The organism is Bosea sp. OAE506 (assembly GCF_040546595.1).
Lineage (GTDB): Bacteria > Pseudomonadota > Alphaproteobacteria > Rhizobiales > Beijerinckiaceae > Allobosea.
This window is the reverse complement of the sequence record NZ_JBEPOB010000001.1, coordinates 1,165,453-1,222,008: the sequence shown is the minus strand read 5'-3', so window position 1 is coordinate 1,222,008 and position 56,556 is coordinate 1,165,453. Positions and strand designations below refer to the sequence as shown.

The 56,556-nt window shown below is 67.5% G+C and carries 51 protein-coding genes and 1 pseudogene (2 of these 52 cut by a window edge); 27 read left to right on the top strand and 25 right to left on the bottom strand.

Annotation, left to right across the window (positions count from 1 at the left end):
• Positions 1-107, bottom strand: partial view of a Crp/Fnr family transcriptional regulator gene (locus ABIE41_RS05930; protein ID WP_192644929.1) — the beginning only. It extends 568 nt beyond the left edge of the window; only the first 107 of its 675 coding nucleotides appear in the window; the start codon lies at positions 105-107; its stop codon lies off the left edge, out of view.
• Positions 108-322: 215 nt separating this feature from the next.
• Between ABIE41_RS05930 and ABIE41_RS05925 the strand changes: the two genes are divergently transcribed.
• Positions 323-970, top strand: coding sequence for a DUF1007 family protein (locus ABIE41_RS05925; RefSeq protein ID WP_354191799.1), 648 nt, complete (start codon positions 323-325; stop codon positions 968-970).
• 8 nt (positions 971-978) lie between these two features.
• The gene (locus ABIE41_RS05920; protein WP_192644927.1) at positions 979-2,001 is read left to right on the top strand and encodes a nickel/cobalt transporter; all 1,023 of its coding nucleotides are present in this window, start codon (positions 979-981) and stop codon (positions 1,999-2,001) included.
• On the opposite strand, the gene ABIE41_RS05915 is transcribed toward ABIE41_RS05920, so the two are convergent.
• Positions 1,998-2,867, bottom strand: a complete 870-nt coding sequence (locus tag ABIE41_RS05915) for a hypothetical protein (RefSeq protein WP_192644926.1) — start codon at positions 2,865-2,867, stop codon at positions 1,998-2,000. The two genes, ABIE41_RS05920 and ABIE41_RS05915, sit on opposite strands and share 4 nt — an antisense overlap.
• A 196-nt stretch (positions 2,868-3,063) precedes the next feature.
• On the opposite strand from ABIE41_RS05915, the gene ABIE41_RS05910 reads away from it, so the two are divergent.
• Positions 3,064-4,557: an amidase gene (locus tag ABIE41_RS05910; RefSeq protein ID WP_192644925.1), complete on the top strand. Its 1,494-nt coding sequence runs from the start codon at positions 3,064-3,066 to the stop codon at positions 4,555-4,557.
• Positions 4,558-4,668: 111 nt separating this feature from the next.
• Positions 4,669-6,249, top strand: a complete 1,581-nt coding sequence (locus tag ABIE41_RS05905) for an ABC transporter substrate-binding protein (RefSeq protein ID WP_192644924.1) — start codon at positions 4,669-4,671, stop codon at positions 6,247-6,249.
• 110 nt (positions 6,250-6,359) lie between these two features.
• On the opposite strand, the gene ABIE41_RS05900 is transcribed toward ABIE41_RS05905, so the two are convergent.
• Both ABIE41_RS05900 and ABIE41_RS05895 read right to left on the bottom strand, forming a co-directional pair.
• Positions 6,360-7,958, bottom strand: a complete 1,599-nt coding sequence (locus ABIE41_RS05900; RefSeq protein WP_192644923.1) for a gamma-glutamyltransferase — start codon at positions 7,956-7,958, stop codon at positions 6,360-6,362.
• A 140-nt stretch (positions 7,959-8,098) separates the two neighbouring features.
• Positions 8,099-9,274 carry a diaminopropionate ammonia-lyase gene (locus tag ABIE41_RS05895; protein ID WP_192644922.1) on the bottom strand — a complete coding sequence of 392 codons (1,176 nt, stop codon included), beginning with the start codon at positions 9,272-9,274 and terminating at the stop codon, positions 8,099-8,101.
• Positions 9,275-9,401: 127 nt separating this feature from the next.
• Between ABIE41_RS05895 and ABIE41_RS05890 the strand changes: the two genes are divergently transcribed.
• Positions 9,402-10,658, top strand: coding sequence for an aminopeptidase (locus ABIE41_RS05890; protein WP_192644921.1), 1,257 nt, complete (start codon positions 9,402-9,404; stop codon positions 10,656-10,658).
• Between the two features lie 170 nt (positions 10,659-10,828).
• Here ABIE41_RS05890 and ABIE41_RS05885 read toward each other — a convergent pair whose 3' ends face one another.
• From ABIE41_RS05885 to ABIE41_RS05865, 5 genes are all read right to left on the bottom strand, one after another.
• A complete protein-coding gene (locus tag ABIE41_RS05885) occupies positions 10,829-11,212 on the bottom strand; it encodes a nitrile hydratase accessory protein (protein ID WP_354191798.1) in 384 nt (127 codons plus the stop codon).
• Positions 11,199-11,858 (bottom strand): nitrile hydratase subunit beta, encoded by a 660-nt coding sequence (nthB, locus tag ABIE41_RS05880; protein WP_192644920.1) that lies wholly within the window; start codon positions 11,856-11,858, stop codon positions 11,199-11,201. The genes ABIE41_RS05885 and nthB overlap by 14 nt, the downstream gene beginning before the upstream one ends.
• Positions 11,855-12,496 carry a nitrile hydratase subunit alpha gene (gene nthA / locus ABIE41_RS05875; RefSeq protein ID WP_192644919.1) on the bottom strand — a complete coding sequence of 214 codons (642 nt, stop codon included), beginning with the start codon at positions 12,494-12,496 and terminating at the stop codon, positions 11,855-11,857. Before nthA ends, nthB begins: the two co-directional genes overlap by 4 nt.
• A 149-nt stretch (positions 12,497-12,645) precedes the next feature.
• Positions 12,646-13,842, bottom strand: a complete 1,197-nt coding sequence (locus ABIE41_RS05870) for an amidase (protein WP_192645138.1) — start codon at positions 13,840-13,842, stop codon at positions 12,646-12,648.
• Between the two features lie 12 nt (positions 13,843-13,854).
• Positions 13,855-15,444 carry a gamma-glutamyltransferase family protein gene (locus tag ABIE41_RS05865; protein ID WP_192644918.1) on the bottom strand — a complete coding sequence of 530 codons (1,590 nt, stop codon included), beginning with the start codon at positions 15,442-15,444 and terminating at the stop codon, positions 13,855-13,857.
• A 137-nt stretch (positions 15,445-15,581) separates the two neighbouring features.
• On the opposite strand from ABIE41_RS05865, the gene ABIE41_RS05860 reads away from it, so the two are divergent.
• Complete coding sequence (locus ABIE41_RS05860; RefSeq protein ID WP_192644917.1) at positions 15,582-15,821, top strand: hypothetical protein; 240 nt, start codon at positions 15,582-15,584, stop codon at positions 15,819-15,821.
• Positions 15,822-15,828: 7 nt separating this feature from the next.
• Here the strand turns inward: ABIE41_RS05860 and ABIE41_RS05855 are convergent, their stop codons facing one another.
• The 3 genes from ABIE41_RS05855 to ABIE41_RS05845 all read right to left on the bottom strand — a co-directional run bounded on the left by ABIE41_RS05855 (position 15,829) and on the right by ABIE41_RS05845 (position 19,628).
• Positions 15,829-16,194, bottom strand: coding sequence for a DUF1850 domain-containing protein (locus ABIE41_RS05855; RefSeq protein ID WP_192644916.1), 366 nt, complete (start codon positions 16,192-16,194; stop codon positions 15,829-15,831).
• Positions 16,195-16,207: 13 nt separating this feature from the next.
• A complete protein-coding gene (locus tag ABIE41_RS05850) occupies positions 16,208-18,523 on the bottom strand; it encodes a TRAP transporter permease (protein WP_192644915.1) in 2,316 nt (771 codons plus the stop codon).
• 136 nt (positions 18,524-18,659) lie between these two features.
• A complete protein-coding gene (locus tag ABIE41_RS05845) occupies positions 18,660-19,628 on the bottom strand; it encodes a TAXI family TRAP transporter solute-binding subunit (protein WP_192644914.1) in 969 nt (322 codons plus the stop codon).
• 278 nt (positions 19,629-19,906) lie between these two features.
• On the opposite strand from ABIE41_RS05845, the gene ABIE41_RS05840 reads away from it, so the two are divergent.
• From ABIE41_RS05840 to ABIE41_RS05805, 8 genes are all read left to right on the top strand, one after another.
• Complete coding sequence (locus ABIE41_RS05840) at positions 19,907-21,487, top strand: OpgD/OpgG family glucan biosynthesis protein (protein WP_354191797.1); 1,581 nt, start codon at positions 19,907-19,909, stop codon at positions 21,485-21,487.
• A gap of 87 nt (positions 21,488-21,574) precedes the next feature.
• Entirely contained in the window at positions 21,575-21,724 is a 150-nt protein-coding gene (locus ABIE41_RS05835) for a hypothetical protein (protein ID WP_192644912.1), read from the top strand.
• A gap of 17 nt (positions 21,725-21,741) precedes the next feature.
• Positions 21,742-22,476, top strand: a complete 735-nt coding sequence (aztA, locus tag ABIE41_RS05830; RefSeq protein WP_192644911.1) for a zinc ABC transporter ATP-binding protein AztA — start codon at positions 21,742-21,744, stop codon at positions 22,474-22,476.
• 169 nt (positions 22,477-22,645) lie between these two features.
• Positions 22,646-23,521 carry a metal ABC transporter permease gene (locus tag ABIE41_RS05825; protein WP_192644910.1) on the top strand — a complete coding sequence of 292 codons (876 nt, stop codon included), beginning with the start codon at positions 22,646-22,648 and terminating at the stop codon, positions 23,519-23,521.
• Positions 23,522-23,558: 37 nt separating this feature from the next.
• Positions 23,559-24,497, top strand: a complete 939-nt coding sequence (locus tag ABIE41_RS05820; protein WP_192644909.1) for a metal ABC transporter substrate-binding protein — start codon at positions 23,559-23,561, stop codon at positions 24,495-24,497.
• A 195-nt stretch (positions 24,498-24,692) separates the two neighbouring features.
• Positions 24,693-25,655 carry a CobW family GTP-binding protein gene (locus tag ABIE41_RS05815; protein ID WP_192644908.1) on the top strand — a complete coding sequence of 321 codons (963 nt, stop codon included), beginning with the start codon at positions 24,693-24,695 and terminating at the stop codon, positions 25,653-25,655.
• A 162-nt stretch (positions 25,656-25,817) separates the two neighbouring features.
• Positions 25,818-26,828: a WD40 repeat domain-containing protein gene (locus tag ABIE41_RS05810; protein ID WP_192644907.1), complete on the top strand. Its 1,011-nt coding sequence runs from the start codon at positions 25,818-25,820 to the stop codon at positions 26,826-26,828.
• Between the two features lie 9 nt (positions 26,829-26,837).
• On the top strand, positions 26,838-27,134 hold the full coding sequence (locus ABIE41_RS05805; protein WP_192644906.1) for a hypothetical protein: 297 nt from the start codon (positions 26,838-26,840) through the stop codon (positions 27,132-27,134).
• Between the two features lie 68 nt (positions 27,135-27,202).
• Here ABIE41_RS05805 and ABIE41_RS05800 read toward each other — a convergent pair whose 3' ends face one another.
• Positions 27,203-27,424 (bottom strand): hypothetical protein, encoded by a 222-nt coding sequence (locus ABIE41_RS05800; RefSeq protein ID WP_192644905.1) that lies wholly within the window; start codon positions 27,422-27,424, stop codon positions 27,203-27,205.
• A 180-nt stretch (positions 27,425-27,604) separates the two neighbouring features.
• Between ABIE41_RS05800 and ABIE41_RS05795 the strand changes: the two genes are divergently transcribed.
• Positions 27,605-28,789 (top strand): winged helix-turn-helix domain-containing protein, encoded by a 1,185-nt coding sequence (locus ABIE41_RS05795; protein ID WP_192644904.1) that lies wholly within the window; start codon positions 27,605-27,607, stop codon positions 28,787-28,789.
• Positions 28,790-28,884: 95 nt separating this feature from the next.
• Here the strand turns inward: ABIE41_RS05795 and mutT are convergent, their stop codons facing one another.
• The 5 genes from mutT to ABIE41_RS05770 form a co-directional block, all read right to left on the bottom strand.
• Complete coding sequence (gene mutT, locus ABIE41_RS05790; protein WP_192645137.1) at positions 28,885-29,301, bottom strand: 8-oxo-dGTP diphosphatase MutT; 417 nt, start codon at positions 29,299-29,301, stop codon at positions 28,885-28,887.
• Positions 29,298-29,804, bottom strand: a complete 507-nt coding sequence (locus ABIE41_RS05785; protein WP_192644903.1) for a carboxypeptidase regulatory-like domain-containing protein — start codon at positions 29,802-29,804, stop codon at positions 29,298-29,300. Before ABIE41_RS05785 ends, mutT begins: the two co-directional genes overlap by 4 nt.
• Positions 29,805-29,817: 13 nt before the next feature.
• The gene (locus ABIE41_RS05780) at positions 29,818-30,741 is read right to left on the bottom strand and encodes a DMT family transporter (RefSeq protein WP_192644902.1); all 924 of its coding nucleotides are present in this window, start codon (positions 30,739-30,741) and stop codon (positions 29,818-29,820) included.
• A 141-nt stretch (positions 30,742-30,882) separates the two neighbouring features.
• Entirely contained in the window at positions 30,883-32,133 is a 1,251-nt protein-coding gene (gene argJ, locus ABIE41_RS05775) for a bifunctional glutamate N-acetyltransferase/amino-acid acetyltransferase ArgJ (RefSeq protein WP_192644901.1), read from the bottom strand.
• Between the two features lie 112 nt (positions 32,134-32,245).
• Complete coding sequence (locus ABIE41_RS05770; protein WP_192644900.1) at positions 32,246-33,085, bottom strand: peptidylprolyl isomerase; 840 nt, start codon at positions 33,083-33,085, stop codon at positions 32,246-32,248.
• Positions 33,086-33,468: 383 nt separating this feature from the next.
• Between ABIE41_RS05770 and secA the strand changes: the two genes are divergently transcribed.
• The 7 genes from secA to ABIE41_RS05735 all read left to right on the top strand — a co-directional run bounded on the left by secA (position 33,469) and on the right by ABIE41_RS05735 (position 41,951).
• Positions 33,469-36,237 (top strand): preprotein translocase subunit SecA, encoded by a 2,769-nt coding sequence (gene secA / locus ABIE41_RS05765; protein ID WP_192644899.1) that lies wholly within the window; start codon positions 33,469-33,471, stop codon positions 36,235-36,237.
• Between the two features lie 240 nt (positions 36,238-36,477).
• Positions 36,478-37,551 carry a MaoC family dehydratase gene (locus ABIE41_RS05760; protein ID WP_192644898.1) on the top strand — a complete coding sequence of 358 codons (1,074 nt, stop codon included), beginning with the start codon at positions 36,478-36,480 and terminating at the stop codon, positions 37,549-37,551.
• Between the two features lie 154 nt (positions 37,552-37,705).
• A complete protein-coding gene (gene sdhC, locus ABIE41_RS05755) occupies positions 37,706-38,101 on the top strand; it encodes a succinate dehydrogenase, cytochrome b556 subunit (protein ID WP_354191796.1) in 396 nt (131 codons plus the stop codon).
• A gap of 11 nt (positions 38,102-38,112) precedes the next feature.
• A complete protein-coding gene (sdhD, locus tag ABIE41_RS05750; RefSeq protein WP_069052956.1) occupies positions 38,113-38,505 on the top strand; it encodes a succinate dehydrogenase, hydrophobic membrane anchor protein in 393 nt (130 codons plus the stop codon).
• A 4-nt stretch (positions 38,506-38,509) separates the two neighbouring features.
• On the top strand, positions 38,510-40,342 hold the full coding sequence (gene sdhA / locus ABIE41_RS05745) for a succinate dehydrogenase flavoprotein subunit (protein ID WP_192644896.1): 1,833 nt from the start codon (positions 38,510-38,512) through the stop codon (positions 40,340-40,342).
• A gap of 76 nt (positions 40,343-40,418) precedes the next feature.
• On the top strand, positions 40,419-41,147 hold the full coding sequence (locus ABIE41_RS05740) for a hypothetical protein (RefSeq protein WP_192644895.1): 729 nt from the start codon (positions 40,419-40,421) through the stop codon (positions 41,145-41,147).
• Between the two features lie 18 nt (positions 41,148-41,165).
• Positions 41,166-41,951, top strand: a complete 786-nt coding sequence (locus ABIE41_RS05735) for a succinate dehydrogenase iron-sulfur subunit (RefSeq protein ID WP_192644894.1) — start codon at positions 41,166-41,168, stop codon at positions 41,949-41,951.
• 123 nt (positions 41,952-42,074) lie between these two features.
• Here ABIE41_RS05735 and ABIE41_RS05730 read toward each other — a convergent pair whose 3' ends face one another.
• Positions 42,075-43,316: an NAD(P)/FAD-dependent oxidoreductase gene (locus ABIE41_RS05730; protein WP_354191795.1), complete on the bottom strand. Its 1,242-nt coding sequence runs from the start codon at positions 43,314-43,316 to the stop codon at positions 42,075-42,077.
• A complete protein-coding gene (locus tag ABIE41_RS05725) occupies positions 43,313-44,104 on the bottom strand; it encodes a glutamine amidotransferase (protein ID WP_192644893.1) in 792 nt (263 codons plus the stop codon). Before ABIE41_RS05725 ends, ABIE41_RS05730 begins: the two co-directional genes overlap by 4 nt.
• A 115-nt stretch (positions 44,105-44,219) precedes the next feature.
• Here ABIE41_RS05725 and ABIE41_RS05720 point away from each other — a divergent pair, with 115 nt between their 5' ends.
• The 3 genes and pseudogenes from ABIE41_RS05720 to ABIE41_RS05705 all read left to right on the top strand — a co-directional run bounded on the left by ABIE41_RS05720 (position 44,220) and on the right by ABIE41_RS05705 (position 49,458).
• A complete protein-coding gene (locus tag ABIE41_RS05720) occupies positions 44,220-44,993 on the top strand; it encodes a TetR/AcrR family transcriptional regulator (protein ID WP_354191794.1) in 774 nt (257 codons plus the stop codon).
• 54 nt (positions 44,994-45,047) lie between these two features.
• Positions 45,048-46,217: an efflux RND transporter periplasmic adaptor subunit gene (locus ABIE41_RS05715; RefSeq protein WP_192644892.1), complete on the top strand. Its 1,170-nt coding sequence runs from the start codon at positions 45,048-45,050 to the stop codon at positions 46,215-46,217.
• Positions 46,218-46,229: 12 nt separating this feature from the next.
• A pseudogene (locus ABIE41_RS05705) lies at positions 46,230-49,458 on the top strand (efflux RND transporter permease subunit).
• On the opposite strand, the gene ABIE41_RS05700 reads toward ABIE41_RS05705, so the two are convergent.
• From ABIE41_RS05700 to ABIE41_RS05690, 3 genes are all read right to left on the bottom strand, one after another.
• The gene (locus ABIE41_RS05700) at positions 49,459-50,133 is read right to left on the bottom strand and encodes a hypothetical protein (protein WP_192644890.1); all 675 of its coding nucleotides are present in this window, start codon (positions 50,131-50,133) and stop codon (positions 49,459-49,461) included.
• Positions 50,130-51,311: a hypothetical protein gene (locus ABIE41_RS05695; RefSeq protein ID WP_192644889.1), complete on the bottom strand. Its 1,182-nt coding sequence runs from the start codon at positions 51,309-51,311 to the stop codon at positions 50,130-50,132. Before ABIE41_RS05695 ends, ABIE41_RS05700 begins: the two co-directional genes overlap by 4 nt.
• Positions 51,312-51,424: 113 nt before the next feature.
• Positions 51,425-52,339, bottom strand: coding sequence for a hypothetical protein (locus tag ABIE41_RS05690; protein ID WP_192644888.1), 915 nt, complete (start codon positions 52,337-52,339; stop codon positions 51,425-51,427).
• Positions 52,340-52,582: 243 nt separating this feature from the next.
• Between ABIE41_RS05690 and ABIE41_RS05685 the strand changes: the two genes are divergently transcribed.
• Positions 52,583-53,506 (top strand): manganese catalase family protein, encoded by a 924-nt coding sequence (locus ABIE41_RS05685; RefSeq protein ID WP_192644887.1) that lies wholly within the window; start codon positions 52,583-52,585, stop codon positions 53,504-53,506.
• 35 nt (positions 53,507-53,541) lie between these two features.
• Here ABIE41_RS05685 and ABIE41_RS05680 read toward each other — a convergent pair whose 3' ends face one another.
• Positions 53,542-53,784, bottom strand: coding sequence for a hypothetical protein (locus tag ABIE41_RS05680; RefSeq protein ID WP_192644886.1), 243 nt, complete (start codon positions 53,782-53,784; stop codon positions 53,542-53,544).
• A gap of 112 nt (positions 53,785-53,896) precedes the next feature.
• Positions 53,897-55,849 (bottom strand): acetate--CoA ligase, encoded by a 1,953-nt coding sequence (acs, locus tag ABIE41_RS05675; RefSeq protein WP_192644885.1) that lies wholly within the window; start codon positions 55,847-55,849, stop codon positions 53,897-53,899.
• A 240-nt stretch (positions 55,850-56,089) separates the two neighbouring features.
• Between acs and ABIE41_RS05670 the strand changes: the two genes are divergently transcribed.
• Positions 56,090-56,556 carry the 5' portion of a DUF2235 domain-containing protein gene (locus ABIE41_RS05670; protein ID WP_192644884.1) on the top strand. The gene runs 661 nt beyond the window's last position, so 467 of the gene's 1,128 nt are visible here — the first part of the coding sequence; the start codon lies at positions 56,090-56,092; its stop codon lies off the right edge, out of view.

The window sequence follows — 56,556 nt, the reverse complement described above, 5'->3', positions numbered from 1 at the left end:
TTGCCATAGCTGCGGAAGGAGATGCCGCGCCGTGCCTCCTCGAACTCCTCCTCGCGCAGATCGCGCGACCAGGCGGCGATGCGCTTCAGTTCGTCGGGCAGGATCACGGGGCCGGCTCTCCCTGGTGGCGGGCAGCCGCACTATGGGGCGGGCGCGCCACCGAACTCAAGCGCGGCCCGCCTTGCCGGGCGCGTCGGGACGCCGCGATTCGGCCGCCTTTCTGGGCGATCCGCTGCCGGCACGGGCGGCTGGACGCCTGCGCCCGATTCACGCATCGTTAACCCTGCTGCGCCAGCTTGCGCCCATGCCGAGGACATTGCCCGTGGCACGCCGACCCGCTCTCGCCGCCCTGCTCGCCGTCGCCGCCTGGGCGGGGTCGGGCGCTCCGGCTGCGGCGCATCCGCATGTCTTCGTCACCGCCCGCGCCGAGATCCTCTATGCGCCCGATGGCGCGGTACGCGCGCTCAAGCACATCTGGAGCTTCGACGAGGCGTATTCGGCCTATATCACCCAAGGGCTCGACAAGAATGGCGACGGCAAGCTGACTCCGGACGAGCTGGCCGAACTCGCCAAGGTCAACGTCGAATCCCTGCCCGATGTCGGCTTCTTCACCACCGCCAAGGCCAACGGCAAGCCGCAGGAGTTCGGCACGCCGACCGGCGCCGGTCTCGTCTTCGAGAACAAGATCCTGACGCTCACCTACACGCTGCCGCTCAAGGTGCCGGCCCATGCCAGCCGCTCCTTCGGGATCGAGATCGGCGACCCCTCCTATTTCGTCGCCTTCGAGATCGTCGATGCGCCCGATGCGGTGGTCGCCCGCGACGCACCGAAGGGCTGCATCGTGCGCGTGGCCCGTCCCCCCAAGCTCGATCCCGCGATCCAGCAGAAGCTGGCGCAGGAGGACATCACCGCCACGCCCGACACCAGCGGGCTTCAGGTCACGACCCGCGCGCTCGTCGCCTGCCCCTGACCGGCCCGATGTCGCTCGAAACCCCGCGCCTCGCCTGGATGCCCTGGCCCGCCCTGTCGCGGCGCCTGATCGTCATCGTGCTGGCGCTGGCGGTCGTCGCCGCCGGCCTCGCTCTGCTGGCGGCCCTGCTCTCGGCCTGGAGCCCGCCGCCGCCCCCGCCACCGCGCAACCCCTTCGGCGTGCCGCTGCCGCGCGAGGCGCCCCCCGCCACAACGGGGCTCTTCGGCATCATCCTCGCCTGGCAGTCCGCTTTCTACCGGGACCTTACCGCCGCACTGAAGGCGGTGGCGGGGAGTACCACGGCGATCTGGGGCCTGCTCGGCCTCGCTTTCGCCTATGGCGTCTTCCACGCGGCCGGGCCGGGCCATGGCAAGGCAGTGATCTCGGGCTACATCGTCGCCGACGACCGCAGCCTGCGGCGCGGCCTGGGCCTGAGTTTCGCAGCGGCGATCCTGCAGGCGCTGGTCGCGATCGCGCTGGTCGGCACTCTCACCATCGCCCTGCGCCAGACCGCGCAGACGATGGCGGTCGCCACCGACTGGGTCGAGCGCGCGAGCTTCGCCCTCGTCGCTCTCGTCGGAACATGGGTGCTCTGGCGCAAGGCCGGCGCGCTGCTGACGCTCGGCCGCGGCGCGCAGGTGCATGACCCCTCCTGCGACCATGTCCATATGCCGACGCCCGACGAGATCGCCCGGCTGCGAAACTGGCGCGAGATGGCCGGTGTCGTGCTGGCAGCCGGTTTGCGGCCCTGCGCCGGCGCCATCATCATCCTCGTCTTCGCCGCCTCCGCCGGCCTATTCTGGGCCGGCATCGCCGCTGCCTTCGCCATGGCGCTGGGGACCGCCCTGACGACGGGGGCGCTCGCCGCCCTCGCCGTCTTCTTCAAGTTCGCGGCGCTGAAACTGGCCGGTGGCGGGTCGCTGCGGGCCGCCCGCACGCTCGCTGTGCTGGAACTGCTGGCCGCCGCCTTCGTCGCCGTGCTGGGGGCGGCGCTCTATCTCGGCCTCGCCGCGGGCGGAGCCGGCAGCTAGCTCGCCGTGACGAAAAAAAGCCCTTTGGCGTTCAGCTTGTTCGTCATGTTGAAGCCGATTTTGGAGCGGTTGGCCCCGTAGCTCATGATGTCGTCGAGATCCTTCAGATTTTCGTCGCTGTCACGAACCTGAACGCCGGCCGCATGGCCGATCTCGTGCAGGAGCGTGCCCGAATCCGATTTGGGATTGGCGACGTTGATGAAGATGTAGGGCCGGCCCCTGATCTGGGGAGTCGTGCCATGGGGCGCACTCGCGCAGGTCTGGCCGGGTGAGCACTCGGCGGCGGTCGTCCTGCAGAAGAAGACGCTCAAGCGGTTCGCCGACTGCGGCACAAGCGCCTCCGCCATGCCGATCGCATTCTCGACATCCGGCTGTCCCAGCACCTCGCCGTCGAAGGCGATCTCGTAGCGCTTCGGCAGGACCGAGAGCTCATGCGTTGGCAGATTGTCACGGAGGATTTCGCGGGCCCGCTGGATCAGGCGACTCGAGATCGTCTCGCCGAGCGCAGCCCTGGTCCAGTACAAGGTCAGGTGGATCGTCTTCTGGGCGGCGCCCGCAGGCTTGCTGCCGGCGTTTCGCTTCAGGAAGTCGCGCGCGTCCTGGACCTGGTCAGGGGGCAGCCATGAGGGCGGCGCCGGCACCTTCAGGGTGGCGACGACATCCATAGCAAAGCGGATCCGCTCCATGTTCGGTCCGCCCCAGACATCGTAGATCGCCATCTGAGCGCGCATGTCGCGCAGCGCCAATGGGCCAATCTCCCTCAGGGCGCTCAGCATTCCGGCCATGTTGTAGCCGTTGATCTGATCGTAGGCCTGTTTCCAGTCCTTGGCTTTCACATAGGCGACAAAAGACGCGAAGTAGCTCACCGGACCCTCCATGGGCGCAATGGCATCCGTCCCGCGAAGGACCGCTGGATCATCTTCGGTGGCGAGCGCGCATCCCGCAAGCCCGCGACCTGCGCCGGCCGCACTTCACGCCCCGCGCCTTTGCCGTAGACTGCCCCTCGCCGGACCTCAGGCACGCCTTTTGCGTCGCGCGGTCCTCAACGAGAGGCCTGACCACTTGACCAATCCCTGCGACCTCACCGCCGTCGAGGCGCGTGCCCTGATCGGCGCCAAGAAGCTCTCGGCGACCGAGCTGCTCGAAAGCTGCATCGCCCGCATCGACGCCGTCGATCCCGCCGTGAACGCCATGGTCGCCCGCGACGACGAGCGCGCCCGCACGGCCGCCAAGGCCGCCGATGCCGCGACCATGCGCGGCGACGCCCTGCCCGCGCTGCACGGCCTGCCGCTCGGCGTGAAGGATCTCGAAAACGTCGCCGGCCTGCGCACGACCTATGGCAGCCAGCTTTATCGCGACCACGTCCCCGCCGAGGACCAGCTGATCGTCGCCAAGACCCGCAAGGCGGGTGCGATCGTGATCGGCAAGACCAATACGCCCGAATGGGGCGCGGGCGCCAACACCCGCAACGCCGTCTATGGCGCGACCGGCAACCCCTTCGACCCGATGAAATGCGCGGCAGGCTCCTCTGGCGGATCGGGCGTCGCGCTCGCCACCGGCATGGTGCCGATCGCGACAGGCTCCGATACCGGCGGCTCGCTGCGCAACCCCGCCGCCTATAACGGCATCGTCGGCTTCCGGCCCTCCCCCGGGCTGGTGCCGAGCGAGAAGCGCCCGCTCGGTTGGAACCCGCTCTCCGTGCTCGGGCCGATGGCGCGCACCGTTCCCGATCTCTGCCTCTTGCTCTCGACCATGATCGGCGACGATGCCGCCGACCCGTTGGCGACCACGATCCACGGCCAGACGATCCGCCGCCTGGAGGATTTCGCCAGGCCGGCGGCGATCGACCTCGCCTCGCTCAGGGTCGCGGTGACACCCGATTTCGGCTTCGCGCCGACCGAGAAGCACATCCGCAAGGTCTTCGCGCAGAAGGTCGGCGCCTTCTCCTCGCTATTCGCCACCGCCGACGAGGCGACGCCGGACTGCTCTGGCACCGACGAAACCTTCGAGGTGCTGCGCTCGGTCTCCTTCCTTGCCGGCATGTATGAGCGCGTCCGCGACACGCCCGAGCTCGTCGGCCCCAATGTCCGCGCCAATGTCGAGGAAGGGCTGCGCTACGGCGCGCTCGACATCACCCGCGCGCTGAAGCAGCAGACCGCGATCTACCAGCGCTGGCAGCATTTCTTCGCGGATTATGACGTCATCCTCTCTCCGGCGGTGACGCTGAGCCCCCGCCCCTGGTCGGAGCTCTACCCGGCCGAGATCGATGGCCAGCCGACGCGAACCTATTTCCACTGGCTGGCGCTGGCCTATGCCGCCACCACGGTCGGCCACCCCGCGATCTCCCTGCCGGTCGGCCTGGACGATGCCGGCATGCCCTTTGGCCTGCAGATCGTCGGCCCGCGCGGCGGCGACGCCAAGGTGCTGGCGGTGGCCGCCGCGCTCGAGGCGGCGCTCGCTGGCGACACGCTGACGGCGCGCCCCGTGCCCGACATCGCGAAACTCGCGGCCGGCCCGCGCATCGCCGACACGCCCGGCTTCCTCGGTTTCGACTGAGACCAAAGCCGATCCGTCAGCCTGCCCCGGGAGGGGCAGGAACGTCCAAGACAGGCCTCGCCACGCCCGTGTCCGATGCCGCCACCGACCCATCGACCGAGGGGGACTCCCATGAGACGCCGCACATTCCTGAAGGGCGCGACCGCCCTGACGCTCGCCGGTCCCGCCGCCATCGGCCGCGCCGCGGCCCAGTCGGCGACCACGCTGAAGTTCGTGCCGCAGGCGAATTTGACGGCGCTCGATCCGGTCTGGACGACGGCGACCGTGACCAGCAACCACGGCTACTATGTCTACGACACGCTCTATGGGCTCGATCTGGCCGGCAAGCCGCAGCCGCAGATGGTCGAGAGCCACGAGGTTGGACCCGACGGAAAAAGCTGGCGCTTCAAGCTGCGCGACGGGCTTTCCTTCCATGACGGCGTCCCGGTCAAGCCGGCCGACTGCCTGCAGAGCCTGAAGCGCTGGGTCCAGCGCGACCCCTACGGACAGCTCCTGGCGAAGGTGATCGAGTCCTCGGCAGCGATCGACGACCGCACCTTCGAGCTGAAGCTCACCCGCGCCTTCCCGATGATGCTCGACGTGCTCGCCAAGGCGGATTCGCCCCTGTTCATCATGCCCGAGCGCCTGGCCACCACCGAAGCGACCAAGCAGATCACCGAGGTCGTCGGCTCCGGCCCCTATCGGTTCCTGCCCGCAGAATATGTCTCGGGCAGCAAGGTCGCCTATGAGAAGTTCGAGGCCTACAAGCCTCGCGCCGAGCCCCCCAGCCGCAATGCCGGCGGCAAGGTCGCGAATTTCAAGCGCGTCGAATGGCAGATCCTGCCCGATCCGGCCACCGCCGCGAACGCCCTGATCAAAGGCGAGGTCGACTGGTGGGAGAGGCCGCTCAGCGATCTCCAGCCGATGCTCGCCAAGAGCGCCGACATCACCCGCGAGGTCACCGACGAGGCTGGCCGCGGCGCGATCATGCGGCTGAACCACCTGCAACCGCCCTTCGACAATCCGAAGGTGCGCGCCGCCGTGCGCATGGCGGTGAACCAGGAAGACTATATGCGCGCCACCCAGGGCGACGACACCTCGGTCTGGAAGACCTCGCGCAATCTCTGGTTCCGCGGCACGCCCTATTATGACGGCGAGCAGGAAGACCTGATGCCCCAGAGCGTCGAGAAGGCGAAGGCGGCCCTCAAGGACTCCGGCTACAAGGGCGAGAAGGTCGTCATCATCAGCCCGACCGACTTCCCCGACATCGGCCCGCTCGGCGACGTGACCTACGAACTGCTCAAGAGCATCGGCATGAATGTCGATTTCGTCGCCAGCGACTGGGGCACGGTGATCCAGCGCCGCAACAGCCGCGAGCCGGTCGAAAAGGGCGGTTGGAGCATCTTCCACACCACCGGCTCGGCGATGGGCTGGAGCAACCCGGCCTTGTCCTATTTGGTGCGCGGCCAGGGCGCGAAGGGCTGGTTCGGTTGGTACGACAGCGCCAAGGCGGAAGCGCTGGCCGAAGAATGGCTCTACGCGCCCGACGAGGCCGGCCAGAAGAAGGCCGCGTCGGCACTGGGGCGCCTCGCACTCGAGGACACCGCGACGATCCCGCTCGGCGTCTTCATGATCCGCACCGCCTATCGCAAGACCCTGACCGGCATGCAGAAGGGCTCGGCGCCCTATCCCTGGGGTCTGAAGCGGGTGTGACGGGCGCTAGCAGACAGTGTCATTCCCGGGCTTGACCCGGGAATCTCATGACCAGATGGCGCTGGTTTTCGAGATGGTCGGGTCAAGCCCGATCATGACGCTATTGCCGGTCAGCCCTTCGCCGCGACCGCAGCCGACCAGGGCGAGATCACGTCGCTGACCCCTTCCGCCCCATCCGCATCGACGCGGATGAGGTTGGGGCAGGCGAAGTTGATCGGCAGCACGCCGTGCTCGACCACAACGACCGGCCCGGCCGCCTCCAGCGCCGCCAGCGTGTCCGCCGGCAGGCGCAGATCGGCGCTGGTCTGGTCCGGACCCGAGACGTCGATGCGCGGCCGATGCGCGGCTTCCTCCAGCCCCATGCCGAAATCCACCGTCCAGGCCAGCATCTGGTAGACGCTGGCAAGAATGCGTCGCCCGCCCGAGGCGCCGCCGGCGAAGCGCGGGCCGGAGCCCGCCTTCGGCGTCACGATCACCGGACACATGTTGCAGAGCGGCCGGGCGCCGGGCGCGATCGCATTGGCGCTGCCGGGGCGCGGATCGAACCACATCATGCCGTTGTTCATCAGCACGCCGGTGTCGGGCAGCACGACGCGGCTGCCCATCGAGGAGAGCAGCGTCGTCGTCACCGTGACCAGCGTGCCCTCGCCATCGACCACCGTCAGATGGGTGGTGCAGGTGTCGCCGGGCTCCGTAGCCGCCTTCGCGGCTCCCAGCCCTTCGAGCCGGCTCGCATAGGCCTCGCGCATCACCCGCGACAGACTGGCGAACCAGGCCGCGTCGGGCCCCCCGGGACCGGGCCGCGTCGCGTCCATGCCCTCCACCACCGCTTCCAGCGTCGGCGCAGCCGTCAGCCCGCCGGCGGTGTGGACGAGATGGGTGCCGCGCCAGTCGATCGTCGGCGCGTCCCGCACGATCGCCCGGCACGCCGCGAGGTCCTGCGCATCGACGACGCCGCCCAGCGCCTTGATGTCGGCGACGAGCCGGCCGGCGATCTCGCCCTTGTAGAAATCGTCGAGCCCGGCCGAAGCCAGCCGCTCCAGCGTCGAGGCAAGGTTGCCGAGACGGAAGAAACCCGGCTTGCCCTGATAGGGCGGCACCGGCGGCAGGCCGTTGGGCAGATAGATCCGCGCGCTTTCCGCGTAGAGCCGCAGCACGGCGGCCGAGGAGGAAACCTTGAGCGTCGTGTACCAGTCCTGCGCCAGACCGCGCTTGGCGAGCGTGATCGCCGGCGCCAGCAGATCGGCGACCGGCATCGCCGTCCCGAAGCTCTCCTTCAGCTTGGCGTAGCCGGCGACGGAGGACGGAATCACGAAGGACAGCGGGCCGTGGATATTCACGTCGCCCACCACCTCGGGCCAGGTGAAGAGGTCGTTCTTCATCGCGCCCGTCAGCGGGTAGGACGACGGATCGGCGCGCCGCGGCGCGACAGGGCCGAAATCAACGACCTTCGCCGTGGTCTCATTGGCCTTGAGCACGACCGCAAAGCCGATGCCCCCAAGCCCGCTGTTCCAGGGCTCGACCGCGGCCAGCGCGAAACAGGCCGCCACCGCCGCATCCGCCGCATTGCCACCGGCCTCCAGGATCGCGGCGCCGGCCTCGGCCGCCTCGCGGTTCTGCGAGACGACGACGCCGTTGCGCCCGCTCGCCATCGGCTTGCCCAGCGTCCAGTTCTGCGTACGGTAAGGCACTTCTGCGGCAACGGTCATCTTTAAATTCCCCTCGAAGGCCAGGTTGCGCCCGCCCTGCAGGCCGGCGCGCGGCGGGAGCTTAGGCCAGAGCGAACAAGCCCGCCCCGTGCGCCAACCGTGCGGGCGCCATGACGGCAAGTCATGCCGGATAAAAGAGATCAGGCGGCCAGGCCGTGGACCAGTTCGGCATAGCGCGCCGGATCGGTCGCGCCCTCGGTGTTGACGACGAAGACGCGCGAGGTCGCGTCGAGCTTCAGCTGCGCCCGGACAGCCGGATCGCCGGCCGCCCGGATCAGCCCGGCGAGCCCCGCCCCGCCGCTCTCTCCGGCAACCACGACCGGATCGTCGCCCACGGGGCGCGCCAGCCGGTTCATCACCGCCACCGCATCCTCGTCCTCGACCGTCATGAAGGCGTCCGCCACCCGCGACAGGATGCGCCAGGCGACGAGCGAAGGCTCGTAGCAGTCGAGCATCGCCATCACCGTCGGCTCGCCGACATCCGCCTTCACCGGCGCTCCCGCCTGCGCGCTGGCGAACATGCAGGCCGCCCGCGCCGGATCGACCGCGACGAAAACCGGTCGTGCCTCGCCCAGCACCAGCGCGAAATGCGCTGCCACCGCCGCGGCGATGCCGCCGACGCCGACCTGCACGAAGACATGCGTCGGCGGCTCCTTCATCTGGCGCAGCGACTCCGCGACGAGCGCCGTATAGCCCTGCATCACCAGCCCGGGGATGCGCTCATAACCCGGCCAGGAGGTATCGGAGACCACCGTCCAGCCCTTCTCGGCCGAGACGCGCGCGGCCCCCGCCACCGAATCGTCATAGGTGCCCTCCGCCCGGATCATCGTCGCGCCGAAGCGGGCGATGGCAGCGATCCGCTCCTCGCTGACGCCGGAATGGACGAAGATCGCGGCGCGTGCGCCGACGAGCTGCGCGCCCTGCGCGACCGAGCGGCCATGATTGCCGTCGGTGGCGCAGGAGAAGGTCAGCGAGGCCGCGACCTCCCTCACGGCCGGTGACTGCAGCTCGCCGATCTCGACCGGCCGCCCGAGCCGGCGCGCGGCCTCCTCCAGCACCAGCCTGACGACGACATAGGATCCGCCCAGCGCCTTGAAGCTGCCGAGACCGAGCCGGTGCCCCTCATCCTTGACCTGGATCGCGCCCACGCCGAGCTGCGCCGCCAGGCCCGGCAGGTCGTGCAGCGGCGTCACCGCGTAGTTCGCCCGGTGACGGAGCTGGGCCTCGACTAAGAGGGCGCCCGCGGCGCCGAGGACCTCGGCATCCTCCGGCAGGAGCGGCTTGCGATGGTCGGGATGGGTGTTGAGCAGGAACATCGGGATCTCTGGGTCGTCGACGCGAGGGCAGTGCGGCGCCATCCTGCATCCGCGGGGCGGGCCGGTCCATTGGCGGATGCTCAGCCCTGCACTAGATTCGCCCGACATCACCAGACCAGGCGTCCCCATGACCATTCATCAGCGCGGCCTTCCCATTTCGATCGACCCCGAGAAGCTCGACCGGCTGGCCCAGGCCGCCGTGCGTGTCGGGCTCAACCTCCAGCCCGGGCAGGACCTGTTTCTCACCGCCCCCGTCACGGCGCTGCCGCTGGTGCGAAAGATCGCCGAGCACGCCTACAAGGCCGGCGCCGGGCTGGTGACGCCGATCCTCTCCGACGAGGAGTTGACGCTGGCGCGCTACCGCTATGCCCGGGACGACAGTTTCGACCGCGCCGCCGGCTGGCTGCATGAGGGCGTCGCCAAGGCCTTCGCCAACAACACCGCGCGGCTGGCCATCGTCGGCGACGACCCGATGATGATGGCGGAGCAGGACCCGGCCAAGGTCTCGCGCGCCAGCAAGGCGAACTCGGTCGCCTATCAGCCGGCGCTGGAGAAGATCGCCGGCTTCGACATCAACTGGAACATCCTGGCCTATCCGACGGCCGCCTGGGCCCGGCGCGTCTTCCCCGGCGACGCCGAGGAGGTGGCGGTCGGCAAGCTCGCGGATGCGATCTTCGCTGCCTCGCGCGTCGAGAGCGGGGACCCTGTCGCGGCCTGGGCCACGCATAACGCGACGCTGCGCAGCCGCACGCAATGGCTCAACGGCCAGCGCTTCCACGCCCTGCACTTCACCGGGCCGGGCACCGATCTGACCGTTGGGCTCGCCGACGGGCATGAATGGCAGGGCGGCGCCTCGACCGCCAAGAACGGCGTGACCTGCAATCCCAACATCCCGACCGAGGAGGTCTTCACCACGCCGCATGCGCTGCGGGTGGAGGGGCACGTCTCCTCGACCAAGCCGCTCTCCTATCAGGGCTCGCTGATCGACGAGATCCAGGTCCGCTTCGAAGGCGGCCGTATCGTCGAGTCGAAGGCGAGCCGCGGTGCCGATGTGCTCGCCAAGGTGCTCGACACCGACGAGGGCGCGCGGCGCCTTGGTGAGGTGGCGCTGGTGCCGCATTCCTCCCCGATCTCGAAGAGCGGCATCCTGTTCCTGAACACGCTCTTCGACGAGAACGCCTCCTGCCACATCGCGCTCGGCCAGTGCTATTCGAAGTGCTTCCTCGACGGCGGCAAGCTGACGCCCGAGCAGGTCGCGGCCCAGGGCGGCAACAAGAGCTTCATCCATATCGACTGGATGATCGGCTCGAACCTCGTCGACATCGACGGCGTCCACGCCGACGGCCGCCGCGTCCCGGTCTTCCGCAAGGGCGAATGGGCCTGAGGCGAGGCTAATCGCCGGACGTGCGGCGTTTTCTCGGAAACCACGCCGTCATCCCGGGCTTGACCCGGGATCCATCGGAGGGCTCCGGAGCGCTACGATGGATCCCGGAGCGGCGCTGCTTCGCAGCTTGTCCGGGATGACGGTGCGTTTCCGGCTAAAGTCAGCGTGCTTTAGGCGATCCGCCGCTGCGGGTCGTTCTCGAGCAGGATCGGCGTGCCATGCGGCGTCGCTTCCGCGGCGCGTGCCCAGGAGGCGGCGAGGGCATCGACGCCGTCATGCGAGGCCAGCCCCTTCTCGATGAGCAGGTGCTCCAGCGCCTCGCACCAGCGCTCGTAATAATCCGAGCCGTCGCGGCAGCCCCCCTTGGCCAGCGCCTCGCGGATTTCCGCACCCAGCGCCTGCGCCCATTCGTCCGCCGTGAAGACGCCGCGCTCCTGCAGCTGCACGACGAGAGCGAAGACCATCGCCTGCCAGGGCTCGGCGAAGACCGGGCCCCCGGCGTCGCGCGGGATGGGGGTGTCGCCGGCCAGCGTCGCGAGGTCACGCGGATTCAAGATAGCTCTCCCAGGCCTCGATCGAGACGGTCGATGTCGGGTCGGCGTCGCGCCCCCAAAGTTCGGGACCGGTAAAGACGACCGTGTAGAGCCATTGCGCCGTCTCCGGCAGCCCCTGCGCGCCGGTATCGGGGAAAACATGGCAGCCGGTGATCCGCTCGATCACGCCCTGCTTGCCGCGGGCATAGCGCGGCAAGCGGGTGTGGTGTTGCGGGTGCATCATGATGGTGCGGACCGCGTCGCCGACGGCAAAGCGCGCCGGGGCCTCCGCCTCGCGCTCATAGGGGAAGCCGCGGCGCAGAACGCTGGCGACCTCATCGCCCTTGAGGACGCGCTTGGGCGCCTTCGCCGGCGCGAGCGGCTGGCCCTGCTCCAGTTCCGCGGGCGTGACGAAGCCCTTTTCGACCAGCATCCGGTTCAGTCCGGCGAGCCAGATCTCGTAATAGGAGGAGGAGAGATACTGCGCCGGAGGCAGGCTCTCGCGGGCGGCGCGGATGCCGTCGATCGTCCAGACGCCCATGGCACCGGCGGCGACATTGATCGCCAGCACGCGCTTCTCCCATTCGGCATGGAAGATCGGCTCGTCGGTTTCCGGCCGCACCGGGCCGAAACCCATCTGCCCGCCGAGATCCTGGGCGCCGTTCATGACGCAGTCCCCCTGTCGGCATCCTCCACGCGGGGCAGCCCGGTGCCGATCATCGCATCGCGGTTGACGATGGAAGCGAGCTTTTCCTCGGACCAGCCTTCCGTCCCGGCCGGGCGCATCGGAATGATGAGGAAGCGCGTCTCGGCGGTCGAATCCCAGACGCGGATGCGCTGGCCTTCCGGCAGCGTCAGGCCGAAATCGGCGAGCGTGCCGCGCGGATCGAGCACCGCCTTGGATCGATAGGGCGGCGATTTGTACCAGACCGGCGGCAGGCCGAGCAGCGGCCACGGATAGCAGGAGCACAGCGTGCAGACGATCAGGTTGTGCTCGTCGGGCGTATTGAAGCAGGCGACGGTGTGCTCGCCGCCGCGCCCGCCGAAGCCCAGTTCGGCGACAGCGGCCGTGCCGTCGGCCTTCAGCCGCGCCGCGAAATCAGGATCGACCCAGGCGCGGGCCACGACGCGGGCGCCGTTGCGCGGGCCGATCTTCGTCTCATAGGTGTCGACGATGGCGTCGAGCGCAGCGGGGTCGACATAGCCCTTCGCCACCATCAGCGATTCCAGCGCCTTCACCCGCGCCTCGATCGGCGTGAAGTGGTTGTCGTGATCGTGGTCGTGATGGTGGTGGTGGCCGCTCATGCCGCTCTCCCTTCGGACTTTAAGACCTCAGCCCTCATCCTGAGGAGCGGGCGCAAGCCCGCGTCTCGAAGGAGGCTCCAGCGCGCTCTGGACCATCCTTCGAGACGCGGCTTCGCAGCTCCTCAGGATGAGGGCTAAGAGGGGCCGGTTCACGCGATCCGCACCCGCGCAGCGCGCTCGAAGGTCGTGGCAAAGGCGATCAGCGACTTGTCCGAGCCCTTCGGCCCGAGCAGCGACAGGCCGAGCGGTGCACCCTCGCGGCGCGCCACCGGCACACTCACCTGCGGGAAGCCGGAAAGGCCACCGAGGCAAAGCAGGCGCAGCGCCCGGTTGCGGAAATCGTCGAGCTGGTCCTCGGGCGCGCTGACCAGCGGCGCGATGTCGGGCACCGTCGGCAGGATCAGCACGCCATCCTGACCGAGCAGCTTCGCCAGCCGCGTCCGGAAGGCCTTGCGCACGGCCTCGCCCTTGGCGTGGTCGGCATCGGTGATCGCCTTGGAGAAGGCAAAGCGCTCGGCGACGCCGGGCCCCAGCGGCATGGCGAGGCGCTCGATCAGCGCGCCATCGGCGGCCCAGGCCTCGCGGCCCTGCAGCCAGCGGAAGGCCCAGTAAAGCGCATCGAGATCGCGCACCGCCTTCACCGTCTCGGGCTCACCGAGCTGCGGCACGATGCGCTGGACGACATTGCGCAGGATCGTCTCGGCCTCCGGCACCGCCTGGGCGAAGAGATCGTCGGCCAGCAGCAGCCGCGGCTTCACCGGCAGGGAGACCTTGTCCGTGCCGAGCAGCACCTCGCCGACGCGGGCGAAGACCTCGCCGTCCCGCGCGAACCAGCCGGCCGTGTCGAAGCTATCCGCCAGCGGCCAGGCCCGCTTCAGCGAGATCCGGCCATGGCTGGGGCGGATGCCGAACAGGCCGCAATAGCTCGCCGGCGCCCGCACCGAGCCGCCCGTATCGGAGCCGAGCCCGATATCGGTGAGCCGCCCGGCGACAGCCGCCGCCGAACCGGACGAAGAGCCGCCGGTGATGCGGTCGGGCGCCGCCGGGTTGATGGGGGAGCCGAAATGCGCGTTCTTGCCGTTGAGCGAGAAGGCGAGCTCGTCGGTATGGGTCTTGCCGACGAAGCGGGCGCCGGCTTCGAGCAACGCCTTCACCACCGGCGCGGTCTTGGTCTTGATGCCCGACTGGGCCAGAACCAGCGGCGAGCCGGCCCCCGTCGGGTAGCCCTTGACGTCGTAAAGGTCCTTCACCGCCAGCGTCAGCCCCGCGAGAGGGCCGGTCGGCGCGTTTTTCACGGGCGCCTGCGGGTAGGGAACGAAGCAGCGGAACGGATCGTCGACAAGCATCGTGGTCACCCCCTAGCAGCCTTTGGCGTCGCCGTCGGAACGCGGATCATGCGTCGCCTCGACATGGCCCTTGGGGTGCTTCACCAGCATGCCCGCGTGACCGAACTGGTCGGAATAGGCTTCCGAATACTCCTCGACCGGGTGTCCGGCGCCGGTCAGGCGGGCAAGCAGCATCGGGTCGAAGCGGCTTTCGAGCTTGAGCGAGATCGAACCCGCCCCCCAGGTCCGGCCGAAGAGCCAGCGCGGCGCATCCACCGCCGCCGCCGGCCCCGCGCCGAAGCGGTAGCGCGTCAGGATCTGGGCCTGGAACTGCGGCTGGCCGTCCCCGCCCATCGCGCCATAGGAATTGATCCGCCCGTCGTCGAAGCGCGCAAGGGCGGGGTTCAGCGTGTGGAAGGGCTTGCGACCCGGCTGCAGCGGGTTCACCGCCTTGGCGTCGAGCGAGAAGGAAACGCCGCGGTTCTGCCAGTTGATGCCGGTGCGCGGCAGAATGCAGCCCGAACCGTACTCCCAGTAGATCGACTGGATGTAGGAGACGGCCAGCCCCGAGCCGTCGATCGCGCCCATCCAGACGGTGTCGCCATCGCCGGTCTTGAACGGCCAGGCGGCGGCGCGCCTCTTGTCGATGGCCGCCGCCTCGCGGGCGAAGACCGTCTCGTCCAAGACGCTCGCGGGGTCGACCGTGGCGAAGGCAGGGTCGGTGACGATGCGGTCGCGGATCGCGAAGGCCCGCTTGGTCGCCTCGACCAGCCCGTGATGATAGTCGAAGCCGTCGGCCCGGGCGACGCCGAGCTTCTCGAAGATGCCGAGGATCAGGAGCGAGGCGACGCCCTGCGTCGGCGGCGGGCAGTTGTAGACGGTCAGCCCCGGCAGCTTGACCGAGAGCGGCGCGACGAAGCGGGCCTTGTAGGCCTCCAGGTCGGCGCGGGTGACGGGCGCGCCGATCGCGTCGAGATCGGTTGCGATCTCGCGGCCGACATCGCCGCGGTAGAAATCCGACAGGCCGGCCTCCGCGAGCTGGCGGAAGGTCTGGCCCAGCGCGTCTGGCTTGCGGCGGGCGCCGGCCTTGGGCTGCTCGCCGCCCGGCCAGAAGAACTCGCTGAAGCCGATCGCCTCCTTCACGGCCTCGACCTGCTGCGGCCAGGTCCGCAATTCGGAGGCCGAAATCTCGTAGCCCTCGCTGCAATGGCGGATCGCATCCGCCAGCAGGTCCTTCAGCGGCATCTTCCCGCCCAGGCTCTTCGACAGCGACAGCGCGGCCTCCCAGCCGCCGATCGCGCCAGCGACCGTGACGGCGGAATCGGGCCCGCGCGAGGGGATGACGTCATGGCCCTTGTCGCGATAGCGCGCGATGGTGGCGAGAGCTCCGGCCGGGCCGCAGGCCTCGACCGCATGGACCTTGCCGCCGGGCTCGTGGATCAGCCAGAAGCCGTCGCCGCCGATCGCGTTCATATGCGGGTAGACGACCGAGATGGTCGCGGCCATGGCGACCATGGCCTCGATGGCATTGCCGCCTTCGGCGAGAATGGCGCGGCCGGCTTCGGAGGCGAGGTGGTGGGGCGCGGCAGCGGCGGCCGAACCGAAGACAGGCGTATCGATCATCGGGGTCTTTTCAAGCTCTGCAGGACGGACCATCTCGGGCGGAGGGCGCGATTTTGTTGCATGCCAACGCCGGCTTCGCTAGAGCTTGCGCCCGAAAACAGGGGCGTCTCCGTGCGCCGCCACCGAGGATGGACAGCATGGCCGCAAGGCGCACCAACTGGCGCAACCTGATCATGGTGATCTCGCTCGGGATCCTGATCGCGGTCGAGCTGTTCGGCGTGGCACTGGCCTCGGGCTGGGCGCTGGCGGGGCTGTTCGAGCTCGGCGCCATCGTCAGCTATGTGCTGATGGCCCTGTTCTCGGTGCTGGCCGGCTACGCCATGGTCAATCTGATGCGCCGCGTGCTCAAGGTCGAGCGGCTGAGCGAAGGCGGCTGAGGCCACCTTACGGACAGGCGCTGAGGACCACCGGGTCCGCTTCGGGCGGCAGGTAATCGCCCATCGGCCGGCATCGTCCGGCGGTGCAGATCTGCCAGTCCGCCGTCGCCCCCGATCGTCGCATCGCGATCTCCCGCTGCGCCGGCAGTTGCGGCCGCCAGCGCCAGAACCCATCGACGAAGCTCGCTTCCGGCGGCGCCTCCATGCCCGCGCCCGAGCCCTGGATCCGCGCCTCGACCAGCGTCACGCCGTCGGAGCCGGCGCGCCAGACCTCCTCCCACAACGTCTTCTGCACCGAATGGCGCCAGGCGAGCGTGATCTCGCCCGAGCCGAGCGAGACCGCGAAGGCGCCCGCCGCCAGGCAGAGGTTCATGTCCGCGACGCGCTCATGCCAGAGCGCGCCGGGCCGCGCGGGCCCGCCACAGATGCTGGCCGATCATAACGGCGGCGAGAGCAAAGCCGATCTCGTCGGTCAGCGGCACCGCCGCGACGAGGAAGCCGGCCGCGACAGCGGCGAGGATACGCTCCCAAAGGCTGAGCGGCCGCGTCAGCTGCCCGACGAAGGCCGCGCCCCAGAGGATCATCGCCAGCGTCGCCTTCGCGACGATGTAGACCACAGCGAGCCAGTAGCTCGCGCCCTCCAGCCCCGGCACCGGCTGGAGCATCAGCGTCGGATCGTAGACGGCCATATAGGGGATGACGAAGCCCGGCAGGGCGATCTTGACCGCCTGGACACCGATCTTCATGCCCGATTCCTTGGCCATCGGAGCCGCCGCGAAGGCCGCCAGCGCGACCGGCGGCGTCAGGTCGGCCATGATGCCGAAATAGAACACGAACATGTGGCTGACGATCAGCGGCACATCGAGCTGCAGCAGGATCGGCGCCGCCAGCGACGAGGTGATGATGTAGTTGGGGATGGTGGGGATGCCCATGCCGAGGATCAGGCTGAAGACCATCGTCAACACCAGCGCCAGGAACATGCTCTCCTTGCCGATGCCGATCAGCCAGGACCCGAAGATCGTTCCGATGCCGGTCAGCGTCATCGTGCCGATGACGATGCCGACCAGCGCGCAGGCGAGGCCGACCGGCAGGGCCTGGCGCGCGCCGTCGGCCAGCGCCTCGATGCAGGACTGAAGCACCTCGCGCCCCGACGCGCCGCGCATCATGTTCCAGACCACCAGGGCCAGAACGACCATCAGCACGGTGGCGATGCTGACCGTCATCGATGCGGCCGAGATCAGCGCGAAGCCGACCCAGAAGACGATGCGCAGCGCCGTGGTGCCGAGCCCGGCCGAGATCGCGAGGCCGAGGATCAGGGCGACGGTGAGGGCGAGCCCGACCGCGCCCGCGAACAGGGGCGTGAAGCCCGCGAACAGCAGATAGATCAGCACCAGCAGCGGGGCGATCAGGTACCAGTTCTTACGCAGTTCGGCGCGAAGGCTCGGCAGTTCCGATTTCGGCAGGCCGGTCAGGCCGAGCTTGCCGGCCTCGAGATGGACGGCCCAGTAGCAGGCGGCGAAATACAGCACCGCCGGGATGATCGCCGCCTCGACGATCTTGGAATAGGGCACGTCGATCGTCTCGGCCATGATGAAGGCGACTGCCCCCATTACCGGAGGCATGATCTGACCGCCCATGGAGGATGTCGCCTCGACGCCGCCGGCGAAGGCGCCCTTGAAGCCGGAGCGTTTCATCAGGGGAATGGTGAACTGGCCGGACGCCACGACATTGGCGACGCCCGAGCCGGAGACCATGCCCATCAGGCCCGACGAGGCGACGCAGACCTTGCCCGGCCCGCCCTGCTTGCCGCCGAACATCGCCATCGAGATGTCGTTGAAGAAGTCGATGACGCCTGCGCGCTCCATGAAGGCGCCAAACAGGATGAACAGGAAGATGAAGGTCGCGGACACAGCAGTTGGCGTCGCGTAGATGCCCTCCGTCCCGAAGCCCATCTGCTCGATGACCTGATCGAGACCATAGCCGCGGTGGTTGTAGGGCGCGGGCAGATACTGGCCGAAGAAGCAATAGGCGAGAAAGGTGCCGGCGACGAGCGGCAGCGCGACGCCCATGGCCCGCCAGACCAGCAGGAACAGCACGGCCAGCGCCGTCAGGCCAACCACCGCGTCGGCTGTGGTGACCTCGCCGGCCCGGTTCACCAGCTCGACATAGTTCCACCAATGGTAAAGCCCGACCACGAAGCCCGCGATCCCGACCGCCCACCAGAAGATTCGGCCGACCGGCGACGTCTCCTCGGCATTGGCGAGCAGCCCGCAGGCTGTCAGACACAGGAAGCCGACATGAAGTGTGCGGACGACCTGGTTGGGCAGCGTGCCCGTGTAGAGCGAAACCAGTTCGAACGCGCCAAACAGGATCAGCAGGGCCAGCATCGCGTCGCCCATGACGCGACCGCGCGCCGCGCCGACCACGATCCAGACCAGCCAGACAGCGAAGGCCGCCCGGATCAGCGCGATCGGCGTCAGCCAGTTCGCCGAGCCGACCAGCCGCGTATCGAGCGGGATGCCGAAGGCGGTGACGATCTGGAAGCACGAAAAGGCGACCGCGATCCAGAACAGCAACCGGCCCTTCCAGCCTGTGCCGAAGGTGGCGGGCAGGCCGTGCTCGGGATCGTAGGGCGCTGCTGCGTGGCCCTGCGCCCCGGCAATGTCGGGAACCGCGAGCGGTCGGGTATCGGTCTGGCTCATCTGGACATTCCGGTTCGATGCCGGCGGCGACCGGCGCTCTTTGCGCGCATGGGGGAGAAGACCCGGACAGCGACGCCAAAGACAAGGCGAGGCCGGATGACCCGGCCTCGCCTGTCACGTCAGCCGCGGGATCGGCTCAGGAGCCGACCTTCAGGCCCTTTTCCTTGAAGTAGCGCGCCGCGCCGGGATGCAGCGGGATCGGCATGCCCTCCAGCGCGCCCTCGAGCTTGATCGAGCGCGCGGCGGCATGGGCGGCGCCGAGGTCGCCCAGATTGTCGTAGATGGCCTTGGTCATCTCGTAGACCGTCTCTTCCTTCATGCCCTCATGGGTCACGAGGTAGTTCATCACCGCCGCCGCGGGAACCGCAGCCGTCTGGCCGGTATAGGTGTTGGCGGGGATGCTCGCCTTGACGAAGGGCGCGCCGGCCTTGTCGACGGCCGCCTCCGGCACTTCGACGACGACGATCTCGACCGAGGTCGCGAGGTCACGCAGCGAGGCGACGCCAAGGCCGGCCGACTGCAGCGTGGCGTCGAGCTGGCGGTTCTTCATCAGCTCGACGGATTCGGCGAAGGGCAGATACTCGATCTTGCCGAGATCCTTGTAGCTCATGCCGGCCGCGGCCAGGATCGCCCGGGCGTTCAGCTCGGTGCCCGATTTCGGCGCGCCGACCGAGAGGCGCTTGCCCCGGAGATCGGCCAGCGTCTTGATGCCGCTGTCCTTGGACGCGACGATCTGGACGTAGTTCGGATAGATGGCGGTGATGCCGCGCAGCTTCTTGAGCGGCGACTTGAAGCCGGCCTCCTCGTCGCCCTTCCAGGCCGCGGCGAGAGAGTCGCCGAGCGTGAAGGCGATCTCGCCCTTGGCTTGCTGCAGCAGCTGCAGGTTCTCGACCGAGGCCTTGGTGGCCTGCACCGTCGGGCGGACATTCTTGATCTTGTCGCCATAGATCTTCGAGAGCGCGACGCCGAGTGGGTAGTAGACGCCCGAGGTGCCGCCCGTGAGGACGTTGATGAAGTCCTGAGCCCGCGCGCTGGCGGGAGCGAGCGCGATGAGGGCCGCGGTGGCGATGCCGGCGAGACGCCGGCGGGACGTGATCTGCTGCATATTAACCTCCCAATGGACACCCGGTCTCAAGGCTGGTCTTGCATCCCTTGTAGATCAGACCCTCTCCAGAATGAAAGGCGGGAAGCCGATCCGGGTGGACATCCGGGTCCCCGAGCGGTGTTTTCGCCATGATTGGCCGGCATTCGAAACCAGGTGCCGGTACGGTTGCCCTTGCGGCCGGGACGGGCTAGCCCCAACTGCATCGATCGTTTCCCTCCAGCCCAGCGAGCCCGCCCGCCATGCAAGAGAGCGCCCGTCCGCCCCGTCCCGACCGCCGCATGCTGTTGGCCGGAGCCAGTGCGACGGCGGCGCTCGCCGCGCTCGGCTTTGCGCCGGAGGCCCTGGCCCAGCAGGGGCTGCGGCTGGGCGAGGCCGAGAACTTCGGCTTCGATGCGCTGAAGCAGCGGGCACGCGAGATGGCGTCGCGCCCCTATCAGGCGCCGCCGAGCCCACGCCCCGACGTGCTGGAGCGGATCGACTACGACGCCCATGGCAAGATCCGCTTCAAGCCGGAGATGGCGCTCTGGGCCGAGGGCCCGTCCGCCTGGCCGGTGACCTTCTTCCATCTCGGCCGCTACTTCCAGAAGCCGGTGCGGATGCATGTCGTCGATGCGGGCCGCGCCCGCGAGATCGTCTATGACGAGAGCTATTTCGAGATGCCGGCGGATTCGCCGGCACGCGAACTGCCGCGCGGGGCGGGCTTCGCCGGCTTCCGCTTCCAGGAGAGCCGCACCGGGCATCCTGGCCGCAAGGGCGAGAAGCTCGATTGGCAGAAGAACGACTGGGTCGCGTTCCTCGGCGCCTCCTATTTCCGCGCCATCGGCGAGCTCTACCAGTACGGCCTCTCGGCGCGCGGCCTCGCCATCGACCCCGCTGTCGGCGGCAAGCCTGAGGAATTTCCCGATTTCACCCATATATGGCTCGAGACGCCGCAGCCCGGCGCCGAGTTTGTCGTCGTCTATGCTCTGCTGTCGGGCCCCAGCGTGGCGGGCGCCTACCGATTCCGGATGCACCGCGGCAAGGGCGTGACGATGGAGATCGAGACCGAGATCCATCTGCGAAAGGATGTCGAGCGGCTCGGCATCGCGCCGCTGACCTCGATGTACTGGTACTCCGAGAAGGCCAAGACCACCGCCGTCGACTGGCGCCCAGAGGTTCACGACTCCGACGGTTTGGCGCTCTGGACGGGCGCGGGCGAGCGGGCGCTGCGCCCGCTGAACAACCCGCCGCGCACCATGGCCTCCTCCTTCATGGACGAGAACCCGCGCGGCTTCGGCCTGGTGCAGCGCGACCGCGAGGTCGGGCATTACCTCGACGGCGTCTTCTACGAGCGCCGGCCGAGCCTTTGGGTCGAGACGCAAGGGAACTGGGGGAAGGGCGCGGTCCAGCTCATCGAGATCCCGACCGACGACGAGATCCACGACAACATCGTCGCCATGTGGGTGCCCGCCGGCCCCGCGAAGGCGGGCGCGTCCTATGGCCTGCGCTACAAGCTGCACTGGCTGGCCGACGAGCCCTTCCAGGGCGATCTCGGCCGCGTCGTCGCGACACGCCTTGGCAATGGCGGCCAGCCAGGCACGACCCGGCCGAAGGGCGTGCGCAAGTTCATGGTCGAGTTCAAGGGCCCGGCGCTGGAGGCCATCCCCTTCGGCGTGAAGCCCGAGGTCGTGCTTTCGGCCTCGCGCGGCAGCTATTCCTACGTCTTCGCCGAGGCCGTGCCCAACGACGTGGCAGGCCATTGGCGCGCCCAGTTCGACCTCACGGTGGATGGCACCGACCCTGTCGAGATGCGCTGCTTCCTGAAGGCGGGCGACAAGGTGCTGACCGAGACCTGGCTGTATCAGTACCTGCCGTTCTGAGGCGGCAGACGCCAAGCCCGCTCCAGCGATCGGCCGGGCTGGCGACCATCCTTGCCTCTGCCGCGCCGTAACATTATATCATCTCATATGGCTGATCGGCACGCCCATCTTGTTTCCCACGCTGTCCCGCAGGCTCCGGGCTGGTCGCTGCTGCGCCTCTCCGCGCTGGGGCGCATGGGCCTCGCGGCCGGTGTCGTCGTGCTGCTCTGGATCGCGACCTTCGCGGTGATCGCGTGACACCGGGAACCGCCGCCATGTCTGCCATCCGCCTGACCGATCTGACGCTAGGCTATGACCGGCACCCGGCCGTGCATCATCTCTCGGGCGAGATCGCCACGGGCAGCCTGACGGCCATCGTCGGCCCCAATGGCGCCGGCAAGTCGACCCTGCTCAAGGGCATCGCCGGCGCGCTGTCTCCGCTTGATGGCGACATCGCGCTGGCCCGCGGCCGGCGCCTGGCCTATCTGCCGCAGCAGGCGGAGCTCGACCGGTCCTTCCCGATCCACGTCTATGATCTCGTGGCGATGGGTCTGTGGAACCGCGCCGGCATCTTTGGGCGCATCGGGGGCGGGGCCGCCGCCAAGATCGAGGCGGCGATCGCCGCCGTCGGGCTCGCCGGCTTCGAGCGTCGGCCGATCGGCGCGCTTTCCGGCGGCCAGATGCAGCGCGCGCTCTTCGCGCGGCTGCTGCTGCAGGACGCCGACATCATCCTGCTCGACGAGCCCTTCACCGCCATCGACGCTCGCACGACCGCCGACCTCCTGGCGCTGGTCCAGCGCTGGCATGGCGAAAGCCGGACCGTCATCGCGGTCCTCCACGACATCGAGACGGTGCGCCGCGCCTTCCCGCAGACGCTGCTACTGGCGCGCGAGAGCGTCGCCTGGGGCGCAACGGCGGAGGTGCTGACCCCCGCCAACCTGCTCAAGGCGCGCCGCATGGTCGAGGCCTTCGACAACCACGCGGCGCCGTGCGAGCGCGACGCGGCGTGAAGCCGACCCATGCCGTGACGTCCCCTCAGCCCTCATCCTGAGGAGCGCTCCACGGGAGCGCGTCTCGAAGGATGCTCCAGTTTGTGCGGGAGCCTCCTGGAGCATCCTTCGAGACGCCGCTTCGCGGCTCCTCAGGATGAGCGCTGAGAAGGCTGAGAAGAAAAAGCCGATGCTTTACGACCTCTTCATCGGCCCCTTCGCCGAGTTCGACTTCATGCGCCGGGCGCTGGTCGGCGTGGTCGCGCTGTCGGTGTCGGGCGGCGCGATCGGCGTGTTCCTGATGCTCAGGCGGATGAGCCTGACCGGCGACGCCATGGCCCATGCCATCCTGCCCGGCGCCGCGATCGGCTATCTCGTCGCCGGCTTCTCGCTGCCGGCGATGACGCTGGGCGGGCTCGCGGCGGGTTTTGCGGTGGCGCTCGCGGCCGGCGCCGTGGCGCGCGTCACGGTGATCAAGGAGGATGCCTCGCTCGCCGCCTTTTACCTGATCTCGCTGGCGCTCGGCGTCACCATCGTCTCGCTGCGCGGCTCGGCGGTCGACCTGTTCCATGTCCTGTTCGGCAATGTGCTGGCGCTCGACGACGATGTGCTGATCCTGCTCTCGGGAGTGGCGACGGTCTCCCTGATGACCCTTGCGGCGCTCTATCGCCCGCTGGTGATGGAATGCGTCGATCCGGGCTTCCTGCGCTCGGTCAGCCGCTCCGGCGGCCTCGTCCATCTCACCTTCCTCGGCCTCGTCGTGCTCAATCTGGTGGCCGGCTTCCATGCGCTGGGCACGCTGCTGGCGGTCGGGCTGATGATGCTGCCGGCGGCGGCCGCCCTCTTCTGGACCGCCGACATCACCCGCCTGATCCTGCTCGCCAGCGGCTTCGGCATGGTCGCGGGCTATGCCGGGCTGGTGATGTCCTATTCGGCGGGCAGCAATCTGCCGGCGGGGCCGGCGATCATCCTGGCGGCGGGCGCGCTCTATCTCGGCTCGCTCCTGCTCGGCACGCAGGGCGGGCTCGCCCGTCGGCTCTTGCCGCGGCGCCATCTTCGGGCGTAGTGATGTTATAGTGTTGCATCGCTATCTGGAGGCTTCCATGCCGAACCGTCGCGCCCTTCTCGGCGCCCTCGCCGCCGGGCTGATCCTCGCCCATGCGCCGATGGCCGCCACCGCACAGGAGAAACTGCCCGTCGTCGCGAGCTTCTCGATCCTCGGCGACTTCGTGAAGGAGGTCGGCGGCGACCGCATCGCGCTCACCACGCTCGTCGGCCCCAATGGCGACGCCCACGTCTACTCGCCGACGCCGGCCGATGCGAAAGCGATGGCCGGAGCGAAACTCATCGTCATCAACGGCCTCAAATTCGAAGGCTGGATGACCCGGCTGATCAAGTCATCCGGCGCGAAGGCGACGGTCGCGACCGCCACCACGGGCATCACCCCGCTGGAGGCCGACGACGATCATGATCACGACAAGAAGGGCCATGGTCACGACCATGGCGGCGTCGATCCGCATGCCTGGCAGAATGTCGCCAACGCCAGGATCTACGTCGCCAACATCCGCGATGCCCTGGTGAAGGCCGATCCGGCCGGCCAGGCGAACTACGAGGCCAATGCGACGCGCTATCTCGCCCAGCTCGATGCGGTCGAGGCCGAGGTCAAGGCGGCGATCGCACGCATTCCGGCCGACCGGCGCAAGGCGATCACCTCGCACGACGCCTTCGGATATTTTGTGAAGGCCTATGGCATCGAGTTCATCGCGCCGCAGGGCGTCTCCACCGAGGCCGAGGCTTCGGCGAAGGATGTCGGCCGCATCATCCGGCAGATCAAGGCGGAGAAGATCCCGGCCGTCTTCCTCGAAAACGTCACCAATCCACGCCTCGTCGAGCGGATCGCCAAGGAGAGCGGCGCCCGGATCGGCGGACGCATTTTCTCCGACGCGCTGTCCGACGCCGCCGGTCCGGCCGGGACTTACATCGCGATGATGAAACACAATATAAGCCAGATCGAAAAGGCGCTCGCCGCCGGCCCGGCCTGATCGTCGGCCCTCACATTCCAGCCCTCATCCTGAGGAGCCGCGGAGCGGCGTCTCGACGGATGGTCCAGAGCGCGCTGGAGCATCCTTCGAGACGAAGCCTTGCGGCTTCTCCTCAGGATGAGGGCTGGAAGTGTCTCAAGCCGGGGCGCGACGAGCGCTCCGGCACCGCCGTTTGAAGAACCAAGGGTCACACCCATGTCCGAGAAAATTCCCGTCACGGTGCTCACCGGCTATCTGGGCGCCGGCAAGACCACGCTTCTGAACCGCATCCTCACCGAGGACCACGGCAAGAAGTTCGCCGTCATCGTCAACGAGTTCGGCGAGGCCGGCATCGATGGCGACCTCGTCGTCGGCGCCGACGAGGAGGTCTTCGAGATGAACAACGGCTGCATCTGCTGCACCGTTCGCGGCGATCTGATCCGCATTCTCGACGGGCTGATGAAGCGCAAGGGCAAGTTCGACGCGATCATCGTCGAGACGACGGGCCTGGCCGATCCCGCCCCCGTCGCGCAGACCTTCTTCGTCGACCAGGATGTCGGCGATGCCACCAAGCTCGACGCGGTGATCACCGTGACCGACGCGAAATGGCTCAAGGACCGGCTCAAGGATGCGCCGGAGGCCAAGAACCAGATCGCCTTCGCCGACGTGATCGTGCTGAACAAGGTCGACCTGGTGACAGCGGAGGAACTCGCCTCGGTCGAATCCGCGATCCGCGCCATCAACCCCTATGCCAAGCTGCACAGGACGGAGCGTTGCGCGCTGCCGATCGACCAGCTGCTCGACCGCAACGCCTTCGACCTCGACCGCATCCTCGATATCGAGCCGGATTTCCTCGAATCCGGCCATCACCACCATCATTCGGACGAGGTCCGCTCGATGTCCTTCACGATCCCTGGCGATGTCGATCCCGAGAAGTTCATGCCCTGGATCAACGACATCAGCCAGGCACAGGGGCCCAACATCCTGCGCTCCAAGGGCATCCTCGCCTTCAAGGGCGAGCCGCGCCGCTTCGTCTTCCAGGGCGTCCACATGATCCTGGACGGTGACCTCCAGCGCGACTGGAAGGCTGACGAAACGCGCTCCTCGCGCCTCGTCATCATCGGGCGCGATCTGAACGAGAACGAGTTGCGCCAAGGTTTCGAGGCCTGCGCGGCCTAAAGCCTTCACGTCATGCTCGGGCTTGACCCGAGCATCTCCTGCCAGAGATTCTCGGGTCTGCGCGAAGTTAATCCTTGGGCCGATCAAAGATCGGAACCGAGGGCTGCGCCCGAGAATGACGGTGCGGTTCCCATGACAAACAGGCTGCGCTAGACCCCGCCCATGAACACGACCACCGCCCCCGTCTCGCTGCGCGAGCATGTCGTTCCCGTCGAGGCCGGCGCGCATGTCGTCGGTGCCCATTGGCTCAAATCGACGCTGGCGCTGGCGCTCGCCGACGGGCGCGTGCTGCGCTGGTCCGACGGCGCCCTCGACTCGGCCGAAGTCCATGCCGGCGGCATCCTGTGCACCTGCAGCGACGGCGAGCGCCTGATCACCGGCGGCGATGACGGCCGCGTGGTTGCGACCTCCGCCGACGGGGCCACCACCGAGATCGCCCGCGACGAGAAGCGCCGCTGGGTCGACGCGGTGACGGTCTCTGGCTCCGGCAGCATCGCCTGGAACACGGCCAAGACCGTCCATGCCCGCGACGACAAGGGCAAAGTGCGTTCGCTCGATGTCGGCACGACGCCGCAGGGCCTCGTCTTCGCGCCCAAGGGCTACCGCCTCGCGATCGGCCAGATGAACGGGGTCAGCCTCTGGTATCCGGCAACCGAGGCCAAGCCCGAATTCCTCGAATGGAAGGGTGCCCATCTCGACGTCGTCTGGTCGCCGGATGGGCGCTTCGTCGTCTCCTCGATGCCGGAAAACGCGCTGCATGGCTGGCGGCTGGGCGAGAAGCCGAGCCATATGCGGATGACCGGCTATCCGGCCAAGCCGCGCTCGCTGTCCTGGTCACATGACGGGCTCTGGCTGGCCTCGAGCGGGGCGGATGCCGCGATCGTCTGGCCCTTCCAGGGCGAAGGCCCGCAGGGCAAGGCGCCGCGCGAATGCGGCGCCCGCCACGCCAAGGTCACCCGTGTTGCCTTCCATCCCAAGGCGCTGGTGCTTGCGGTCGGCTATGACGATGGCTGCATCCTGATGATCCGCCTGACCGACGCCTCGGAACTCCTGGTGCGCCCGGCGCTGCGCGACAGCGGCATCACCGCCTTCGCCTGGGACAAGGGCGGCAAGCGGCTGGCCTTCGGCACGGAAGACGGCGCGGCCGGCGTGCTGACGCTGCCGGCGGCCTAGGGCTTGCCGATGCGCTTCGGTCTCTTCGGCAAGGGCGGGCCCGACAAGAGCGAAGCGGCGGCACAGGCCAACCGCGTCAAAGAGCTGCTGCGCCAGATCGCCAGCCTCCCGGAAGAGGCTGCGGTTGCGGTCAATGAAATCCTCTGCGCCGACCCCGCATGCCCCGGCACCGAGACGGTGATCCTGCTGATGAACCCCGGCGAGAAGACGAAAGCCTTCAAGCTGGCCATGGCGATGGCGGAGGTGACGCCGGAGGCGCTGCGGGAGGCGTTGTCGGGAGAAGGGTCGCCGCAGGGTTCAGCCTGACAGCACCGAGTTGGTCATCCCGGGTCTCCGCTTCGCTGCGTCCGGGATGACGGCGCAGATTGCTGGTGTCACCCCCTCGCCACACGCTGCGTCCGCTCGATCGTCCCCTTTCGCAGATGGACCGCACGCGTCGCCTTGAAGCGGATCAGCCGCTGGGGTGCCGTCTGTTCGGCGAGACCATGGCGCAGGGTGGAGGTCTTGCTGCGGCCAGGGTCCAGAGGGGCCTTCGCCAGCACCGTGCCGCCAGAGACCAGAACGATCAGGGCCGTGATGACGGTCTTGCGGAACATGGCGGCATCCTGGCGGCCGGCGAGCCCGTCTCGCCGATGGATGCAAGCTGTAGGGAGGCTGGCGCATTGCCGCTGTTCCCGCCGTGACAGCCGCCGGGGCTGCGCGCCTGCTGACAGAAGGCTGGACGGTGCGGTCTAAACTCCGTCAGCATTCCCCGAACGCCGCAGCACAGGCCCGCCATGCCACCCCGCCCGCCCAAGACAATCACCCTCGCGCGCGAGCAGGCGCGACGGTTCTGGCTGCAGGCGCAGCGGCTCGACACCCGCGAGCCCTTCGGTGCGGGGGCGCAAGCGACGAAGGCAGCGGTCGAGCATCTCGGCTATGTCCAGATCGACACGATCAACGTGATCGAGCGCTGCCACCACCACATCCTGTTCAGCCGCATCCCCTCCTATGAGCGGGGCCATCTGGCGCAGGCGCAGTCCGCCGAGAAGAGCGTCTTCGAATACTGGACCCATGCGCTCTCCTATGTGCCGGCGCGCGATATCCGCTTCTTCCTCGGGGCGATGAAGGCGCATCGCGATGAGCCGAAGCGTTGGTCGGCCGTCGGCGGGCGCGACGAGGCGCGCAAGCTGCTCGCCCGCATCCGCAAGGACGGGCCGCTCACCATCCGCGACATCGACAGCGACGTGCTGGTCGAGAAGGCACATCTCTGGGCGAGCAAGAAGCCCTCCAAGGGGCTGCTGGAGCGCGCCTTCTACGATGGCGACCTGGTGATCTCGGCGCGCGCCGGCATGCTCAAGACCTATGAGCTCACGGACCGGCATTTCGGCTGGGAGAAGCGGCCGACACCGGCCTCGGAGCGGCAGGTCACGGCCTACAGGCTCGACAGGGCGCTGCGCGCACAAGGCGTCGTCAGCCTCGACTCGATCTGCCATCTCGATGCGCCCGCCAAGGCGGCGGTGGCGGAGCTGATCGAGGTCCGCGTCAAGCGTCGCGAACTGATGCCGATCGCAATCGAAGACTCGACCGTGGCGCACTGGATGCCGCGCGAGGGGATGGAAGTCGCGGCGCCGCAGCCCGATCTCGTCCACATCCTCTCGCCCTTCGACCCGCTGGTCATCCAGCGCAAGCGGCTGAAGCTGTTCTTTGGCTATGCCCACGCTTTCGAGGCCTATCTGCCGAAGGAAAAGCGGGTCTTCGGCTATTTCGGCCTGCCCGTGCTGATCAGCGACACGGTCGTGGCCGTGCTCGACCTGAAGACCGACCGCCAGGCGGGGCGGCTCCTGATCCAGCAATGGACATGGCTCGACGGGCAGGAGAGCCCGGGGAGGAAGGCGCTGATCGAGGCGGAGCTGGAGCGGTTCGAGCGGTTTCAGCTGGCGAGAGATGTGGCCGTCCCAGTCACACCAGACGACGCCTGAGCGTCATTGCGAGCGCATCGAAGCAATCCAGGAGGCGTCGAGCGAGAACGTCTGGATTGCTTCGCTGCGCTCGCAATGACGGAGGCGTTGCCTCCTCACGCCCCCAGCAGATCGATCAGATGCGGGATCAGCGGCTCGTCGGCGGGCGGCATGGCGAGTTCCCGCAGCTTGCCGGGGCGGACCCATTTCAGGGCCTGCGCCTCGCGGGAGGCGACCTGCCCCTCCCAGCGCCGGCAGATATAGAGCGGCATCAGCAGGTGGAACTCGGGATAGGCGAAGCTTGCGAAGGTCAGCGGCGCCAGGCACTCCTCCTTGACCGTGATGCCGAGCTCCTCGGACAGCTCGCGGATCAGCGCCGGCTCGGGCCGCTCGCCCGCCTCCAGCTTGCCGCCGGGAAACTCCCACAGCCCGGCCAGCGCCTTGCCCTCCGGCCGCTGCGCCACCAGCACGCGGTTGTCGGAATCGATCAGGGCGCAGGCGACGACGAGGAGAAGCTTCACGGGGGGACTCAGTAGCCGGAGAGGATGACGTGCAGGGGTTGCGTCTCCTTACCCGTCACGGTGACGCTGTCATAGACCGAGCCGCCCTCGCGCGAGAGCGCGTCCTCGTCACCCCAGATCACTTGGGTGGTGACGAAGTAATCGCCCGGCGCGACCTTCTCGAAGACGAAGCGTCCGTTCGATTCCGCCTTGGTGGTGCGGCTGTATTCGCCATAGGCGGGGTCGGGATTGTCGTCGCGGGGATAGTCGCGATGCGGCACGAATTTGCGCGTACCGTAGAAATTGGCGAAGCGCTCGCGAGCATAGGCCGTGGCCGGCACGAGGCGCACCAGCTGTCCGGCCGCGTTCACGACGACGGCGCTCGGCTTGGTGCGGAAGGCATGGCCGGTGATCGTGGTCGTGCCGGTCTTCTTGATGAAGGCCGCTTCCTCGACCGAAAACGCGACGGTCGCCGGCTTGCGCTCGACGCACCCCGACAACGCCAAGGCGAGAACGACCCCCAACCCCATCCTCATGCCGCTCGTCCTCTCAAGCAGACCTGGCCGCGCGCTGCGACGTCGTCACCAGGAAGACGCCGGCGAGGATGATGCAACCGCCGATGATCTGCCGCAACTCCAGCGTTTCCCCGAGCACGACGATGCCGAGGATCGTCGCAACGGTCGGCACGAGATAGCCCGTCATCGCCGCTCGCGTCGGTCCCGCAGCCCGGATCAGCCGCATGAACACGGCCATAGGCACGGCGGTGGCGAGCAGGCCGAGCGCCAGCATGGCCGGCACATGCTCCGCCATCGGCGCGAAGGCGGCGGGGCCGGCGAAGACCAGCGTCAGCGCCAGCGCGACGAGGCCGGAGACGACCTGCTGGCCGAGCGCGAGCCGCGCCGGATCGCCCGCCGAGGCGGGGATGGCGCGGGCATAGAGATTGCCGATGCTGTAGCCGAGCATGACGCCAACCATGGCGAGCACGCCGAGCGCCGTGCCGCCGCCCTCGACCAGACGTGGGCCGATCAGCAGCGCGACGCCGGCCATGCCGAGCAGGATGCCGATCAGACGGCGCGGACCCATCCGCTCCTCGGCGAAAAGGAAATGCGCGAACACCGCCGTCACCAGCGGCCCGCCGGCCTGGATCATCGCGGCCGGGCCGCTCGCCAGCTGCACCAGCGCATAAGCCACCAGCACGTTCGGCACCCAGCCATTGGTCGTGCCGAGCACGAGCCAATGCCGGATCTCGTCACGGCGCGGGATCGGGCTCTGGCCGAGCCAGACGACATAGGCCGCCAACGCCGCAGCCCCGATCAGCCCGCGCCCCGCGGCGAGCGCGAGCGGCGAGATCGCGCCGCCCGTCAGCTTGATGAACAGGAAGCTCGAACCCCAGAAACAGGAGCAGACGAGCAGATGTCCGACGACGAAGGCGCGGCTGGGGCTGGTGGATGAACCTGCGAGCCCCGGCGTCATATCAGTTGAGCCCTCATCCTGAGGAGGCCCGCAGGGCCGTCTCGAAGGATGGTCCAGATGTCACCGGCGCCTCCTGGAGCATCCTTCGAGACGCCGCTTCGCGGCTCCTCAGGATGAGGGCTTGAGCTGCAATCCCGGCAATCAGGACCGGTAGTCGCCGTTGATCTCGACATAGGCCTTGGTCAGGTCGCAGGTCCAGACCGTGGACTTGCCGCGGCCCAGCCCGAGATCGGCGGTGATCACGATGTGCTCGCCCTTCATGTAGGCGGAGACGGCCGCCTCGTCATAGGACGGTGCGCGGGCACCCTGCTGCGCCACCATGATGTCGCCGAAGGAGATGTCGAGCCTATCGCGATCAGCGGGCTCGCCGGCCTTGCCGACGGCCATGACGACGCGGCCCCAATTGGCGTCCTCGCCGGCAATGGCGGTCTTGACCAGCGGCGAATTGGCGATCGAGAGCGCGACACGCTTGGCCGAGCGCGAGGAGGCTGCGCCCGCGACGCGCACCTCGACGAATTTGCGGGCGCCCTCGCCGTCCTTGCAGACGAGATGGGCGAGCTCGAGCAGCAGCGAGTTCAGCGCCCGCTTGAAGCCCGATAGCCGGGCATCGCCGATCTCGGTGATCGCCGGTACACCGCGTGCCGCGGCCTTGCCCGTCGCGAACAGCATCAGCGTATCGGAGGTCGAGGTGTCGCTGTCGACGGTGACGGCGTTGAAGGAGCCCTTCACGCCCTTCGACAGCAGCGCCTGCAGCACGGGCGCGGCGATCGGCGCATCCGTGAAGACGAAGGAGAGCATCGTCGCCATATCGGGCGCGATCATGCCGGCGCCCTTGGCGATGCCGGCGAGAACGACCTCGTGACCGTCGATCTTCGCCTTGCGCGACAGCGCCTTGGGGAAGGTGTCGGTCGTCATGATCGCCTTGGCGGCGTCGATCCAGGGACCATCCGCGACGCGCTTGGCGCAGGCTTCCAGCACGCCCTCGAACTTGCTCGCATCGAGCGGCTCGCCGATCACCCCGGTCGAGGCGATGAAGACTTCCTGCGGCTTGCAGCCCGCCGCCTTGGCCGCGATCTTGGCCGTCAGCGCGACGGAATCGCGGCCCTTCAGCCCGGTGAAGGCGTTGGCGTTGCCGGAATTGACGACGACGGCCCGCGCCGACCCCTGCTTCAAATTCTCGCGGCACCAGTCGACCGGTGCGGAGGGGCATTTCGAGCGGGTGAAGACGCCGGCGACCTGCGTGCCCTCGTCGAGCAAGGCAAGCCAGACATCGGTGCGGCCCTTGTACTTGATGCCCGCTTCGGCGGTGGCGAAGCGCACGCCGGGAACCGGCGGAACCTTGGGCTGGCGCTTCGGCGCGAGCGGGGAAACGGGAACATCCTTGCCGGCCATGATGGCGTCTCCTGTGCGGGAGGCCCGTGTGCCGCAGGTGGGTGACGAAAACAAGAAGGGCGGCTGAGAAGCCGCCCTTGATCGGTCCATGATCGGATGTGGTGTCGGCCGCTCAGGGCTTCTTCGGCTCCGCCGGCGCAGCGGGGGCGGCCGGCTGGTCGAGGCGCTCGACCTTGGCCTTCTCGCGCAGGGCCAGGATGATGTCCTGCTGGGCTTTGCGCTCGAGATACTGGTCGATCTGCGGCTTCACCATCGCGAAGTCCGGCAGCGGCTTGCTGCGCTTGTCCTCGAGCTTGATGACGTGCCAGCCGAACTGGCTCTTCACCGGATCGGAGACCTGGCCCTTGGCGAGCTTGAAAGCGACCTCGGCGAATTCCGGCACCATTCGGTCCTTGGTGAACCAGCCGAGCGAGCCGCCTTCCTTGCCGGAGCCGGGATCCTTGGAGAGCTCGGCGGCGACCTTGGCGAAATCCTCGCCCTTCTTCAGGCGCTCGGCGACGGCCTTGGCCTGGGCCTCGTCCTCGACGAGGATGTGGCGCGCGTTGACCTCTTCCTCGGGCGCCATCGCCTTGGTGGTCTCGTCATACAGCTTCTTGGCCGCCTCCGGCGTCGCAGCCTTCTTGGCCTCGGCCGTCAGATACTGGTCGAGCAGCACCTTCTCGCGGAAATAGGCGAGGCGGGCGGCGAAGTCAGGGCCGTCAGCCGTCTTGGCCGCGATGGCCGCCTTCGCGCCGAGCTTGAGGTCGACGAGGTAGTTGATCACCTCGTCGCGCCGACGGTCGTCGGGGAGCTGCGCCAGGCGGTCGCCGAGATCCTCCGTGGCGAGGCCGATCTCGCGCTCGGTGATGGCAATGCCGTCGACCTTGGCGACGACCTTGTCCGCCTGCGCGAAGACCGGTGTCGCCAGCAGTACGAGGCCGAGCGAAACCATGCCGAGACGAGACACCTTCATGGGAACTGCCTTCTTGCGGGGATTGGGGGCGAACCTTGCGTTCGCCGGTGCACTGCCAGTTGAACGCGGCAAAGGCAAGGCACGAAAAGCGCCGCGGGCGCCGCTTCACGAAGCTTTGCGGAGCCGCCTGCGCGCGGTGGCGCTCCGGCGCGCCGCCGGCTGCCCGTGCGCCGGACTTGGAAGCGGGGCCCCGCGACCCTACATGCGGCCGATCCGCGCGCGCTCTCGCCGCGTCGCCCGCTCCGGCGCGGCACGCAGCAAGGCAATGCTGGACCCCGCCTTCGCGCGCGTCTAAACACGCCGTCGCATTGAGAATTCAGGTTCCGGCTGGACGCGGCGCAAGGCCAGCGCGGCGCCGGAGCCACACCACCGAAAGGCCGACCATGCTTGGCGCGCTCGCAAAGAAACTCTTCGGCTCGTCGAACGACCGGCGCGTCAAGGGCTACGGCCCCCGTGTGGCCGCGATCAATGCGCTGGAGAAAGAGGTCTCGGCGCTCAGCGACGAGGCGCTCCAGGCCCGCACCGCCGCCTTCCGCGAACAGCTCGCCAAGGGCGCCAAGCTCGACGATCTGCTGGTTCCCGCCTTCGCCACCGTGCGCGAGGCGGCCAAGCGCGTGCTCGGTCAGCGCCCCTACGACGTCCAGCTCATCGGCGGCATGGTTCTGCACGAAGGCGCCATCGCGGAGATGAAGACCGGCGAGGGCAAGACCCTGGTCGCGACGCTGCCGACCTATCTCAATGCGCTCGCCGGCCAGGGCGTCCACGTCGTCACGGTCAACGACTATCTTGCCCGCCGCGACGCGGAATGGATGGCGAAGCTCTACAACTTCCTCGGCCTCAGCGTCGGCATCATCGTCCACGGCATCGACGACGAAGAGCGCCAGCGCGCCTATGCCTGCGACATCACCTACGGCACCAACAACGAATTCGGCTTCGACTACCTGCGCGACAACATGAAGTACGACGTCGGCCAGATGTCGCAGCGCGGACACCACTTCGCGATCGTCGACGAGGTCGACTCGATCCTGGTCGACGAGGCGCGCACGCCGCTGATCATCTCCGGCTCGCTCGACGACAAGTCCGATCTCTATGTCTCGATCGACAAGGTCCTGCCCGGTCTGGTCAAGGGCGATTACGAGGTCGACGAGAAGCAGCGCGCCGTTTCGCTCACGGAAGCCGGCAATGAGCATATCGAGGAGCTGCTGCGCGAGGCGGGGTTGCTCAAGGAGGGCGATCTCTACGACGCCCACAACGTGACGCTGGTCCACCACGTCAACCAGGCCCTGCGGGCCCATTCGCTGTTCACCCGCGACAAGGACTACATCGTCCGCGGCGACGAGGTCGTCATCATCGACGAGTTCACCGGCCGCATGATGCCCGGCCGGCGCTATTCGGAAGGGCTGCACCAGGCGCTCGAGGCCAAGGAGGGCGTCACCGTCCAGCCCGAGAACGCGACGCTGGCCTCGATCACCTTCCAGAACTATTTCCGGCTCTATTCCAAGCTCGCCGGCATGACCGGCACGGCCGCGACCGAGGCCGACGAGTTCTTCCAGATCTACAAGCTCGAGGTCGTCGAGATCCCGACCAACGTCCCCGTCGCCCGCAAGGACGAGGACGACGAGGTCTACCGCACCTTCGAGGAGAAGGTCCGCGGCGTGATCCGCGAGATCAAGGCGGCCCAGGAGGCCGGCCAGCCGCTGCTCGTCGGCACGACCTCGATCGAGCGCTCCGAGCTGATCGCCGAGATGCTGGAGAAGGACGGCTTCAAGCTGATCGACTTCACCGATCCCAAGGCGCTGGAGCCGATCTACGAGGCGGCCCGCCAGGGCAAGCCCTCGCGCGCCTTCGCCGTTCTGAACGCCCGCTTCCACGAGCAGGAAGCCTATATCGTCGCCCAGGCCGGCGTGCCCGGCGCGATCACCATCGCCACCAACATGGCCGGCCGCGGCACGGACATCCAGCTCGGCGGCAATGCCGAGATGCGGATCAACCATGATCTCGCCGGCATGGAGGACGGGCCCGAGCGCGAGGTGCAGGCCACGCGCATCCGCGCCGAAGTCGCCGATTTCAAGCAGCGCGTGCTCAAGGCGGGTGGTCTCTACATCGTCGGCACCGAGCGCCATGAGAGCCGCCGCATCGACAACCAGCTGCGTGGCCGCGCCGGCCGGCAGGGCGACCCCGGTCGTTCTAAGTTCTTCCTGTCGCTGCAGGACGATCTGATGCGGATTTTCGGCTCCGATCGCATGGACGGCATGCTGACCAAGCTCGGCCTCAAGGAGGACGAGGCGATCGTCCATCCCTGGATCAACAAGGCCGTCGAGAAGGCACAAGGGAAGGTCGAGGCGCGCAACTTCGATATCCGCAAGAACATCCTGAAATACGACGACGTCATGAACGACCAGCGCAAGGTCGTCTTCGAGCAGCGCCGCGACTTCATGCGCCAGGCCAGCGTGCGCGAGACCATCGACGACATGCGCCAGGGCGTCGCCGACGAGCTGGTGACGCGCCACATCCCCGAGGAGGCCTATCCCGAGCAGTGGGACACCGCCGCCCTCAAGGAAGGCGTGATGCAGTTCCTCAACCTCGACCTGCCGATCGAGGACTGGGCGAAGGAAGAGGGCATCGCCGATGCCGAGCTGCGCGAGCGCATCCGCAAGATCGCCGATGAGGACTATGCGGCCCGCATCGAGCGCAACACCGAAGAGGTCATGGTCTATGTCGAGAAGCAGGTCCTGCTGCAGACCCTCGACACGCTCTGGCGCGAGCATCTGGTCACGCTCGACCATCTGCGCCAGGTCATCGGCTGGCGCGGCTATGCCCAGCGCGACCCGCTGAACGAGTACAAGCAGGAGGCCTTCGAGCTCTTCGACGCGCTGATCGGCCGCCTGCGCGAGCAGGTCACCGGCAATCTGATGCGCATCGAGGTCCGTTTCGAACAGCCCGAGGAAGCGGCCCCGCCGCAGGACACGCTGCCCCCGCCCTTCGGTGGCTATGGCTCCGGCGGGATGCAGTTTGCCGCGCTTGAGGCCGATGCCGAGGTGCTGGAGCGCAACCCGGCCGATCCCTCGAGCTGGGGCAAGGTCGGCCGCAACGAGCCCTGCCCCTGCGGCTCGGGCAAGAAGTACAAGCACTGCCATGGGCAGTACGTCTGAGGCGAACCGACGCTTAGACCAAAGAGCGCAGGTCGTCCGGGACCCATTCCGGAACCTCAGCTGAGAATGCTCCGGAATGGATCCCGGATCTCCGCTGCGCTGCGTCTGGGATGACTCGCGTTCTGTTTTGGGGATGCAGGCGACCTTTTGCGGCCGACCACCCATCCTTCGTCGCATCCGCCGGGGCTTGATGCGGCCGCTCGTTGCGGCGCACAATTGCGCGCAGCCAGCGAGCGGATCATGCCCGGATCGACACAGCATCCTGTCCCGAAGACCAGCGCCGGGCGCTTCTTTGAGGACTTCCACCTCGGCGACGTGATCGTCCATGCGACGCCGCGCACGGTCACCGTCGGCGACGTCTCGCTCTACACCGCGCTCTACGGCCCACGCTTCGCCGTGCAGTCCTCGGACGCCTTCGCCAAGGCGATCGGCTACCAGACCGCACCGGTCGACGACCTGCTCGTCTTCCACATCGTCTTCGGTAAGACGGTGCCGGACGTCTCCGTCAATGCGGTGGCCAATCTCGGCTATGCCGACGGACGCTTCCTGAAGCCGGTCTTTCCGGGCGACACGCTCTCGACCACCTCGGAGGTGATCGGGCTGAAGCAGACCTCCGCCGGCGATGCCGGCATCGTCTATGTCCGCTCGATCGGCCGCAACCAGCACGGTGAGATCGTGCTGAGCTATGCGCGCTGGGTGCTGGTGCGAAAGCGGACGCCCGGAACGCCGGCTCATGCCGAGCAGGTGCCGGAACTTCCCAAGGCGGTGCTGCCGGAGGAACTCGGCGAAGGCTGCCCGCCGCTCGACCTTGCAGCCTATGACGACGCGCTCGCCGGCAGCCCCTTCCGCTGGGGCGATTACGCCGCGGGCGAGCGTATCGACCATGTCGACGGCATGACGGTGGAGGAAGCCGAGCACCAGATCGCGACCCGGCTCTACCAGAACACCGCCAAGGTCCATTTCGACGGGCATGGCGCCCGCTCCACCCGCTTCGGCAAGCGGCTGATCTATGGCGGCCATGTCATCAGCCTCGCACGGGCACTGTCCTTCAACGGGCTCGGCAACGCCTTCCACATCGCTGCGCTGAACGGAGGCCGCCATGTCGCGCCGCTCTTCGCCGGCGACACCGTCTTCGCCTGGAGCGAGGTGCTGGAAGTCGCCGAACTGCCCGGCCGCGAGGATGTCGGTGCGCTCCGGCTGCGGCTGGTCGCGACCAAGAACCGACCCTGCGCCGACCATCCGCTGAAGGCGGGCGAGGGCTACGACACCGACGTCATCCTCGATCTCGACTACTGGGCCCTGCTGCCGCGTTAGCAATTCCGTAACCGCTGACAGATTCTGTATTCTGTCACCGCGCTGTCGTCATGCCGCATTGCAGCGGCGGAACGGTTTCGATAGACAGCCAGACACTCTAGAATGATCCCAAATGGATAGGCCCGTACCCGGGCGTTTCCCACGGAGAACGATCTTGGCCGAGGTCAAACAGGCGGCGCGTCCGCTCTCGCCGCATCTGCAGATCTATCGCTGGTCCTGGACGATGGCGATGTCGATCGCCCATCGTGCCACCGGCGTCGCGCTTTATGCCGGCACGGTGCTGATCGCGGCCTGGCTCGTCGCCGCGGCCTCGGGCCCCGCCGCCTTCGACACGGCGCAGGCGATCGCGGGCTCCTGGTTCGGCCGCCTCGTGCTGTTCGGCTATTCCTTCGTGCTGCTGCACCACATGGCCGGCGGTGTGCGCCATTTCATCTGGGACATGGGCAAGGGCTACGATCCGCAGACCCGGATGAACCTGGCGAAATACAGCGTCGTCTTTTCGGGTGGCCTGACGCTGCTCGTCTGGGTCGTCGCCCTGGCCGTGCGCTGAGGAGAGAGACGATGCAATCCAACTCCTCGCTCCGCACCCCGCTCTCGCGCGTCCGCGGCCTCGGCTCGGCCAAGTCCGGCACCGGTCATTTCTGGCTGCAGCGCATGACGGCGGTGTCGAACCTCGTCCTGACGCTGATCTTCCTCGGCATCGTCATCGCGCTCGCTGGCAAGCCCTACCCCGCGGCGCTCGCCATTCTGTCGCACCCGCTGGTGGCGATCCTGATGCTGCTCTTCGTCGTATCCGGTTGCGTACACATGCGTATCGGCATGCAGGTCATCATCGAGGACTATGTCCATGGTGAGGGCGCCAAGATCGCGGCCGTGATGGCCAATACCTTCTTCGCGATCGCTGTCGGCGCTGCCTGCGCCTATGCGGTGCTGAAGCTGTCCTTTGGAGGCTGATCCGATGGCGATCACCAAGTCCCGACAGGCCCCCGCCTATACCGGCCAGGCCTATCCGATCACCGACCACACCTTCGATGTCGTCGTGGTGGGCGCCGGCGGCGCCGGCCTGCGCGCCACCGTCGGCTGTTCGCAGGCCGGCCTGCGCACCGCCTGCATCTCGAAGGTGTTCCCGACCCGCTCGCACACCGTTGCGGCCCAGGGCGGCGTTGCCGCCTCGCTCGGCAACATGGGCAAGGACACCTGGCAGTGGCACATGTACGACACCGTCAAGGGGTCGGACTGGCTCGGCGACCAGGACGCGATCGAGTATCTCGTCCGCAACGCGCCGGCCGCCGTCTATGAACTCGAGCATTGGGGCGTGCCCTTCTCGCGCACCGAGGACGGCAAGATCTATCAGCGCCCCTTCGGCGGAATGACCACCGAATATGGCGAAGGTCCGCCCGCCCAGCGCACCTGTGCCGCCGCCGACCGCACCGGCCACGCCATGCTGCACACGCTCTATGGCCAGGCGCTGCGCTACAACACCGAGTTCTTCATCGAGTATTTCGCCATCGACCTCATCATGGATGAGGACGGGCATTGCCGCGGCGTCATCGCGCTGAAGATGGACGACGGCACGCTTCACCGCTTCCGCTCGCAGCAGACCATTCTGGCGACCGGCGGCTATGGCCGCGCCTATTTCTCGGCGACCTCCGCCCATACCTGCACCGGCGACGGTGGCGGCATGGTGCTGCGCGCCGGCCTGCCGCTGCAGGACATGGAGTTCGTGCAGTTCCACCCGACCGGCATCTACGGCGCCGGCTGCCTGATCACGGAAGGCGCCCGCGGCGAGGGAGGCTACCTGACCAATTCGGAAGGCGAGCGCTTCATGGAGCGCTATGCCCCCTCGGCCAAGGACCTCGCCTCGCGCGACGTCGTCTCGCGCTCGATGACGATGGAGATCCGCGGCGGCCGTGGCGTCGGCAAGAACAAGGACCACATCTACCTGCATCTCGACCATCTCGACCCGAAGATCCTGCACGAGCGCCTGCCCGGCATCTCCGAGAGCGCCAAGATCTTCGCCGGCGTCGACGTCACCCGCGAGCCGATCCCGGTGCTGCCGACGGTCCATTACAACATGGGCGGCATCCCCACGAACTTCCACGGCGAGGTGCTGACCAAGGTCGACGGCAACCCCGACACCGTGGTGCCGGGCCTGATGGCGATCGGCGAGGCGGCCTGCGTTTCCGTCCACGGCGCCAACCGCCTCGGTTCGAACTCGCTGATCGACCTCGTGGTCTTCGGCCGCGCCGCCGGCCTGCGCTGCGCCGACACGGTGAGCGCGGGCGAGAAGCAGCCCGAACTGCCGAAGAACTCGGCCGACCTCTCGCTCTCGCGCCTCGACAAGTACCGCAACGCCTCGGGCAGCACGCCGACCGCGGATCTGCGCGGCCGGATGCAGCGCACCATGCAGGACAACTGCGCCGTCTACCGCACCGGCGAGACGCTGGAAGAGGGCCACAAGCTCATCCACGAGGTCTGGGCCGGCATCACCGACATCGGCACCAAGGACCGCTCGCTGATCTGGAACTCGGACCTGATCGAGACGCTGGAGTTCGACAACCTGATCACCCAGGCCGTCGTCACCATGGACTCGGCACTGCAGCGTCCGGAAAGCCGCGGAGCCCATGCCCGCGAGGATTATCCGAACCGCGACGACAAGGACTGGATGAAGCACACGCTCGCCTGGATCGACGACGAGAAGCGCACCGTCTCGCTCGACGACCGCCCGGTCCACACCTACACGCTCTCGAACGACATCGAGTACATCAAGCCCAAGGCGCGGGTGTACTGAGGACGATATGCGCGGCCGTTGTCGCCTTACGAAATCGGAGGGAAAGTTTGTCAGATCTCATTTGATACCGAGAGCCTTGACTAAACTTTCGCCGAACGGTGAGAAGATGCTGGAGTACGGGCAAGGGCTCGATAAGGTAATCCTGCGTCCGACTAGCTGGTATGACAACGAGCTGGTCACAGACAAAGGCGAGAGCATACTTGCGCGTTATGATACGCGCGGTGTCAATGAGTTACGCCGATTAGGTGTCGTCTGGAGTTCTGAAGGGCATTCTGACTTAGTTCATGATTCAATCGACGCTGAAAGCGGGTGGGGTCTCACTCGGCTACAGAGCGATTATCCAGAACACCTTCGCATGTTTTTTTTGAGCCTCCTGTGGCGTTGTGCTGCAAGTCAAAAGTTCGAATTTGCCGACATATCGATACCTGAGGACGACCTAGAGTATCTTCGGTTTCTTTGCTTGTCTGGAAATCGGGGCAATGAAGACGACTTTCCGACTACACTGATTGTTATGTCCACAAAAGGTGACCCACACAATCATACGCCCCGGCGGGTCACCTACCCGCGTCCGGATGGCGCAGGCCAGTCGTTTCCCGCGGCCAACTATTTTCGGTTCTATTTCGATGGCTTGGTCGTTTTGATGGGCCAAAAACCTAAAGACGCTGATTTGTTGGCTGAAACGAAAAATAATTCCGTTGGGTTCGACAAATCGTTTTTCGCTATGTCGGTCCCATACGAACGATCGGCGCAGCGGGATAACCTCATCCAGATCGTAAAGTCTGCCATCGATCAGGCAAGACACTGAACTGACGGAAAAGCACCGATGGCTGAATTCAATCTTCCGCAGAACTCGCGCCTCGTCGCGGGCAAGACCTGGCCGAAGCCCGCCGGGGCCGCGAAGCTGACCGAATTCAAGGTCTATCGCTGGAGTCCCGACGACACCGAGAATCCGCGCACCGACACTTACTTCGTCGACCGCGAGGATTGCGGGCCGATGGTTCTGGACGCGCTGATCTGGATCAAGTCCAAGATCGACCCGACGCTGACCTTCCGCCGCTCCTGCCGCGAGGGCATCTGCGGCTCCTGCGCCATGAACATGGACGGCAAGAACGGGCTCGCCTGCACCACCGGCATCGACGAATGCGGCTCAAAGGGCAAGGTCGCGATCTACCCGCTGCCGCATATGCCGGTGATCAAGGACCTGGTGCCGGATCTGACCCAGTTCTACGCCCAGCACGCCTCGATCGAGCCCTGGCTGCAGACCACGACGCCGGCGCCCGAAAAAGAGTGGAAGCAGGGCCGCGAGGACCGCGAGAAGCTCGATGGGCTCTATGAGTGCATCCTCTGCGCCTGCTGCACCACCTCCTGCCCGAGCTACTGGTGGAACGGCGACCGCTATCTCGGCCCGGCCGCCCTGCTGCAGGCCTATCGCTGGCTGATCGACTCACGCGACGAGCAGACCGGCGAGCGCCTCGACAATCTCGAGGACCCCTTCCGGCTCTATCGCTGCCACACCATCATGAACTGCGCGAACGCCTGTCCCAAGGGCCTGAACCCGGCCAAGGCGATCGCTGAGGTCAAGAAGATGATGGTGGCGCGCCAGGTCTGAGCCGACGCGACAACAGCGTCATTCTCGGGCGGAGCGAAGCGCAGACCCGAGAATCTCGGGACGAAAAGACACTGGTTTCCGAGATGGTCGGGTCAAGCCCGACCATGACGCGTGTCGTCCCGCTCAACCGATATAACGCCCCGGCCTGAACGGCGTCGGGTCCACCGGCGGCGTCTCTCCGCAGACCAGTGCGGCGACGATCTCACCCGTGATCGGCCCCGTCGAGAATCCCAGATGCTGGTTGCCGAAGGCGAGCCAGAGGCCGGGGTTTCGCGGCGCCTCGCCGATCATCGGCAGTGAATCCGGCAGGGTCGGCCGCGCGCCACGCCAGGTGTCCCCGGCGAATGCGTCGAGCGGGAAGGCCTCGCGCGCACTCACCGTGACCTGGTCGATCTGGCGATGGTTGTCGGGCGCGTCGCGTCGGCTGAGATCGACGCCGCTCGTCACGCGGTACCCCTCTTCCATCGGTGCCATGAAATAGGCGGCGTCGACGTCATAGACCGGCCGCGACAGGCGCGCGCCCGGCTCCGCCCGCAGATGGCGATGATAGCCGCGCTCCACGTCGAGCTTCGGGTCGAGGCCCAAAGGCGCCAGCAGATCCATGCTCCAAGGCCCGAGCGCGACGACAGCGATATCGGCCTCGAACACCGTAGACCCAGCCTGCACCCGCCAGCCGGAAGCGCTGCGCTCCAGCCGCTGAGCTTCCGCCCGTTCGATCCGCCCGCCGCGCTGCAGGAAGAGCTCCGCATAGGCCTGCGTCACGGCACCCGGCGAGTCAACGGAGGCGTTCTCAAGGCAGATCAGACCGGCATGGAAGATCGGCTTCAACGCCGGTTCGACGCCCGAAATACCCTGCCGGTCGAGCACCTGCGAGGTGATGCCATGTGCCTTCAGGAAATCGTGCTCGGCTTGAGCGGCCGCATGGCCGGCTTCGGTGCGCCAGAGCTTGAGCGTGCCCGTCTCGCGCAGGCGATGGGTGACCCCGGCCTCCGCCATCAGGACGCGGTGCCGTTCCACCGTGCTGCCGGTGAGGGATTCCAGCGCGGCGATGCGCGCCGCCGCTTTCGAGGGCCGCGCCTCCCAAAGGAAGCGCAGCAGCCAGCCGGGGCGGGTGAGCGCGCGCGACCAGTCCAGGTTCAACGCCGGGTGGCGGTTGCCGAGATAGCTCCTGATCTTGCCGTAGAGCCCGGGATTGTTCAGCGGCACGATCGAGGAGCGCGCCAGCACGCCGGCATTGCCATAGGAGGTCTCGCGGCCCGGCTCGCGCCGGTCGATCAGGGTGACCGTGAAGCCGCGCTTCTGGAGCGAGAGCGCGCAGGAGACGCCGACCATGCCGGCGCCGAGAACGAGGGCTGTGCGGGTCACGCGGCGTCCGTTTCGGTGGGGAGCTTGAGCCAGTGGTCGAGGAAGCCGTCGAGCCAGAGCCGGATCGCGGGGTCGTGCTGGTACCAGCCCTCGAGATGCAGATGGCGGAGCTGCGCACCCGGCATCAGCGTGCGCTCATGCCCGCGCACCGACCAGCGGCACATCATCGCCGGCGTCACCTCCGGGTGGAACTGGACGCCATAGGCGCGCGGCCCGGAGCGGATCGCCTGGATCGGGAAATCGCCGCCCTTCGCGAGGCATTCTGCGCCTGGCGGGCAGTCGAAGCCCTCGCGATGCCACTGATAGACGGTCTCGGGCCAGGCGAAGCCGGCTTCCGCCGCGTGGTCCCGCCCCTCATCGGTCAGATCGAGCCCGTAATAGCCGACTTCTGCGCGGCCTTCTGGATGGGTATAGACGCGGCCGCCCAGCGTGCGGGCCAGCATCTGCGCACCCAGGCAGATCCCGAGATAGGGCGCCTCTTCCTTCAGGCAGACATTGATCCAGTCGATCTCGGCCTTGACGAAATCCTCGGGATCATTGGCCGACATCGGCCCACCGAAGATCACCGCGCCGGCATGGTCGCGCATCGTGTCGGGAAGCGGGTCGCCATAGCGCGGCTTGCGGATGTCGAGCGCATGGCCGCGCGCCTGCAGCAGCCGCCCGACCCGGCCGGGCGTCGAATGCTCCTGATGGAGCACGATCAGGACCGGCTTGGGTGCGTTCTTGAGCGGGCGCCGGCGCGAAGGCGTGAGGCGGGGCGGTCGCGCGGTCGGGGCGTGAGCGGTCATCGCGAATTCGGCAGCGGCCATGGGCGGAAAAACAGTGGATGCGAGGGTCTCGGGCGCCGACGGAGACTGTGAGGGGCCGGCCCTCGGCGCAAGCAATTTGTGAGCCGGCGGCGACATGACCCGGCTGTCCCGGTCGCATGACCGGGGGATGCGGCAACGGTGGCCAATATCGAATCCGGCCAAGACCTTGACTCACGAAGTCGTGACAGGCATGAGAATGAACATTCATTCTCGTTCTCCGGGATACCCCGTGCCGCCGACCGTCACCGCCCTCCCCGCCGAGCGGGCGCCCAACGAACGCCAGACCCGCATCCTCGATGCGGCAGAGCGCGTCTTTGCCCGCGCGGGCTTCCACGCCGCGACGATGCAGGATGTCGCCGCCGAGGCCGGCATGAGCCCCGGCAACCTCTATCGCTACTTCGCATCCAAGGATGCCATCATCGCGGCGATGGCCGAGCGCGACCGCCAGCAGATCGCCGACGATTTCGCAGCGCTGGAGCTCGGCAAAGGCCCCCTGCTGGACCAGTTGGAGGCGCTCGGCCGCCGTCATCTCGTCGAGGAGCCGCGCGAAAAGGCGGTGATCTGCCTGCAGATCTGGGCGGAGGCCGCGCGCAACCCGGCGATGTCGCAGATGTGCGCCGCCATCGACGGCACGGTCCTCGGTGGCCTGTCTCAGGCCATCGCCCGGGCCAAGGCCAATGGGGAACTGCCCGCCGCGCTCGACGAGGCCCGCTTTCTCCAGGCCGTCTTCATGATGGCCGACGGCTTCTTCTGCCGGCGCGCGACCGACCCGACCTTCGACGCCGCGACGGCAGCGCAGACCCTTTTCGTGGCGATGCGCGGCCTCGCCGGCGTGCTGCTCCGTTCCGACGCGGGCGACGTATCATGAGCACAACCGCCGTGCATCCGCTCCGCCGGCACCGTCCAACAGGGATCGTTTGTCATGTCCGCCAGGCTCGCGCGCATCGCCGCCCTGTCGCTGCTCGTCGCCGGCCTCGCGCCGGCACAGGCCCAGACGCCGGCCCCCGCCGCTGCGCCCTCCTCCGGCCCCTCGGTCACCGTCACCAGGGCGGGCATCACCGAAATCGTCCAGAGCGTCGTCGTCTCCGGCTCGATGATCGCTCGCGACGAGGTGCTTGTGCAGCCGGAGGTCGACGGGCTGTCGATCGTCGCCCTGCTGGCGGAGGAAGGCGACCGGGTTTCCGCCGGGCAGGTCCTGGCCCGCCTCTCGCGCACCACGCTGGAGGTGCAGAAGACCCAGAACGACGCACAGATCGCCCGCGCCGAGGCCTCCTTCGCCCAGGCCAACGCGCAGATCGCGGAAGCGCAGGCCAATCTCGTTGCCGCCAACAACAATTTCGACCGCACCAAGGCTCTGCGCAGCAGCGGCAACGTCTCCAACGAGACCTATGATCAGCGCGATGCGATCGCCCGCGCGGCAGCGGCGAAGCTGAACTCCGCCAACCAGGCACTCGCCATCGCCACCGCCGACGTGGCCCTTGCGAAGGCGCAGGGCCGCGACATCGAGGTCAAGCTCGGCCGCACCGAGATCAAGGCGCCGCAGGGCGGCATCGTCAGCCGCCGCAGCGCCAAGCTCGGCGGCACCGCCGCGATGTCCGCCACCGAGCCGCTGTTCCGGATCATCGCCGATGGCGCCGTGGAACTGGAGGCGGAGGTGGCCGAGGTCGAGCTGCCAGGGCTCAAGCTCGGCCAGCCCGTGGCGGTGACGCCCGCCGGGGCGACGCAGGCGCTCGCCGGCACGATCCGGCTGATCGCTCCCGAGGTCGACAAGGCCTCGCGGCTCGGCCGCGTCCGCGTCGCGCTGGTCGGAAACCCGCCGGTCGCGATCGGCTCCTTCGCGCGCGGCGTCATCGAGACCGGGCGCAAGCGCGCAGTCACGCTGCCGCTCTCGGCGATCACCTATGCACGGACGGGCGCAACCGTGCAGAGCGTCACCGACGGCAAGGTCACGACCAAGCCGGTCAAGCTCGGGCTGGCCGGCGGCGGGCGCGCCGAAATCCTCTCCGGCATCGCCGACGGCGAAACCGTGGTCGCACGCGCCGGCACCTTCGTGCGCGACGGCGACGTCATCACACCCGTCGCGACGAACTGACGGGAGCGACCGGTGAACATCAACTTCTCCGCCTGGTCGATCCGCAAGCCGGTTCCGGCGATCCTGCTCTTCGTGGTGCTCTGCGTGCTCGGCCTGCTGTCGTTCTCGAAGCTGCCGGTGACGCGCTTCCCCAACATCGACGTGCCGCTGGTCTCGGTGACGATCACCCAGTCCGGCGCGGCGCCATCGGAGCTGGAAAGCCAGGTCTCCAAGCGCGTCGAGGACGCGGTCGCCAACATCACCGGCGTCAAGCATGTCTTGTCGACGCTGACCGACGGCCAGTCGCAGGACCGTCATCGAGTTCCGGCTCGAGGTGAACACCGACCGCGCCGTCAACGACGTCAAGGACGCGATTGCCAAGGTCCGCGCCGATCTGCCGCGCACCATCGACGAGCCGATCATCCAGCGCATCGATGTCGAGGGGCAGTCGATCCTGAGCTATGGCGCCTTCTCGGCGGGGATGACGCTGGAACAGCTTTCCTGGCATGTCGACGACGTCGTCGCGCGCGAATTGCAGGGTCTAAAGGGCGTCGGCCGCGTCGACCGCTATGGCGGCGTCGACCGCGAGATCCGCATCTCGCTCGATCCCGACCGGCTGCTGGCGCTCGGCACCACGGCCGGCGAGGTCAACCGCCAGATCCGCGCGACCAATGTCGACCTCGCCGGCGGGCGCGGCGAGGTCGGCGGGCAGGAACAGGCGATTCGCACACTCGCCGGCGCGCGCAGCGTCGCCGAGCTGGCCGAGACCAAGATCACGCTCTCGGGCGGGCGCGAGGTCCGACTCAAGGAACTCGGCCGCGTCGAGGACAGCAATTCCGAGCCGCGCTCCTTCGGCCGGCTCGACAAGAGCCCGGTCGTCTCCTTCGCCGTCTTCCGCTCCAAGGGCTCGAGCGAGCTCTCGGTCAAGGAGGTCGTTGCCGCGCGCATCGCCGAGCTGAACAAGCGCTATCCCGACATCACGCTGAAGCCGATCGACGACGCGGTCGCCTACACCTATGGCAACTACAAGGCGGCGATGACGACGCTGCTGGAGGGCGCGGGGCTGGCCGTGCTCGTCGTCTTCCTGTTCCTGAAGAACTGGCGGGCGACGCTGATCACGGCGATCGCGCTCCCGCTCTCGGCGATCCCGACCTTCTGGGCGATGGAGCTGATGGGCTTCTCGCTCAACCTCGTCAGCCTGCTCGGCATCACGCTGGTCACCGGCATCCTCGTCGACGACGCCATCGTCGAGATCGAGAACATCGTCCGGCACATGCGGATGGGGAAATCGCCCTATCGCGCCGCGATGGAGGCCGCCGACGAGATCGGGCTCGCGGTCATCGCGATCACGCTGACCATCGTCGCGATCTTCGCGCCGGTGTCCTTCATGGGCGGCGTGGCCGGCCAGTATTTCCGCCAGTTCGGGCTCACGGTCGCGGTCGCGGTGCTGTTCTCGCTCCTGGTGGCGCGGCTGATCACGCCGATGATGGCCGCCTATCTGATGAAGCCGGTGAAGCATGAGGACCCCAAGGACGGGGTCGTCATGCGCGGCTATGTCGGGCTCTTGAAGGCGACGACCGCCTCGCGCCGCATCCCGCTCGTGCCGCGCTTCGACGGCACCGGGCGCTGGCGCTCGATGCCGTTCAACATGTCCTATGTCACGCTGGTGATCGGCTTCGGCTTCCTCTGGGGCTCGATCCACGCCACGGCGCTGCTACCGACCGGCTTCATCCCCGACGAGGACACCTCGCGCGTCGTCGCCTCGGTGGAACTGCCGCCGGGCTCGACGCTGGAGGACACACGCGTCACCACCGACCAGATCGTCGATGCGCTGCGCACGATTCCCGAGGTGACGCAGGTCTTCGTGCTCGGCGGCTCGTCGCCGACCGGCCAGCGCGAGGTCCGCCGCGCCGCCGTGACCATCAAGCTCAAGCCCAAGGCCGAGCGCACCGCCCGCCAGAAGGACCTCAAGGTCGTCATCGCCCAGAAGCTCGCCAGCGTGCCCGATGTGCGCGCCTGGTATGTCAACGAGCGCGGCGAGCGCGAGATGGCGTTCTCGATCCTCTCCAAGGACGGCGCGGCCCTCGACGAGGCGGTGGCCCGCATCGAGACGAAGATGCGCAAGGTCGACGGCTATCTCAACGTCGCGACCTCGGGCTCGCTCTCGCGGCCCGAGCTGACGGTGCGCCCCAAGCTCGAACAGGCGGCAAGCCTCGGCGTCACGCCCGAGGCGATCTCGGAGGCCGTGCGCGTCGCCACCATCGGCGATGTCGGCGCCAATCTCGCCAAGTTCAATGCCGGCGACCGGCTGGTGCCGATCCGCGTCCAGCTCGACGAAGCCGCCCGCGCCGACATCCGCAACATCGCGGCGCTGCGCGTCACCAACAGCAGCGGCGTCTCGATCCCGCTGACGGCGGTCGCCGAGATCGGCTTCGGCGAGGGGCCGTCATCGATCGACCGCTATGACCGCGTCCGCCGTGCCGCCATCGGCGCCGATCTCAAGCGCGGCTTCGAGCTCGGCACGGCGCAGGAGACCTTCCACACCATCGTCAAGGAGGTCGGCCTGCCCGACGGCGTCTGGATCGCCGCCACAGGCGATGCCGAGATTCAGGGCGAGGTCGTCGCCGGCTTCATCCAGGCGATGACGACCGGGCTGATGCTGGTGCTGGCCGTGCTGATCCTGCTCTTCGGCTCGGTCTTCCAGCCGATCACGATCCTGCTCTCGCTGCCGCTCTCCTTCGGCGGCGTGGTCATCGCCCTGCTGGCGACCGGCAAGCCGGTGTCGATGCCGGTCTATATCGGCCTGCTGATGCTGATGGGCATCGTCACCAAGAACGCGATCATGCTGGTCGATTTCGCGGTGGAGGAGGAGGGCCGCGGCAAGGACCGCCGCACCGCTCTGCTCGAGGCCGGCCGCAAGCGCGCCCGCCCGATCGTGATGACGACGATCGCCATGGCCGCGGGCATGGCGCCCTCCGCCTATGGCATCGGCGATGGCGGCGAGTTCCGGGCACCGATGGCGATCGCGGTGATCGGCGGGCTTCTGGTCTCGACCGTGCTCTCCCTCGTCTTCGTGCCGTCCTTCTACGCGGTGATGGACGACCTCTCGAAGCTGACGGGCCGTGTCTTCGGCCGCTTCTTCAGCAAGGCGGAGGATGAGAGCCTGTGGGAAGCCATGCCGGAGGAAGGCCACGCCAGGCCCGAGGCCGGGACCGCCCAGATGAAGCTGCCGCTGCCGCCGCCCCGCCTGGCGGCGGAGTGATCAGGCGGCGGACGAAAGCTCGAAGGGGAAAGGCGTCGGCTCATAGATGTCAGCAACGCCTGCCCGCTCGACAACCATAACCTCCCATCGTCGCAGCAAGTCGGCGACTCCAACCTTGTCCCCTTGCTTCAGTACAGGCCCCAATTCATCGACAAGATACTGGAACTCGTGCAGCCGCCAAGCCAGTTTACTGCGATCCCACGATTCCATCTTTTCGAGGGCTCTGATCGCCTCACCGAAGCGGCCGCAGGCAGAATGAAAATGAATCTGATATGGCTCGTAGCTGAGCTGCCTCTCATATCCAAAAGAGTAGGGAAATTTTAGCGCCATCATCGCTTCGACTGTCGAGGTGGGACGCAGCCTCGGCAGAATGGTCCCTTCGACGGTATCGATAAATGCTTCCGCCAAGCCTGGTTCGGACCATTTCGCGGGCGCGCCACGATCGGTGTAAAACTGATCGAGCCAGATGCCCTGGAGAGAGGAGCGAGGATTGAACGTATGCCCGATCGACCAGAGGAAATGCGGCCGGTCAGCAGAGCTCGTCCGGTCTATCGATATGGCGCGAATGACGTGGTGTATTGGTTTTAGAACCGCGAATGGACCACAGACGGCCAAGTCCTCATTTCGTGATTGGATGAGATCCAGCAAGAACTTGATCTGTTTCTTCGTTGTCACGAACTTGGCCTTACCTCGATGACGACGACACGGGGGATGTTACCGATTGCCCGGAAGGGTGCAGCTGCCAACTCTTTCCATCGGCGCTCGTCGATACCCCGTCTGCCTGTCTTGAAATCATAGACGCAGAGCGTTCCGTCCTCGCGCAATTCATAAGCATCGATACGGACTGATCTCGGATAGCCATAGCGGACGAATTCTTGGGGAGTTGATTCGAGCATTTGCTTCGCGAATGATCGTTCTGCCTTCAAATCTGGATACCGTGCGTCCTCGATTTGTCCTTTCAGATGCTGATGGACGAAAGTGCCGTAAATGGCTGCGTGAGGAAAGTTGTTGGCTGGCCCCGCCGCCGAGACGGCACGATCAAGCCTTGATTGCAATTCTGGAAGATACCTGCACGCAGCCTCTGCCGCCGATTGCTCGACTTTTCCAACATAGCTCAAATCCAGAGCGCCGCTTGTGTTCTCGCTCGGCCTGAACTCGCGAGCGTTGAAGCCCATGACGGCTTGCAGGCCATCGCCGTTCTGGGACGACTGCCAGTTGAACAGGATCGCGCCGCCGATGAGGAGCGCGGGAGCGACGGCGAGCGGCGCGAAGGCTGGCTGGATCGTCGCGTCGGGCTCTGGCCCCTCGGGCGTCCACAGCGTCCGACCGACGATCGCGCCGCCTGGGCCGCCGAAGCGCATCGTCTGGATGCGCTCGATCGTCTCGAAGGTGACCTTGTCGCCCTCGGGCGTCGTGACGGTGTGGCGCTCGTCGAAGCCGGCCTGGCGGGAGGCGGCGTATTCGGAATGGATCGTGCTGCCGTCGCGGTTGACGATCGCGCGTTCCGCGACATCGCCCTCCTCGTCGCGGCTTTCCTCGTAGAAGGCCCAGGATTCCTCGCCGGTCTCGTCGACGACGAAGCCGTCTCCGGGACCTGTTTCCGCCAGCCCGCCCTCTGGGCCGAAGCCGGGCATGGGGCGGAGTCTGCCGCCGCTCCCGCCCGCGCCGCTCGTCCACTGACCGCCACCGCTGCTGCCGGCCGGGACGCGCGGCTGGGAGGGGTTGTATTTGCGCCGCAGGAGATCACGGCGCAGCAGGCGCGTTTCGTCCTGCAGGCGGATCAGGCTGCGGCGCAGGCGCGTGATCCCGGCCGCTTCAGCCGGACGGAACGACGCGGATGGGTGGATCGACATGGCGGCCTCCTCTGGGGAAAGGCGCCATTGTCAATGGGTTCGGCGAGACGGGGATAAGCTCCAGCAGCAGGCTCAAGCGCCGCCGGGCCCCAGCGCCCCAGCTCCCGCCGGCTCTAGATCGCCTTCTCGCCGCTCTGCGAAGGCCGCGCGGGCTGCTGGTTCCTGCGGTTGAGCATTTCGCCGCGCGATTTGACGATCTGGGCGACGACGACGTCCTGCACGCTTTGGGTCGCTGCGCGGCGCACGGCTTCGCGATCGACCGGGCGGGCGCCGTCATGCTCCTGGATCTCGATGATCGCCTGGGCAAGCGCATTGACATCGGCCTTGCAGAAGATCATCGCCGCCTTGGCGACGACCTCCGCCTTTTCGTCGGTGGCGAGCATCGGGCCGCCCTCGCGGCCGATACAGGTCAGCATGCGCGCGCGGATCAGGTCTCGCGTCTTTTCCAGCACGGTTCGCTTTTCGGCCCGGTCCTGGCGCTCGGCCTCCGTTTGCGGTGCGGTCGGGTTCGAGCGGGCGGCGGGATTCACAGGCCCGCGCAGGCTCGCGCTCTGCTTGGCGCATTCCACCAGCGCCGGCAGCATTTCGCCGGTCGAGGTCAGCGCAAAGGTCAGGCGCTGGTCGTTGGCGACCAGTTCCAGACGATGTCCCTGGCGAAACGCGCCGATCAGTTGCGAGTCGGCGGGCATCGCGATCGTGAGAAAGGTCGGTGTCTTGGCTTCGGCCGTCACCTCGATGCGCGCGGTGCGGTCGAAGACGAGCTGGAGGTTCAGCCGGCTCCCTTGCTTCAGCTTCCAGTTCGGGTGCGCGAAGCCGATCAGCCATTTGAGGTCAGCCGTGATCGAAGTGAACATCCGGGTGCCGTTGCGATAGCCGGCATTGACGGCGCAATGCGAGAACGCGCCCGTGGCGTCGTTGGTGAAGGCGCCGCCGGTCCAGTTGCCGACGACGATCTTGCCAAAGGGCCCCGCGGCCTGCGCGCCCGGAGCCAGCAGCAGGATCGAAGCCACAATCAACTCACGCAGCATGCATCACCTCGCCATCTCGGGGCGCGAGGATGACGTCAGACGCCCCGTTGCGCAATTCGGCTGGGGCACGGAGGTTCCGGCGAGGGCGACGGCAGCCTTCAACCGGCCCTCCGGCATGCGACAGGAGCAGGGCTCCGAACGGCGAAAATCCCCCATTTCGCGCCGCTTACTCACTCGCTTTCGGCCGGAACATCGCCCTTGCGGGGCTGTTCGCCTCTCAGACCCCGGAGAAAGGACCAGCCCATGTTCATGCGCGTCGACAGGCTCCAGACCGAGCTTCCCGCCCCGAAGAAGAAGGATCCCAACGCCGCAGCCGCCCTGCAGGAGCTGCTCGGCGGCAAGTACGGCGAGATGTCTACGCTCGGGAATTACATGTTCCAGAGCTTCAATTTTCGTAGCAAGGACAAGCTGAAGCCGTTCTACCACCTCGTCGCCAGCATCACGGCCGAGGAGCTTGGCCATGTCGAGCTCGTCAGCCACGGCGTGGCCATGCTCAACAACGGCCCCGACAATGACGGCGACACCAAGCCCGGCGGCGACATCTCGAAATCGCCGATGGAGGCGATGCAAGAGATCCGGCTCGCGGCCGGCTTCCTCTCGAATGGCGGCGGCGCGACCCCGGTCAACAGCAACGGCGCCTCCTGGAACAATGACTTCATCACCACCACCGGCAATGTCGTCACCGACCTGCTGCACAATTTCCACCTGGAATGCGGCGCCCGGCTGCACAAGCTGCGGGTCTACGAGACGCTCTCGGACCCGACGGGCCGCGAGGTCTGCGGCTATCTGCTGGTGCGCGGCTCGGTGCACGCCCATGCCTATGCGCTCGCCCTGAAGCAGATCACCGGCGTCGAGATCGAGAAGATGCTGCCGACGCCCAACATCAATCTCGACAAGATTCCCGAGTGCCAGAAATACCTGCAGGAGGGCTCGCACCGCCGGCTCTACACCTTCAGCCCCTCGGATTATGACGGCATGGCCGGAATCTGGGGCAATGGCGAGATGGCCCTGCCGGGCGATCCGCCGGGCGAGCTCGAGGTCGTCGAGGGCATGCCGGAAGGCGGCAAGATCCACCAGCTGACCGGTGTCCCCTCGGCCTTTACCCCGGACTACGCGCCGGAGGAAATGTTCGAGATGGCGACAAAGCTTTACAAGGCTTCGCGCTGAGGGATGAGCCTGGCCCGGCGGCTCCGGCCGCCGGATCAGGCGCCGTCTTCGGAGGCACGTGCGACGACGCCATAAGCCTGGGACCGGGCCCCGGGAGCGCTCCGCGGGCCCGAGGCCGAAAGCCCCCTGCGCAGCAATTCGCGCACGGCCGCCGCCCGGCTCGGCATCCGGTTGGCAAAACGGAAATCATCCAGCGCCGCCAGTTCGGCGCCGTCCAGCATGACCTGCAGGCGCTCGCCGCGCGCGAGGTCATGGCCCTTCAGTGTCTTCTCGCCCATCGCAGCCGCTCGCCGGGCCGCAAGGCCCGCTCTCGTGTCGTCTCGGGATGATGACGATCAGACGCGAGAGGCGGAGCCTTGTTCCCCGTCGATGGCGCAGGCAAAGCCGGCCTCAGCCGGCCTTGCGCTTGTTCTGGCGGTTCTCGATCAGATCGTCGACGACAGCCGGATCCGACAGCGTCGAGGTATCGCCGAGCGCGCCGAATTCGTCCTCGGCGATCTTGCGCAGGATGCGGCGCATGATCTTTCCGGAGCGGGTCTTGGGCAGCCCCGGCGCGAACTGGATTAGGTCCGGCGAGGCGATCGGGCCGATCTCCTTGCGGACATAGGCGACGAGGTCCTTGCGCAGCGCCTCGCTCGGCGTCTCGCCCGCCATCAGCGTGACATAGGCGTAGATGCCCTGCCCCTTGATGTCGTGCGGATAGCCGACGACCGCGGCTTCCGACACCGACGGGTGGGCGACCAGCGCCGATTCGACCTCGGCCGTGCCCATGCGGTGGCCCGACACGTTGATGACGTCGTCGACGCGGCCGGTAATCCAGTAATAGCCATCGGCATCGCGCCGGCAGCCGTCGCCGGTGAAGTACTTGTTCGGATAGGTCGCGAAATAGGTTTCTTCAAACCGCTTGTGGTCGCCATAGACCGTGCGCATCTGGCCGGGCCAGCTCTCCGCGATGACGAGATTGCCCTCGCAGGCCCCCTCCAGCACCTTGCCCTCGGCATCGACGATCTCAGGCTTCACGCCGAAGAAGGGCCGCGTCGCGGAGCCCGGCTTGAGCTTGGTCGCGCCCGGCAACGGCGCGATCAGGATGCCACCGGTCTCGGTTTGCCACCAGGTGTCGACGATCGGGCAGCGCCGGTCGCCGACGACGCGGTGATACCACTCCCAGGCTTCCGGATTGATCGGCTCGCCGACGGAGCCGAGCAGCCGCAGCGACCTGCGCTTGGTCTTCTTCACCGGCTCCTCGCCGGCGCCCATCAGCGAGCGGATCGCGGTCGGCGCGGTGTAGAAGGTGTTGACCTTGTGCTTGTCGATGACCTCCCAGAAGCGCGAGATCGTCGGATAGGTCGGGATGCCCTCGAACATCAGGGTCGTCGCGCCATTGGCGAGCGGCCCGTAGAGGATGTAGCTGTGGCCGGTCACCCAGCCGACATCGGCCGTGCACCAGTAGATGTCGCCGTCATGATAGTCGAAGACGTACTGGTGGGTGATCGAGGTGTAGACGAGATAGCCTGCGGTCGTGTGTAGCACGCCCTTGGGCTTGCCGGTCGAGCCCGAGGTGTAGAGCAGGAAGAGCGGGTCCTCCGCCTTCATCTCGACCGGAGGACAGTGGCCGGAGGCCTTCGCCGCCTCCTCGTGATACCAGAGGTCTCGGCCCTCCTGCATCGCGACATGGCCACCGGTGCGCTTCACCACCAGCACCGTCGGGATGCCGCCCTTCACCTTGTCGCTGGCGGCGTCGACGTTCTTCTTCAGCGGCACCGAGCGGCCGCCGCGCAGCCCCTCATCGGCGGTGATGACGATCTTCGAATCTGAATCCTCGACGCGGCTGGCGAGTGAATCCGGCGAGAAGCCGCCGAACACCACCGAATGGATCGCGCCGATGCGGGCGCAGGCCAGCATCGCGTAGGCCGCTTCCGGGATCATCGGCAGGTAGATGGTGACGCGGTCGCCCTTCTTGACGCCCTGCGCCTTCAGCACGTTCGCGAACTTGCAGACCTCGGTGTAGAGCTGCCCGTAGGAGATCTTCTTGGACTCGGACGGGTCGTCGCCCTCCCAGATGATCGCGGTCTGCTTGGCCCGCGTCGCCAGATGCCGGTCGACGCAGTTATAGGCGACGTTGGTGGTGCCGTCCTCGTACCACTTGATCGAGACCTTGCCCGGCTTGTAGCTGGTGTTGCGTACCTTGCTGTAGGGCTTGAACCAGTCGATCCGCTTGCCCTGCACGCCCCAGAAGGCGTCCGGGTCCTTGATCGAGGCCGCATAGAGCTTCTTGTACTTCGCGTCGCTCGCCCAGGCCTTCTTCGACCATGCGGCCGGCACGTCATAGATGATCTCGGTCATGGCAGGCGCCTCCCCAGACTTGGGCCTTGCGATAGACATTGGCCTTGCGATGGTGCGGACGATCGCGGCCGGGCCTCTTGTTCGCTGCCGGCATCATAGGGCTATGGCGCGCCGCAGCAAGCCGCGCGGCCTCGCACTTTCGGGGGAGAGACGCTTGTCCCCGGGGGGATAAATGCAACCTATGATTGCGTTTTGGCACGGATAGGCTAGCCTTCCCGCGCGACGCCACAGGGGGCGATCATGGCGAGGAACATCTGCATCTTCTCGGACGGCACGGGTCAGGCCGGCGGCGACAACCCGATCAACTGGACCAATGTCTACCGGCTCTACAAGCACACGCGCGATATCGATCCGGCCCGGCAGGTCTGCTTCTACGATCCGGGCCTGGGCGCCCATCCCGATGGCGAGCAGCCGGGATTGCTCCGGCGCGCCGTCGACATCCTCTCGCAGGCCACCGGCTATGGCATCACCCGCAATATCGTCGACTGCTACACGGCGCTGCTGCTGACCTACCAGCCCGGCGACCAGGTCTTCCTCTTCGGCTTCAGCCGCGGTGCCTACACCGTCCGCAGCCTCGGCGGCGCCATCGGCCTGTGCGGCGTGCCGCCCGGCCTTCCCAAGCTCTCGCGCTGGAGCGAGCTGCAGCGCAGCCTCGATCACGAGGTCCGCGCCATCGCCGAGGAGGCGGTGACGCGCGTCTATCAGGA

Bases quoted from the DNA above. Each gene is read 5' to 3' on its own strand.
- ABIE41_RS05920 (WP_192644927.1), top strand. From the start codon at position 979: ATGTCGCTCGAAACCCCGCGCCTCGCCTGGATGCCCTGGCCCGCCCTG.
- ABIE41_RS05905 (WP_192644924.1), top strand. From the start codon at position 4,669: ATGAGACGCCGCACATTCCTGAAGGGCGCGACCGCCCTGACGCTCGCC.
- ABIE41_RS05900 (WP_192644923.1), bottom strand. From the start codon at position 7,958: ATGACCGTTGCCGCAGAAGTGCCTTACCGTACGCAGAACTGGACGCTG.
- ABIE41_RS05895 (WP_192644922.1), bottom strand. From the start codon at position 9,274: ATGTTCCTGCTCAACACCCATCCCGACCATCGCAAGCCGCTCCTGCCG.
- ABIE41_RS05890 (WP_192644921.1), top strand. From the start codon at position 9,402: ATGACCATTCATCAGCGCGGCCTTCCCATTTCGATCGACCCCGAGAAG.
- nthB (WP_192644920.1), bottom strand. From the start codon at position 11,858: ATGAACGGCGCCCAGGATCTCGGCGGGCAGATGGGTTTCGGCCCGGTG.
- nthA (WP_192644919.1), bottom strand. From the start codon at position 12,496: ATGAGCGGCCACCACCACCATCACGACCACGATCACGACAACCACTTC.
- ABIE41_RS05870 (WP_192645138.1), bottom strand. From the start codon at position 13,842: ATGCTTGTCGACGATCCGTTCCGCTGCTTCGTTCCCTACCCGCAGGCG.
- ABIE41_RS05865 (WP_192644918.1), bottom strand. From the start codon at position 15,444: ATGATCGATACGCCTGTCTTCGGTTCGGCCGCCGCTGCCGCGCCCCAC.
- ABIE41_RS05860 (WP_192644917.1), top strand. From the start codon at position 15,582: ATGGCCGCAAGGCGCACCAACTGGCGCAACCTGATCATGGTGATCTCG.
- ABIE41_RS05855 (WP_192644916.1), bottom strand. From the start codon at position 16,194: ATGAACCTCTGCCTGGCGGCGGGCGCCTTCGCGGTCTCGCTCGGCTCG.
- ABIE41_RS05850 (WP_192644915.1), bottom strand. From the start codon at position 18,523: ATGAGCCAGACCGATACCCGACCGCTCGCGGTTCCCGACATTGCCGGG.
- ABIE41_RS05845 (WP_192644914.1), bottom strand. From the start codon at position 19,628: ATGCAGCAGATCACGTCCCGCCGGCGTCTCGCCGGCATCGCCACCGCG.
- ABIE41_RS05840 (WP_354191797.1), top strand. From the start codon at position 19,907: ATGCTGTTGGCCGGAGCCAGTGCGACGGCGGCGCTCGCCGCGCTCGGC.
- ABIE41_RS05835 (WP_192644912.1), top strand. From the start codon at position 21,575: ATGGCTGATCGGCACGCCCATCTTGTTTCCCACGCTGTCCCGCAGGCT.
- aztA (WP_192644911.1), top strand. From the start codon at position 21,742: ATGTCTGCCATCCGCCTGACCGATCTGACGCTAGGCTATGACCGGCAC.
- ABIE41_RS05825 (WP_192644910.1), top strand. From the start codon at position 22,646: ATGCTTTACGACCTCTTCATCGGCCCCTTCGCCGAGTTCGACTTCATG.
- ABIE41_RS05820 (WP_192644909.1), top strand. From the start codon at position 23,559: ATGCCGAACCGTCGCGCCCTTCTCGGCGCCCTCGCCGCCGGGCTGATC.
- ABIE41_RS05815 (WP_192644908.1), top strand. From the start codon at position 24,693: ATGTCCGAGAAAATTCCCGTCACGGTGCTCACCGGCTATCTGGGCGCC.
- ABIE41_RS05810 (WP_192644907.1), top strand. From the start codon at position 25,818: ATGAACACGACCACCGCCCCCGTCTCGCTGCGCGAGCATGTCGTTCCC.
- ABIE41_RS05805 (WP_192644906.1), top strand. From the start codon at position 26,838: ATGCGCTTCGGTCTCTTCGGCAAGGGCGGGCCCGACAAGAGCGAAGCG.
- ABIE41_RS05800 (WP_192644905.1), bottom strand. From the start codon at position 27,424: ATGTTCCGCAAGACCGTCATCACGGCCCTGATCGTTCTGGTCTCTGGC.
- ABIE41_RS05795 (WP_192644904.1), top strand. From the start codon at position 27,605: ATGCCACCCCGCCCGCCCAAGACAATCACCCTCGCGCGCGAGCAGGCG.
- ABIE41_RS05785 (WP_192644903.1), bottom strand. From the start codon at position 29,804: ATGAGGATGGGGTTGGGGGTCGTTCTCGCCTTGGCGTTGTCGGGGTGC.
- ABIE41_RS05780 (WP_192644902.1), bottom strand. From the start codon at position 30,741: ATGACGCCGGGGCTCGCAGGTTCATCCACCAGCCCCAGCCGCGCCTTC.
- argJ (WP_192644901.1), bottom strand. From the start codon at position 32,133: ATGGCCGGCAAGGATGTTCCCGTTTCCCCGCTCGCGCCGAAGCGCCAG.
- ABIE41_RS05770 (WP_192644900.1), bottom strand. From the start codon at position 33,085: ATGAAGGTGTCTCGTCTCGGCATGGTTTCGCTCGGCCTCGTACTGCTG.
- secA (WP_192644899.1), top strand. From the start codon at position 33,469: ATGCTTGGCGCGCTCGCAAAGAAACTCTTCGGCTCGTCGAACGACCGG.
- ABIE41_RS05760 (WP_192644898.1), top strand. From the start codon at position 36,478: ATGCCCGGATCGACACAGCATCCTGTCCCGAAGACCAGCGCCGGGCGC.
- sdhD (WP_069052956.1), top strand. From the start codon at position 38,113: ATGCAATCCAACTCCTCGCTCCGCACCCCGCTCTCGCGCGTCCGCGGC.
- sdhA (WP_192644896.1), top strand. From the start codon at position 38,510: ATGGCGATCACCAAGTCCCGACAGGCCCCCGCCTATACCGGCCAGGCC.
- ABIE41_RS05735 (WP_192644894.1), top strand. From the start codon at position 41,166: ATGGCTGAATTCAATCTTCCGCAGAACTCGCGCCTCGTCGCGGGCAAG.
- ABIE41_RS05725 (WP_192644893.1), bottom strand. From the start codon at position 44,104: ATGACCGCTCACGCCCCGACCGCGCGACCGCCCCGCCTCACGCCTTCG.
- ABIE41_RS05720 (WP_354191794.1), top strand. From the start codon at position 44,220: ATGACCCGGCTGTCCCGGTCGCATGACCGGGGGATGCGGCAACGGTGG.
- ABIE41_RS05715 (WP_192644892.1), top strand. From the start codon at position 45,048: ATGTCCGCCAGGCTCGCGCGCATCGCCGCCCTGTCGCTGCTCGTCGCC.
- ABIE41_RS05695 (WP_192644889.1), bottom strand. From the start codon at position 51,311: ATGTCGATCCACCCATCCGCGTCGTTCCGTCCGGCTGAAGCGGCCGGG.
- ABIE41_RS05690 (WP_192644888.1), bottom strand. From the start codon at position 52,339: ATGCTGCGTGAGTTGATTGTGGCTTCGATCCTGCTGCTGGCTCCGGGC.
- ABIE41_RS05685 (WP_192644887.1), top strand. From the start codon at position 52,583: ATGTTCATGCGCGTCGACAGGCTCCAGACCGAGCTTCCCGCCCCGAAG.
- ABIE41_RS05680 (WP_192644886.1), bottom strand. From the start codon at position 53,784: ATGGGCGAGAAGACACTGAAGGGCCATGACCTCGCGCGCGGCGAGCGC.
- acs (WP_192644885.1), bottom strand. From the start codon at position 55,849: ATGACCGAGATCATCTATGACGTGCCGGCCGCATGGTCGAAGAAGGCC.